General features: G+C 46.7%; 33 protein-coding genes. 14 read left to right on the top strand and 19 right to left on the bottom strand.

The genetic code is table 11. The features are described from left to right. Window positions 1-174: 174 nt before the first annotated feature. The gene (locus QVP94_RS15245) at window positions 175-2,973 is read right to left on the bottom strand and encodes a TonB-dependent receptor (RefSeq protein ID WP_005861952.1); all 2,799 of its coding nucleotides are present in this window, start codon (window positions 2,971-2,973) and stop codon (window positions 175-177) included. Window positions 2,974-3,169: 196 nt separating this feature from the next. Here QVP94_RS15245 and QVP94_RS15240 point away from each other — a divergent pair, with 196 nt between their 5' ends. The 11 genes from QVP94_RS15240 (at window position 3,170) to QVP94_RS15190 (ending at window position 21,922) form a co-directional block, all read left to right on the top strand. After that, window positions 3,170-4,441 carry a DUF3843 family protein gene (locus QVP94_RS15240; protein ID WP_022192936.1) on the top strand — a complete coding sequence of 424 codons (1,272 nt, stop codon included), beginning with the start codon at window positions 3,170-3,172 and terminating at the stop codon, window positions 4,439-4,441. Between the two features lie 261 nt (window positions 4,442-4,702). Next, window positions 4,703-9,220, top strand: a complete 4,518-nt coding sequence (gene gltB, locus QVP94_RS15235) for a glutamate synthase large subunit (RefSeq protein ID WP_022192935.1) — start codon at window positions 4,703-4,705, stop codon at window positions 9,218-9,220. 25 nt (window positions 9,221-9,245) lie between these two features. After that, window positions 9,246-10,670 (top strand): glutamate synthase subunit beta, encoded by a 1,425-nt coding sequence (locus QVP94_RS15230; RefSeq protein WP_022192934.1) that lies wholly within the window; start codon window positions 9,246-9,248, stop codon window positions 10,668-10,670. 26 nt (window positions 10,671-10,696) lie between these two features. Next, window positions 10,697-12,361, top strand: coding sequence for an asparagine synthase B (asnB, locus tag QVP94_RS15225; RefSeq protein ID WP_130882022.1), 1,665 nt, complete (start codon window positions 10,697-10,699; stop codon window positions 12,359-12,361). A 122-nt stretch (window positions 12,362-12,483) separates the two neighbouring features. After that, window positions 12,484-14,205, top strand: a complete 1,722-nt coding sequence (locus QVP94_RS15220) for a DUF6383 domain-containing protein (protein ID WP_022192932.1) — start codon at window positions 12,484-12,486, stop codon at window positions 14,203-14,205. Between the two features lie 754 nt (window positions 14,206-14,959). Beyond that, on the top strand, window positions 14,960-15,769 hold the full coding sequence (gene dapF, locus QVP94_RS15215; RefSeq protein WP_022192930.1) for a diaminopimelate epimerase: 810 nt from the start codon (window positions 14,960-14,962) through the stop codon (window positions 15,767-15,769). 56 nt (window positions 15,770-15,825) lie between these two features. Next, window positions 15,826-17,055, top strand: a complete 1,230-nt coding sequence (locus QVP94_RS15210; RefSeq protein ID WP_005861937.1) for an LL-diaminopimelate aminotransferase — start codon at window positions 15,826-15,828, stop codon at window positions 17,053-17,055. A gap of 36 nt (window positions 17,056-17,091) precedes the next feature. Continuing rightward, window positions 17,092-19,278, top strand: a complete 2,187-nt coding sequence (locus tag QVP94_RS15205; protein ID WP_022192929.1) for a glutamine synthetase III family protein — start codon at window positions 17,092-17,094, stop codon at window positions 19,276-19,278. 137 nt (window positions 19,279-19,415) lie between these two features. After that, window positions 19,416-19,673, top strand: coding sequence for a hypothetical protein (locus QVP94_RS15200; protein ID WP_005861932.1), 258 nt, complete (start codon window positions 19,416-19,418; stop codon window positions 19,671-19,673). Next, entirely contained in the window at window positions 19,664-19,987 is a 324-nt protein-coding gene (locus QVP94_RS15195; protein ID WP_005861930.1) for a type II toxin-antitoxin system RelE/ParE family toxin, read from the top strand. Before QVP94_RS15200 ends, QVP94_RS15195 begins: the two co-directional genes overlap by 10 nt. Before the next feature lie 12 nt (window positions 19,988-19,999). Then, complete coding sequence (locus QVP94_RS15190) at window positions 20,000-21,922, top strand: NAD(+) synthase (RefSeq protein WP_022192928.1); 1,923 nt, start codon at window positions 20,000-20,002, stop codon at window positions 21,920-21,922. A gap of 169 nt (window positions 21,923-22,091) precedes the next feature. Here QVP94_RS15190 and QVP94_RS15185 read toward each other — a convergent pair whose 3' ends face one another. The 4 genes from QVP94_RS15185 to QVP94_RS15170 all read right to left on the bottom strand — a co-directional run bounded on the left by QVP94_RS15185 (window position 22,092) and on the right by QVP94_RS15170 (window position 28,694). Then, complete coding sequence (locus tag QVP94_RS15185; RefSeq protein WP_022192927.1) at window positions 22,092-25,721, bottom strand: ATP-binding protein; 3,630 nt, start codon at window positions 25,719-25,721, stop codon at window positions 22,092-22,094. Further along, the gene (locus tag QVP94_RS15180) at window positions 25,705-26,274 is read right to left on the bottom strand and encodes a condensin complex protein MksE (protein WP_005866029.1); all 570 of its coding nucleotides are present in this window, start codon (window positions 26,272-26,274) and stop codon (window positions 25,705-25,707) included. Before QVP94_RS15180 ends, QVP94_RS15185 begins: the two co-directional genes overlap by 17 nt. Before the next feature lie 64 nt (window positions 26,275-26,338). Continuing rightward, window positions 26,339-27,526, bottom strand: a complete 1,188-nt coding sequence (locus tag QVP94_RS15175) for a hypothetical protein (protein ID WP_005861921.1) — start codon at window positions 27,524-27,526, stop codon at window positions 26,339-26,341. A gap of 154 nt (window positions 27,527-27,680) precedes the next feature. Further along, complete coding sequence (locus tag QVP94_RS15170; protein ID WP_005861919.1) at window positions 27,681-28,694, bottom strand: Gfo/Idh/MocA family protein; 1,014 nt, start codon at window positions 28,692-28,694, stop codon at window positions 27,681-27,683. 166 nt (window positions 28,695-28,860) lie between these two features. Between QVP94_RS15170 and QVP94_RS15165 the strand changes: the two genes are divergently transcribed. After that, window positions 28,861-29,448 carry a DUF4251 domain-containing protein gene (locus QVP94_RS15165; protein WP_005861917.1) on the top strand — a complete coding sequence of 196 codons (588 nt, stop codon included), beginning with the start codon at window positions 28,861-28,863 and terminating at the stop codon, window positions 29,446-29,448. 83 nt (window positions 29,449-29,531) lie between these two features. Here the strand turns inward: QVP94_RS15165 and gcvT are convergent, their stop codons facing one another. The 5 genes from gcvT to rplU form a co-directional block, all read right to left on the bottom strand. Then, window positions 29,532-30,617 carry a glycine cleavage system aminomethyltransferase GcvT gene (gcvT, locus tag QVP94_RS15160; protein WP_009018524.1) on the bottom strand — a complete coding sequence of 362 codons (1,086 nt, stop codon included), beginning with the start codon at window positions 30,615-30,617 and terminating at the stop codon, window positions 29,532-29,534. 13 nt (window positions 30,618-30,630) lie between these two features. Next, window positions 30,631-31,851 (bottom strand): peptidase T, encoded by a 1,221-nt coding sequence (gene pepT, locus QVP94_RS15155; protein ID WP_005861913.1) that lies wholly within the window; start codon window positions 31,849-31,851, stop codon window positions 30,631-30,633. 56 nt (window positions 31,852-31,907) lie between these two features. Continuing rightward, complete coding sequence (locus tag QVP94_RS15150) at window positions 31,908-33,314, bottom strand: amidophosphoribosyltransferase (protein ID WP_005861911.1); 1,407 nt, start codon at window positions 33,312-33,314, stop codon at window positions 31,908-31,910. Window positions 33,315-33,470: 156 nt separating this feature from the next. Then, complete coding sequence (gene rpmA, locus QVP94_RS15145; RefSeq protein WP_005861909.1) at window positions 33,471-33,737, bottom strand: 50S ribosomal protein L27; 267 nt, start codon at window positions 33,735-33,737, stop codon at window positions 33,471-33,473. 22 nt (window positions 33,738-33,759) lie between these two features. Next, the gene (gene rplU / locus QVP94_RS15140) at window positions 33,760-34,077 is read right to left on the bottom strand and encodes a 50S ribosomal protein L21 (RefSeq protein WP_005861907.1); all 318 of its coding nucleotides are present in this window, start codon (window positions 34,075-34,077) and stop codon (window positions 33,760-33,762) included. 221 nt (window positions 34,078-34,298) lie between these two features. Here rplU and QVP94_RS15135 point away from each other — a divergent pair, with 221 nt between their 5' ends. Beyond that, window positions 34,299-34,634 carry a helix-turn-helix domain-containing protein gene (locus QVP94_RS15135; protein WP_005861905.1) on the top strand — a complete coding sequence of 112 codons (336 nt, stop codon included), beginning with the start codon at window positions 34,299-34,301 and terminating at the stop codon, window positions 34,632-34,634. Continuing rightward, window positions 34,634-35,764, top strand: a complete 1,131-nt coding sequence (locus tag QVP94_RS15130; RefSeq protein WP_005861903.1) for a type II toxin-antitoxin system HipA family toxin — start codon at window positions 34,634-34,636, stop codon at window positions 35,762-35,764. The genes QVP94_RS15135 and QVP94_RS15130 overlap by 1 nt, the downstream gene beginning before the upstream one ends. On the opposite strand, the gene QVP94_RS15125 is transcribed toward QVP94_RS15130, so the two are convergent. From QVP94_RS15125 to QVP94_RS15085, 9 genes are all read right to left on the bottom strand, one after another. Further along, window positions 35,718-36,608 carry a polysaccharide deacetylase family protein gene (locus QVP94_RS15125; RefSeq protein WP_005861900.1) on the bottom strand — a complete coding sequence of 297 codons (891 nt, stop codon included), beginning with the start codon at window positions 36,606-36,608 and terminating at the stop codon, window positions 35,718-35,720. The two genes, QVP94_RS15130 and QVP94_RS15125, sit on opposite strands and share 47 nt — an antisense overlap. Before the next feature lie 11 nt (window positions 36,609-36,619). Then, on the bottom strand, window positions 36,620-37,780 hold the full coding sequence (locus QVP94_RS15120) for a carboxylate--amine ligase (protein ID WP_005861898.1): 1,161 nt from the start codon (window positions 37,778-37,780) through the stop codon (window positions 36,620-36,622). Between the two features lie 23 nt (window positions 37,781-37,803). Continuing rightward, window positions 37,804-38,592 carry a glycosyltransferase family 2 protein gene (locus tag QVP94_RS15115; protein WP_005861896.1) on the bottom strand — a complete coding sequence of 263 codons (789 nt, stop codon included), beginning with the start codon at window positions 38,590-38,592 and terminating at the stop codon, window positions 37,804-37,806. Window positions 38,593-38,616: 24 nt separating this feature from the next. Further along, a complete protein-coding gene (locus QVP94_RS15110) occupies window positions 38,617-39,597 on the bottom strand; it encodes an acyltransferase family protein (RefSeq protein ID WP_005861895.1) in 981 nt (326 codons plus the stop codon). 13 nt (window positions 39,598-39,610) lie between these two features. Beyond that, window positions 39,611-40,711 (bottom strand): UDP-galactopyranose mutase, encoded by a 1,101-nt coding sequence (gene glf, locus QVP94_RS15105; protein WP_005861893.1) that lies wholly within the window; start codon window positions 40,709-40,711, stop codon window positions 39,611-39,613. Between the two features lie 91 nt (window positions 40,712-40,802). After that, window positions 40,803-42,686: an HAD family hydrolase gene (locus tag QVP94_RS15100; RefSeq protein WP_005861891.1), complete on the bottom strand. Its 1,884-nt coding sequence runs from the start codon at window positions 42,684-42,686 to the stop codon at window positions 40,803-40,805. Continuing rightward, window positions 42,683-43,681: a glycosyltransferase gene (locus QVP94_RS15095; protein ID WP_226768327.1), complete on the bottom strand. Its 999-nt coding sequence runs from the start codon at window positions 43,679-43,681 to the stop codon at window positions 42,683-42,685. The genes QVP94_RS15100 and QVP94_RS15095 overlap by 4 nt, the downstream gene beginning before the upstream one ends. Before the next feature lie 143 nt (window positions 43,682-43,824). Further along, window positions 43,825-44,766, bottom strand: coding sequence for an EpsG family protein (locus QVP94_RS15090; protein ID WP_226768326.1), 942 nt, complete (start codon window positions 44,764-44,766; stop codon window positions 43,825-43,827). A gap of 161 nt (window positions 44,767-44,927) precedes the next feature. Further along, window positions 44,928-45,752 (bottom strand): polysaccharide pyruvyl transferase family protein (locus QVP94_RS15085; RefSeq protein ID WP_288213293.1); only part of this gene is annotated, 825 nt, incomplete at its 5' end.

Below are 45,752 nucleotides of genomic sequence, written 5' to 3'. Positions count from 1 at the left end.
GACTGACTGCCACAGCCGATACGGCTACGGAGCCATCAGGTTTATCATCGTCATCACTACACGATACAGTCCCAAACATAACGGCCATCGTTAACACAGAGGCCAAACCTTTTAAGAGAAATCTGTTCATAATAAAAACATTTTGTTTGTAATATATATATATTCAATTAAACATCAAAACCTAAGGGAAACACCGATATTGATATCCACTCCCGGGCGATAGCTGCGGATCAGTTGCTCACGCTCGCTCTTGCCGCCTTTGTCGTCTGTCAGTTTCACGAACTGCTTGTACTCGACCTTGGAGTTCAATATATCCTGGATTCCCGCCTTGATCTCGACAATCTTGCCAATCTTCTTCGAGAAAGTAAGATCCAACGAGTTGCGGGGCATCTCATATATATCAGGGATATCCTCGTCCTGGTTCTGCATCGGGACACCGACCGACTCAATACGCTTCCCGATCCGGTTATAGAGCAGGGAGGCGGAAATCCCCTTGTCATCGTACTGGTAGAAAAAACCGGCATTAACCAAGTAGGGGGATTGCCCTGCCAAAGGGCGATCCCGCTCCGGTGCCCCTTCCTCGAAACGGACACGGCTATAGATATATGCGGCGTTGCACACAAAGCTCAAGCCTCGCAGCCCTATAAAGTCGAGGTTCTTTTTAACGTCCAACTCTACGCCGAAGGTCTCGGCGTTCTTCGCATTATGATAGGTATATTGCAGGCCGGAACCAGCCTCGTTGTACGTCTCCTCGATAGGATCCTTGAAGTGCTTGTAGAAACCGCCGATCGTGATCATCTCGCCCGCGGCGGGATAGAACTCATAACGAAGATCGATATTGTCAGCGTAAGCGTTCTTCAACTCCGTATTACCCACGATGTTTGCGTCTCGCTCGAAGTTGAAGTACACGTAAGGCACTACCTCTCGGAACTCCGGACGGTTGACCGAGCGACCGTAAGCGGCGCGGACCAAATGTTTTTGTGAGAGGTTGTAGGCAACATTAACTGAAGGGAAGAAATCCGTCGTCTTATTATCCAAGTGTACCGGAGTAGTACCGTCCGAGCTATATCCGTCCATCTTCAATTGGTAGTATTCCATGCGAACACCGATATTAGCGTTCAGCACCTCCCCATAGTTCAATTTAGCGGAGACATAGGCGGCTCCCAACATGTTCTCGGAAGTATAAGAGTCACTGTTCGTAGTTGTCTCACGCATCCATATCTTATCCGCCGAGATATTTTCGTCGGCGAACAACTCCGTATAATCCCAGTCCGCATACCGGTCGTAGCCGCTACCCAACAGGTTGTAGCCAAAGCGACGGGCAGCGAAGGTACGGCTCTTATATTCACCGTAGACACCTCCATTGAGAACAGGAGCGAACCTATCGGATACGGTGAATTTATGTTCGTAGTTGGCGGCTAGCGAGGCGCTGTGATCCTTCAATTCTTGGTAATAACGCATCGGGTCAGAGACATAGTAGTTCGGCTGTTCCGTACGGTTCTCGTCAAGGATGGAGTTCACGATCTTACGATCCGGCTCACGGTAGGAGGCGAAGGCATAGCCCACCGTCCAATCCACCTTGTTGACATTTTCTCGCAAGGTATGCACACCGCTGATCTGCCCAGAGTAAGTGGTACGCCCGGTATAGAGGGATTCCCATTTACGGATATCCTTGTCGGAATAATAGTTCATTCCTTCCCTTTGTGTCAGAGCGGAAACGCCACGCTGGCTGAAAAAGTTGCGAAGCTCATATTTACTGCCATCCCGTTGGAATGACCAGTTAAAGAGGGCCCCTAGCTTGGAGGTATTTTTATAGCGGATATCGTTGTACTCAAAGCGGGGACGAGATACGTCGTTCTTCACGTCGTAGGCGATGTAGTTGTTATTCACCGTCTCCGAGTAATCGAACTCGGTACTCCAGTTCAAGTTCGTGATATTTCCGATCTTCCAGCCGCCCACATCATAAGAGCGGTGCGAGGTAAGGGAAATCTTCTGGTCGGGGATGGCGGTGAACTTGTTGATCCCCCAACGTTGGTTGATTTGGCGGGTAAAGGCTGCCGCCTCATCCGTGGAGTGTTCTCCTAAATGGGCGGGGAAAGAGGAAGGCAGGTTTCTCACGTCCGCTCCGAATCCAAGGTAGTCCTTCGCCGTGCCGTCCGTCAGCTGGAAGTTACGGAAGGTGGCGTTCGTGTTAAAGCCCATTTGGTAGGATACGTTGAAGGTGTTCCCGTCCGGGATATTCTTGGTCATCACCCGCACGAAACCGCCGGAGAAATCCGCCGGAAGCTCGGCCGAGGGACTCTTGTAGATCATCATGTTATCGATCAAGGAAGAAGGAAGCACATCGAACGAGAAGGCACGGCTGTCCGTCTCGCTGGAAGGGGTCGTGGCATTGTTCAGCCATACATTATTATAACGTTGCGCCAGACCCCGGACCACGATGAAACGGTCGTCCACGATGGTGATTCCCGGGATACGGCGTAGTACCTCGGCGGCATCGCTATCCTGTGTTTTACTGATTTGCTGGGCGGAGATACCATTCACGACCGGAAGGCTCTTGCGTACGGTATTTAATACGGCCATCTCGGTTCCCAATTTCCGTTGGGCCACTACGACCACATTCTGTAATTGGAGGTTAGCATCGGAAAGCTCGATATTCAACACCGCCTCTTGGCATGCGACTACCGGAACATCCTTTACCGTTTGCGTTTGGTACGACACGTAAGAGGCGGCTACCGTATAAGTACCTGGTTTCACGTTCTCGATACGGAAATTACCGTCTATATCCGTGATAGCGCCAACCGTAGTCCCCTCGATCACAACCGAGGCGCCGATCAACGGTTCTTTTATCTTTGCGTCCGTAACCGTCCCGCAAATAACCCCTGTTTGTGCCCATAGAGAGAATGACAGGAAAACTCCCACCCAGAAAAGCCCTAACCTTTTCAATCTTTTGCCCCTTAAACTCTTTCCCATTATCTTACTACTTATTATTTCATCTTTGATTTCGACGCAAAAGTACGGGGGCGGTATTTCAAAGATGTTTAGATCCAATAACAATGAAGACAACAAATGTTACATTTTTAAGACCGCAACTTTTCCTTATCGTTTGACATAGCTAACGTATTTTTACTACATTTGCACTCCTGAATGCATAAAGACATTTAATAACATGAAGAACATTAAAATTTTCCCGAAAGACTGGTTGCAGTTGCATCCCTATAAACAAAGCACTCCCGTGGATTCCTATTATACCGGAATAGCGAACCGTATCTACGATATCATGGAGAAGACCGAGTTGGTAAACTCCTTCGAGGGCGAGGAAACAAAGCAGATCTGTATCCGCATGGCCGCCTACTTCGAAGACGTGATCTCCGGCATGGGGCTTTGGCGTGCCTTCATCCTTACCCATAAGGAGCTATACGGCAAATACCTCCCCTTCTACACTCCGGACGATCATTATTACGACGATGAGGTGAACCTTGAGGACGTGCGTTTCCTCCTTTGGCATTATACCCAGCAGTATCACGGCTATCGTAAAGGCACTTTTGTCAGTCCGGACAACCCTGCCAACGAATCCACCGGCATGCTTATCTACGACCTGTTCTGCAAAGAGTGGACCACGGCGCCGGAGAATACCCGCATGGCCAAGCTTTTCGCCCTTGATACCCGCTACGAGCGGCAAGAGGATTACGATCGTCTATTGCAATGGTTCCATTACGAATCCTATATCCTGCCTGAGTCGGCCCGGGAACTGAGCGACTTCGCCCACGACCGCTGGAAGGAGCAGCCCGACCTCAACCAAGAGCAGCTTAACAACCTGCTCGTCAACAGCCACGGCATGATGGCCTACACCAGCAAGACCTCCTTGCTAGGTCTGACCTCCCCGCAATGGCTGGCAAAGATATTGCCCGCCGAGCATCCCGACCATGCGGTATTTCAGAACACCGCCGACGAGTCTGTAGCCACCCTGCCCGACGATATGCTGGAGGAAAACCGCCAACAATACGAGACTTTCCGCAAAGCCGCAGGTGACAAACTGCTTCTCTATTTCGACAAGACCGAAGATGCACAAACATTTATCACGGAGACTTCCGGCCTTATCCCCGCCGAGAACTTCCATCTTCCCAAAGACTGGCAAGGCAAGAAACTGGCGATCTACGCCACGCCCGAGGAAGGCGCCCAAGTCATCACCCGAGACGTGGAGCTGATCAAGGATGAGAACAATCCCTTCTACGACGCTAACCGTGCCGCCAAGCAAGCGCTCTCTTTCTTCATCGTGAAACATTGCAGCGTTTACTTCCTGCCTGAGCTGGTAAAGCGAGGCATGCTGGCCGACGCGCAAACGAAAAGCCTTATCAGCCCAGAACGTGGCAAGGCGATCATACAAGAGAATTGGAAGTTCCTAGCCCGCTATTTCATCCGAGAATATCCCAATAGATAAAACAGATAGAAAGCACTGTCGCAAAACGTGACGGTGCTTCTTTTTTAGCTCATCTTTCATTTAGTAAATCCACAAACCAAATACCTTTCAAATAAAAAGAATAAACCCAGTAAATTATTACAAATAGAAACATCAGACAAGATATTCTTATCTTTTTCCCGCTCTTTCGCCCCGGCAAGCAATCACATTATGTCATTAATACCTATATTTGTAAAACAAATTGACGCAATAATTATTTATACACAAACATAAGGTCAGCAAATGAAAACAAACAAGAATCATTTTAATAGCAGACAAGGATTATACGACCCGTCTTATGAACATGACGCTTGTGGAGTAGGAATGTTAGTAAATATCCACGGCGAGAAATCGCACGACATCATCGAATCAGCCCTTAAGGTACTAGAGAACATGAGGCATCGAGGCGCTGAGGGAGCCGATAACAAAACGGGTGACGGAGCGGGAATCCTATTACAGATCCCGCATGAGTTCATCCTCCTGCAAGGAATTCCGGTTCCAGAGAAAGGCAAATATGGCACCGGACTAATCTTCCTCCCGAAAGACGAGGAACAGCAAGCGAGTATCCTCAGTATCCTCATCGAGGAGATCGAGAAAGAGGGATTAACCTTGATGCACTTACGCAAAGTTCCCGTTCATACGGAAATCTTGGGAAAGGACGCACAAGCGACCGAACCAGATATCAAGCAGATATTCATCATCGGCTGCAACGATCAGCAAGAGCTGGAACTAAAGCTATACCTCATACGTAAGCGGGTCGAGAAAAGGGTATCGGCCACCGACCTTCCGGCCAAGGATGATTTCTATATAGCGTCTCTTTCCACCAAAAACATCGTTTACAAAGGCATGCTGGAATCCATGCAGCTACGCCATTACTTTCCGGACCTGACGCAACCTTATTTCACTAGCGGACTGGCCTTGGTACACTCACGTTTCAGCACCAACACCTTCCCCACTTGGAGTCTGGCGCAACCTTTCCGCCTACTGGCACATAACGGGGAAATCAACACGATACGAGGCAACCGGGGATGGATGGAGGCCCGGGAGAGCGTACTCTCCTCCCCCAGAATCCCGGATATCAACGATATACGCCCGATCATCCAGCCGGGCATGAGTGACAGTGCCTCACTGGATAACGTATTGGAATTCTTCGTGGCCTCCGGGATGAGCCTGCCGCATGCCATGGCGATGCTGGTACCGGAGAGTTTCAACGAGAAGAACCCGATCTCCGAAGACCTAAAGGCTTTCTACGAATATCACTCCATCTTGATGGAACCGTGGGACGGGCCTGCCGCCCTGCTCTTTAGCGACGGACGCTACGCCGGAGGCATGCTAGACCGTAACGGTCTCCGCCCCGCCCGTTACCTGATCACGAAACATGACATGATGGTCGTGGCCTCCGAAGTCGGCGTCATGGATTTCGAGCCTAACGAGATCAAGGAAAAAGGCCGTCTGCAACCCGGAAAGATCTTACTCATCGATACCGAGAAAGGCGAGATTTATTACGATAGCGAGCTGAAGGAACAACTGGCGAACGCCCAGCCCTACCGTACTTGGCTGGAGAAAAACCGGGTGGAATTGGACGAGTTGAAATCCGGCCGTAAGATCCCTCATAAGGTAGAGGGATACGACAAGCTACTGCGTACGTTCGGATACAGCCGTGAGGATATCGAACGTATCATCGTACCGATGTGCACGGGAGGGGCGGAACCGGTCGGCTCCATGGGCAACGATACGCCACTGGCCATATTATCCGCCCGTCCGCAAATCCTCTATAATTATTTCCGCCAACAATTCGCCCAAGTAACCAACCCGCCGATCGACCCGATCCGCGAGGAACTCGTCATGAGCCTGACCGAGTATATCGGGGCGGTGGGAAGCAATATCTTAGTTCCAACCGAGAGCCACTGTAAAATGGTTCGGCTGAACCATCCGATCTTGACCAATACGCAACTGGATCTCCTGTGTAACATCCGGTATAAGGGCTTTAAAAGTGTTAAGCTCCCCACTTTGTTTAACGCAGAGAAAGGATGCGCAGGACTGAAAGCTGCCTTGGACGAATTATGTAAACAAGCGGAGCAATCCGTCACCGACGGCGTTAACTACATCATTTTAAGCGATAGAAACGTAGATGAGAAAAAAGCGGTGATCCCCTCCCTGTTAGCGGTAAGCGCCGTGCATCACCATCTGATCTCCGTGCAGAAAAGGGTGCAAACAGCGCTGGTAGTGGAAACCGGCGAGATGCGTGAGGTAATGCACGCCGCCCTCTTACTAGGCTACGGGGCCAGTGCCATCAACCCCTATATGGCTTTCGCTATCTTGGATGATCTAGTAGACAGGCAAGAGATACAATTGAATTACGAGACTGCCGAGAAGAATTACGTAAAAGCCATTTGCAAGGGTTTATTCAAGATTATGAGCAAGATGGGGATCAGCACGATCCGCAGTTACCGGGGAGCGAAGCTTTTCGAGGCGATCGGCCTAAGCCGGGATCTGGCAGATACTTACTTCGGGGGAACCACCAGCAACATCGGTGGTATCCGCTTGGAAGAGATAGCGGCAGATGCGATCGCCATGCACAATGACACATTCTCCCACCCCACGGATTCTTTATTGGAACATAAAGGCATTTATTCCTTCCGCAAGGATGGCGAGAAACACGCTTGGAACCCGGATACCATTTCCATGCTTCAACTGGCTACCCGCTTGGGGAGCTACAAGAAATTCAAGGAATATTCCCATGTGGTTGATGAGAAGGAAAGCCCCATATTCTTGCGTGACTTCCTGACCTTCAAACAACGCACCCCGATCCCCTTGGAGCAGGTAGAGCCGGAAGAAGCGATCATGCGCCGCTTTGTCACGGGAGCGATGAGCTTCGGCTCTATCAGCCGGGAAGCGCACGAGACGATAGCTATAGCCATGAACAAGATACACGGACGCAGTAACACGGGCGAGGGTGGTGAGGACTCGGCTCGTTTCATCCCCCGTGAGGACGGGTTATCGCTCCGCTCCGCCATCAAGCAAGTAGCCTCCGGACGCTTCGGCGTGACCACGGAATATCTGGTAAACGCCGACGAGATCCAGATCAAGGTCGCCCAAGGAGCGAAACCGGGCGAAGGAGGACAGCTTCCCGGCTATAAGGTGAACGATATCATAGCGAGAACCCGTCACTCGATCCCATGTATCTCTCTGATCTCTCCCCCACCTCACCACGATATTTACTCGATCGAGGACTTGGCGCAATTGATCTTCGATCTGAAGAACGTGAACCCTCAAGCCGAGATCAGTGTGAAACTCGTATCCGAGAGTGGCGTGGGAACCATCGCCGCCGGTGTAGCCAAAGCAAAAGCGGACCGGATCGTGATCTCCGGGGCGGAAGGAGGAACGGGGGCTTCCCCGATAAGCTCTATCCGTTACGCCGGAATCCCACCTGAGCTAGGACTATCCGAGACTCAACAGACGCTCGTGATGAACGGCCTCCGGGGGCAAGTCCGCTTGCAAACAGACGGACAGTTGAAAACCGGACGGGATATCGTATTGATGGCGATGCTGGGTGCCGAGGAGTTTGGATTCGCCACCTCCGCCTTGATCGTTTTAGGTTGTGTGATGATGCGTAAATGCCATATGAACACGTGTCCGGTAGGTGTCGCTACCCAAGATGAGGAATTACGTAAACGCTTTCATGGTCGACACGAATATTTGGTGAATTTCTTCACCTTCCTCGCCCGTGAAGTTCGGGAATATCTGGCAGAGCTAGGCTATACGAAACTAGACGATATCATTGGCCGTACGGACTTACTCATGCGTAAACCTTCCGATCATATCGAGAAACATGACCTATTGGATCTCAGCCGCTTGATCCATCTACCGGAACAAGCCGCCACGCAGACCATCCATCAAGTCACCCGTCAACTCCATGCGATCGACAACGTGAAAGATGTGGATATCATCCGTCACGCAAAGGCCGCCATCGAATCCGGACAGGAAGTATCGTTGGATTATGCGATAGCCAACACCGATCGTTCCGTAGGAGCCATGCTTTCCGGAGAGATCGCCAAGCGGTACGGGAACATCGGGTTACCGGAGAACACCCTGCATATCAAGTTCAAGGGGGCGGCAGGCCAGAGCTTCGGGGCCTTTCTGGCTCACGGCGTACATTTCCGGTTGGAAGGCGAGGCGAACGACTATCTCGGAAAAGGATTGAGTGGCGGACACATCTGCTTAATGCCTCCGGTACGCTCCACCTTTATAGCGGAAGACAATACGATAGCCGGTAATACCTTATTATATGGGGCTACCAGTGGTGAGGTCTATATCAACGGCCGGGTCGGAGAGCGTTTCTGCGTGCGAAACTCCGGGGCGATCGCTGTCGTGGAAGGTGTAGGCGACCATTGTTGCGAGTACATGACCGGAGGCCGGGTTGTCGTCTTAGGCAATACAGGCCGGAACTTCGCCGCCGGAATGAGTGGTGGTGTCGCTTATGTGTGGAACAAGAATGGTGATTTCGATTACTATTGTAACATGGAAATGGTAGAGCTTTCCTTGATCGAGGATAGCACCTCACGAAAGGAACTTCATGAATTGATCCGCAAGCATTATCATCATACCGGCAGCCATCTGGCCGGATTGATGCTCGATAACTGGAACAAGTACGTGGATGAGTTCATCCAGATCGTCCCGATCGAATACAAGAAAGTACTCCAAGAGGAACAGATGCGCAAACTCCAACGCAAGATTGCGGAGATGCAGAAAGACTACTAAATATTTACACAAAAACAAGAGAACTATGGGAAACCCAAGAGCATTTCTAACGATACATAGACAAGAGGCGGGCTATCGTCCCGTCCACGAACGTATAGATGATTTCAGCGAGGTAGAACAGACCTTGAACAGCGGCGACCGCCGTACGCAGGCCTCCCGCTGCATGGATTGTGGCGTACCCTTCTGCCACTGGGCCTGCCCGCTGGGTAACAAGCAACCCGAATGGCAAGATTTGTTATACAAAGGCCGTTACAAAGAGGCATATCACGTATTAGAGCAGACCGACGATTTCCCGGAGTTCACGGGACGTGTCTGCCCCGCCCTCTGCGAGAAAAGCTGCGTACTGAAACTTAGCTGCGACGAACCTGTCACGATCCGTGAGAACGAGGCGGCTATCGTGGAAGCCGCTTTCCGGGAAGGATACGTACAGCCTATCCAACCGGTACGCAACGGGAAAAAGGTAGCCGTGATCGGTAGCGGTCCCGCCGGATTGACCGTAGCGAACCAATTGAACCGAAAAGGATATGAAGTCACCGTATTCGAGAAAGATGAGTTACCGGGCGGCTTGCTACGTTTCGGCATCCCCAATTTCAAGCTAGGCAAGCACATTATCGATCGCCGTATCCGCATCATGGAGCAAGAAGGGATTCTTTTCCGTGTAAACACGATGGTCGGCAAAGAGATATTAGCGAAAGATGTAGTGAAAGATTTCGACGCTGTTTGCGTAGCGATCGGCGCCGAGGTTCCCCGGGATCTATCTATCGAGGGACGTCATTTAAGAGGCGTACATTTCGCCTTGGAGTTATTAAGCCAGCAGAACCGGATCTTAGAAGGCATCCCGATCCCTCCCAAAAGCCAGATCAATTGTAAGGGCAAGAAAGTCTTAGTGATTGGCGGAGGCGATACGGGTAGCGATTGCGTAGGGACAGCGAACCGTCATGGGGCGGCCTGTGTCACCCAGATCGAGATCATGCCCCAGCCACCCGTCGGACAGAATCCGGCGACACCTTGGCCCATGTATCCCCAAGTACTGAAAACCAGCAGCAGCCATGAGGAAGGTTGTATCCGCCGGTGGAACCTAGCCTCTAACCGTTTTATCGGAGAGAAAAACAACCTGATAGGGGTTGAGGTAGAAGAAGTCGAATGGGCTCCCTCCCCAGACGGAGGCCGTCCGCAAATGAGACAGACCGGCAAAAAAGAGATCATCGAGGCCGATCTGGTTTTCCTCGCCATGGGCTTCCTACATCCGGTACAAGAAGGATTGATCAAAGAACTGCGATTGGCTACCGACAACCGCAATAACATCGCCGTAGACAACGCCGGATATACCGCCAACAGCAACCTATTCGCCTGCGGAGACGCTGTCAGCGGAGCGAGCCTAGTCGTAAAAGCGATGGCCTCCGGCCGTAATGTCGCCCGATCCATCGACCGTTTCTTACAAACCAACTAATTTTCAACTCTCAATTTTCAATTATCATGTGTGGTATAACAGCGATATTCAATATACACGACGGAGCGCAAGCCCTGCGTAAACAAGCGTTATTAATGAGTAAACGAATCCGTCACCGCGGACCGGATTGGAGTGGTATCTACCAAGGCAAAACCGCAATCTTAGCCCATGAACGCCTTTCCATCGTAGACCCTGCCTCCGGAGGGCAGCCTTTGGTCAGCCCCGACGGGAAACTCATCCTCTGTGTCAACGGAGAGATCTACAACCATCAGGAATTACGAGAACGGTTAAAAGGCGATTACGAGTTCCAAACCGGCTCCGATTGCGAGGTGATCCTCGCCTTATACAAGAAGAAAGGGATTGATTTCATCAAGGATCTCAACGGTATTTTCGCCTTCGCTCTCTATGACGAGGAGAAAGAGGTTTACTTGATCGCCCGTGACTCGATCGGCGTGATCCCGCTCTACATCGGATACGATGACGAGGGGCACTTGATGGTATCTTCCGAGTTAAAAGGGCTTGAAGGCTTCGCCACTCATTACGAACCGTTCCTCCCCGGTCATTATTTCTATAGCGAAGACCGGAAACTCACGAGATGGTACACCCGTGACTGGATGGATTACGCCAACGTGAAAGATAATCCTACCGACGTACAACAACTTCACGATGCGCTGGAAGCCGCCGTCAAACGCCAACTGATGAGCGATGTCCCTTATGGCGTCCTTCTATCCGGAGGTTTGGATTCCTCCATCACCTCTGCTATCGCCAAGAAATACGCGGCGAAACGCATCGAGACCAATGGGAAAGCGGACGCATGGTGGCCTCAACTCCACTCGTTCGCCATCGGATTGAAAGATGCCCCGGACTTGATCGCCGCCCGTAAAGTAGCGGATGCGATCGGTACGGTTCATCATGAGATCCATTATACGATACAAGAAGGATTGGACGCTTTACGAGATGTCATTTATCATATCGAGACCTATGATGTCACTACCGTCCGAGCCTCCACCCCCATGTATTTATTGGCCCGTGTGATCCGGAGCATGGGTATCAAGATGGTACTAAGCGGTGAGGGTGCGGACGAGGTATTCGGGGGATATTTATATTTCCATAAGGCCCCGAACGCACAGGCTTTCCATGAAGAGACCCTGCGTAAATTAAGCAAATTGTATTTATATGATTGCTTGCGTGCGAACAAAAGCCTTTGCGCATGGGGCGTAGAAGGACGAGTGCCGTTCTTGGATAAAGAGTTTCTTGATGTGGCCATGCGTCTGAATCCGGCGGCAAAGATGTGCCCGGGCACGATCATCGAGAAGAAGATACTTCGAGAAGCATTTTCCGACAGCTTGCCCAAGGAGATCGCTTGGCGGCAAAAAGAGCAATTCTCGGATGGGGTAGGCTATGGCTGGATCGATACATTAAAGAAAATAACCTCCGAGTCGGTCACTGATGAAGAGATGGCGAATGCCGCCAAACGATTCCCGATCAATCCGCCCCAAAACAAGGAAGAGTATTATTACCGCTCCATCTTTGAAGAGCATTTCCCCAGCGAAAGCGCGGCGAGAAGCGTACCTTCCATTCCTAGCGTAGCATGTTCTACCGCAGAGGCTTTAGCTTGGGACTCGGCTTTCAAAAACATGAACGAGCCAAGCGGCAGGGCCATAAAAGACGTACATGAATCCGCTTATTGACGAATATTTCTTTTCTTTAGTAGCAAAATGCACCAACTTTTATGAATAATAAACGCTGGTGCATTTAATTTTTATAATAACTTTGCCAGCTAGAGTCATAAAACACTTTAAAACAAATTTATATGAAGAAAATCTTTACATGCATTAGTTTGGCAGCCGCTACATTCATGGCTACCACCCCAGTGATGGCACAACAACAAAAACAATTAACAGATAAAGAAAAGGCTGCTGTTGTTAAAGTTATTGTTCCTGCCGTTTTTGATCAAGTAAAGCAAATTAGTGGAGTTGATTTCATGTCTCTCACAAATCCTAATATCGAAAGCATAATTAATTCCCCTTTATTTTTGCCTCAAGTATCAAGCCTACGTGCAGATCAATTAAATCCAATCTCGGTTACTCCTGATAGTTTAAAATTGGATCTTAGTTCTATGGATTTTTCTGCGATAGCACCGGGAATGGGTGATTTCATCGCAGGGATCGTTAATGACGTAAAACTGACATTCAGTGATTATAAAGAATATAACGTTTCACTTAACGGACAATCCGTAAAAATTGATTTACCAGAGAAAATTGATGTATCCGCAGCTGCTTTAGTTGACGCAGAAACGGGTAAACCCACAAATTTATTATCAGTATTAATCAAGACCGGGAACAAAGGAACCATTCTTCCTTTCAACAGTTTATCCGTAGAATTGAAATTAGGTTGGTTAGGTACCGTGGGTAGCATGATCCCTAATTTCCCGCTTAAAGATGGAAAATTGATAAGCCTAACAGAAACAGCAAATAGCTCTGGTACGATTGATTATACGATTACTTTAGAAGATAATTTACGTAGTCTAGCAGCAACGTTAGCTCAAGTCCCGAACTTCCAAATATCTCTTGATATGACAAAGTTGATGACAGAAAGTACTATCAAGGCTAGCTTATTCGGTAAACCTCTACAAGCACCTAACGCAAAATTGCCAATGGGTGACGCCGTCGTATATGCAAACTTGAAATCAACAACAGGCATGCCTGCTGATTCTATTGTCTTGACTTCATATGATGCCGCATCTAGCAAAATCAAAGGATATAAGAAGTTGACTCCGACAATTGGCGTATCTGGAGCAAATCTAGTTTTAACGACAACAGATTCAGTACGTGCTGACGTAAATACAGCTTGGACTCCAATGTCTAAACAGATCGTTACAATGCCAGCAACAATGAGCACAGCAATCAATTCTATTATGTCCTCTCTTGTTAATGGTGTCGTTAGTAATCTTAAAGCAAGCGCAGAAACCAATTACACTATTACAATCGATTCTATTTACGAAGCTAAAAAAGAAGATATTATTCGTGTAATGGAAATCGACGCAACGACAAAAGTTGAAGCTACGAGCTTAAAAGATACAAAGATGATCGTAGATGTCAACTTCTTGAAAGGAAGCAGTAAAGAAAAAGTCATGAATATCAAGGCTACGGCTCCTACAAATGATACTAAGATTACGGTAGACTTTAGTCCTGCTGTTGATCCTAATGGCGATGGCGTTAAAGAAAATGTCCGCATGGCGACATTATATATTACATCTGACGCTATGGGTATCATCACCGATAACGAGACTATCAGTGACGAGGTTCAAGAGGTTACGGTATCTACAACCGCTAGCGGTCTTTATGTAAAGAATGGTAAGGGTAATTATGTAATCGTTAATATGGTAGGTAAAGTTGTTTCTACGGGTATCATCACTAGCGATGAGCAATACATCAGCACTCCGAATATGCCGAACGGTATTTATATGATCTCAATCGATCAGTCTAAGCTCTTGAGATCTGCTCATAAGACAACTGTTAAGTTCGTAAAATAAATTATCCAGATAATTAGTTAATCAGATAAAAGGAGCTATCCGGAAACAAAACCGAGTAGCTCCTTTCTTTTTGTCAATTTGTAAACCAAACTTCCGGAGAGTTGATTTTTCTGGCCTGATGTACTTCTGATCCCTAAATACGAGAAAAAATATTAGCAAATAATTGTTTAGTAATACATTAGCCAAATACGACCTTTTCTTCTAGAAAAATAACTCATGCTAGTTCACATTTATACGGGTCAAAACATGTTTTTTATACGGATAAAAGAGGCATTTCATACGGTTGTATCGCCCGACGCGACCGTATGTATCGCCTTACGCAACCGTATGTGTTGGCTAACGCCACTACCGGCGTTGCCCAATGTGACCTTTCGTATGGTAAAACACGACCTTTTATGATAAAATCAGTGGTTAAATGCGTATTTTCACCCATTACCTATCCCTAGTTGATACTCCCAGAAAAAGGGACTCGTCAGACAAACAGACTTATTTTAAGCAAATAGATAGACATATATCCTTTTTACTTACAGTCGCACCAACCCATATCCACAAAGGACATATTACGATATAAAACCAAAATACACATATCACGTTATTATTTATAACTAAAAGCACCCATTATCACTTCAATCTATTACAAACCACATATTTATAAAACATTTGAGCCTCTCATCTGTTATATACTTATCAAAACGTTATATATTTGCATTACAACAAAACAAAAAGAAATAATATAAAGAATAATATCATCAAAATGACAAAATCAATCAGATTCACAAAGATGCACGGTGCCGGAAATGATTACATCTATGTAAACACGATGGTCTATCCGATAGACAATCCCGAGGAATTATCTATCGCATGGAGCAAGCCGCACACAGGCATAGGATCTGATGGTTTGGTCTTGATAGGTTCTTCAGACATCGCCGATTTCAGCATGCATATCTATAATGCGGACGGCTCCGAGGCGATGATGTGCGGAAACGCATCCAGATGTATTGGCAAATATGTCTATGAGGCCGGCCTAACGCAAAAGAACAAGGTTACCTTAGAGACCTTATCTGGTATCAAAGAGCTACAATTGAAAATAGAGCGTGAAGAGGTCACCGAGGTCACGGTAGATATGGGAAAGCCTGCCGTAGGTGAGATCGCCTTGGAAGTTGAGGCCGGAGGAGAAATTTACACCGGCACCGTCATCTCTATGGGAAATCCTCATTTGGTTATCTTCGTGGACGAGATGGACCAGGTCGATCTGGCAAGCGTAGGCCCGTTACTGGAATGCCTCCCGCTTTTTCCGGACCGGACAAACGTGGAGTTCGTGCAGGTGCTAAAGCCGGACGAGGTACGGATGAGGGTGTGGGAACGAGGTTCCGGCATCACACAAGCCTGCGGAACCGGAGCTTGCGCCACCGCCGTGGCCGGGGTCGTACGTGGGAAGACAAAGCGAAAGACGAAGGTCATCATGGATGGGGGCCCTTTAACCATCGAGTGGGACGAGCGAAGCGGTAAGGTCTTTATGACCGGCGGAGCGGTCAACGTGTTCGAGGGATTCATCAAAGTCTGACACGGGGAACAAGACAAAACAACAAAAACAACAACATAAAAACAAAAGAACTGAGTATGGCACTAATTAATGAACATTTCCTGAAACTACAGAACAATTACCTTTTCTCCGACATCGCGAAAAAGGTAAACAGCTTCAAGGTTACCCATCCCAAAGATAAGATCATTCGAATGGGTATTGGTGATGTTACGCAACCACTTGCCCCCGCCGTTATTGAGGCGATGCATAAAGCCGTGGAAGAAATGGCGAGCAAGGATACATTCCACGGATATGGCCCCGAGCAGGGATATCCTTTCCTAATCGACGCTATCATCAAGAACGATTATGCCAGCCGGGGAGTCTTTATCGAACCGAGCGAGGTATTCATCAGCGACGGAGCGAAAAGCGATTGTGGAAATATAGGTGACATGCTCCGCCACGACAATAGTATCGGGGTGACAGACCCCGTATATCCGGCCTACATCGACTCGAACGTAATGAGCGGACGCACCGGGGTATTGGAAAACGGGAAATGGAGCGATGTCGTATACATCCCTTGCACGGAGGAAAACAACTTCGTACCGGATCTGCCCAGTCGCAGGGTGGACATCCTTTACCTCTGCTATCCCAATAACCCGACCGGAACGACCTTGACTAAGGACGAATTGAAGAAATGGGTAAACTATGCCCTTGCCAACGACGTGCTTATCATGTACGACTCCGCTTACGAAGCTTATATACAGGACCCGAATATCCCCCACTCTATCTACGAGATCAAAGGAGCGAAGAAGGTAGCTATCGAATTCCGGAGCTTCTCTAAAACCGCCGGGTTCACGGGGATACGTTGCGGATACACGGTCGTACCGAAGGAGCTGAACGCCTTCACGCTGGACGGGCAACGGGTACAGTTGAACAAATTATGGAACCGTCGCCAATGCACGAAATTCAACGGAACCAGTTACATAACCCAACGGGGTGCGGAAGCGGTTTATTCCACCGCCGGGAAACAGCAAGTGACAGCTACTATCAATTATTATATGACCAACGCGAAGATCATGAAAGAGGGCCTGCAAAACTGCGGTCTCACGGTGTACGGAGGCGATAACGCCCCATACCTCTGGCTAAAGACCCCGGACGGCCTCTCCTCATGGAAATTCTTTGACAAACTGCTTTATGAAGTCAAGATAGTCGGAACCCCCGGAGTGGGATTCGGACCGAGCGGGGAAGGTTATCTACGCCTCACCGCTTTCGGCGATAGGGATGACACCCTAGAGGCCATGGCTAGGCTGAGGAAGTGGCTAAGATAAGTCATTTACTATAAACAACAATAATCATCAGGTATTATGTCAAAGTTAAGATTTAGAGTCGTAGAATCGGCGTTCGAGAAAAAAGCGACCGAGCTAACCACTCCCGCCGAGAGACCTTCCAAGTATTACGGCGAGCTGGTATTCAACCGTGAGAAGATGTTCAAATATCTTCCAGAGAGAGCGTACGAGAGACTGGTGGACTCCATCGACAACGGTACCCCGTTAGACCGTGAGACAGCGAACGCCGTGGCCTCCGGCATGAAGAAATGGGCGATGGAAAAAGGCGCTACCCACTACACCCACTGGTTCCATCCCTTGACGGAAGGTACCGCCGAGAAGCACGATGCTTTCATCGAGCACGATGGCAAAGGCGGCGTACTTGAGGAATTCGAGGGGAAACTACTGATCCAGCAAGAGCCGGACGCCTCCAGTTTCCCGAACGGCGGTATCCGCAATACGTTCGAGGCCCGTGGCTACTCGGCTTGGGACCCTTCCTCCCCCGCTTTTATCGTAGGCGACACCCTCTGCATCCCAACGATCTTCATCGCTTACACGGGCGAATCCCTCGACTACAAAGCCCCCCTACTGAAAGCCTTGGAAGCCGTAAACAAAGCGGCAGTCGATGTCTGTCACTATTTCAACCCGGACGTGAAGAAAGTATACGCCTACCTCGGCTGGGAACAGGAATACTTCCTAGTAGACGAGGGCCTGTACGCCGCACGTCCCGATCTGTTGATGACCGGCCGAACCTTGATGGGACATGAAAGCTCCAAGAACCAGCAGTTGGAGGATCATTACTTCGGCGCCATCCCCACCCGTGTCATGGAATTCATGAAAGACCTCGAGGTAGAGGCATTGAGGCTCGGCATTCCCGTAAAGACCCGCCATAACGAGGTCGCCCCGAACCAATTCGAGCTAGCTCCCATCTTCGAGGAATGCAACCTCGCCAATGACCATAACTTACTGATCATGGCCCTAATGCGCAAGATCTCCCGCAAACATGGGTTCCGTGTCCTGTTGCACGAGAAACCGTTCAAAGGCGTGAACGGTTCCGGCAAGCACAATAACTGGTCGCTGGGAACCGATACCGGAATCCTTTTGATGGGACCGGGTAAGACGCCGGAAGACAACCTGCGCTTCGTGACCTTCGTGGTCAACGTACTGAAAGCCGTGTACACCCATAACGCATTGCTGAAGGCCAGCATCTCCAGTGCGACCAACGCCCATCGTCTGGGAGCGAACGAGGCTCCCCCAGCGATCATCTCCAGCTTCTTAGGGACACAGTTGTCCAAGGTTTTGGAACATCTGGAGAACAGCGATACGGAAGATTTCAACCTAGCGGGAAAGCAAGGCATGAAACTCGATATCGCCCGTATCCCCGAGTTATTGATCGATAACACGGATCGTAACCGTACCTCCCCTTTCGCCTTCACCGGTAATCGTTTCGAGTTCCGTGCCGTAGGTTCCTCAGCGAACTGCGCCGCCGCCATGCTGGTATTGAACGCCGCCGTAGCGGATCAGTTGAGGCAGTTCAAGGCCGAGGTAGACGCTAAGATAGCCACCGGAAAGGATAAGTTCGCCGCTATCATCGAGGTAATCCGCAAGGATATCAAGGAATGCAAGGCGATCCATTTCGACGGCAATGGCTACAGCGAGGAATGGAAGGCCGAGGCCGCACGCCGGGGCTTGGATTGCGAGACCAGCGTGCCTTTGATCTTCGACGCTTATTTGAAAGATAGCAGCGTCCGCATGTTCGAGTCCACGGGAGTCATGACCCGCAAGGAGCTGGAGGCTCGCAACGAGGTCAAATGGGAGATGTACACGAAGAAGATCCAGATCGAGGCCCGTGTATTAGGCGACCTGACAATGAACCATATCATCCCGATGGCCACCAAATACCAGTCTTCCTTGATCGACAACGTATATAAGATGCGTGAATTATTCCCCGCCGATAAAGCCGCCCATCTATCCTCCAAGAACATGGAGATCATCGAGGATATAGCGAACCGCACGATCTTCATCAAGGAAAAAGTGGACGAGATGGTCAACGCCCGCAAGATAGCCAACAAGATCGAGAGCGAGCGGGAGAAGGCGATCGCTTACCACGACCGGATCGTCCCGATGATGGAAGCCATCCGTTACCATATCGACAAGTTGGAACTGGTTGTCGACGACCAGATATGGACCTTGCCGAAATACCGTGAGCTTTTATTCATCAGATAGTCTTATTCAGACAGTAGTTTTTTGTTGATTGTTTTGTGTTAATAAGGAGAGGATGCTGCGAAGTATACCTCTCCTTCTTTTTTATCCCATACAAAATACATACCTTTGGGGCATAAATATATAGGAGGGAAATTGATATGACGACAATAGAGTTACAGCAATGGAGAGAAAGCTTCGTGGAGAGATACCTTAACAAGATCGATGACATGGAGATATCGGAGGAACTGGAACGGGCTGCCAAAAAGATCTTTTCCAAGAGAAGGACACCCCGCCCTTGCGTAATCCACTCGCAAGAGGAGATGATAGCAGAGGTACGGAAATCGGTAGAAGACGCCCGAGAAGGTAGAGTCACATCAAGTGAGGATCTAGATAAAGAGATAGAGACATGGTTCTGAAACAGAAAAATCCATATTGGACAGCCAAGGCCAAAGAAGATTTGAAAGAAATTACGAAGTATTATAAGAAGGAGATTTCTATCAACATGGCCCACAAGAAAGTCAAGGACCTGAAACATTACGCCGATTTGTTAGCTGACAATCCTCTTCTCGGTTTTTATGAGCAAGCTTTATCCTCGGAGCCGCAAGGCTTTCGGTCTCTTGTTCATGAACATTACAAAATCATCTATTTTATAGAAGATGATATCATCTATATCTCCGCGATCTTCGACTGTCGTCAAAACCCCGATAAATTAAGAACATCTATCAGATAAACAATAACAAATATGAATTACGGATTCGTCAAAGTAGCGGCAGCCGTACCACATGTTAAAGTGGCTGACTGCTTTTATAATATTCAACAGATCGAGGGATTGATGCGCCAAGCGTCCCAAAAAGAGGTCCAGATCATCGCCTTCCCCGAATTATCGGTTACGTCTTATACTTGCATGGATTTGTTCTCGCAAGAGACCTTACTCAGAAACGCCGAGAAAGCCTTGCTGGATTTAGTGAACAACACCGCCGATCTGGATTTACTAACGATCGTAGGTTGCCCGCTTGTCAGCGGAAGCCAACTGATAAACGCCGCCGTCGCTTTCCAACGGGGCGAGATATTGGGGGTAGTGCCCAAAAGTTACCTGCCCAGCTACAAGGAGTTCCAAGAAGAGCGTTGGTTCACGGCCTCTTCACACCTACAGCAATCCATGATCACGATCGGTAACCGGGAAGTGCCGCTGGATTGCTACCTGATCTTCGAGTACGATGAGGTACGTGTGGGTATCGAGATCTGCGAGGATCTTTGGGTTCCCATCCCTCCCAGCTCCGAGCTAGCCATGCAGGGGGCGAACTTGATATTCAATCTATCCGCCAGCAACGAGTTGATCGGTAAGCATGCTTACTTACGATCCTTGATCTGCCAGCAATCCGCACGTTGTATCGCCGGATACGTCTACGCTTCCGCCGGTTTCGGGGAATCCAGTACCGACCTCGTATTCGCGGGAAACGGTATCATAGCGGAGAACGGCACGTTGTTAAGGGAATCCGAGCGTTTCTCCATGGAGGAGCAACTCGTTATCAGCGAGATCGATATCCAGAACTTACAGAACGACCGACGGATCAACACCAGTTTCATGCAGGGTTATCTCAACCATAACATGGATAACGGCACCGTAGTCTCATTCAGCCTTCCCAACCGGACACTGGATTTGACCCGGGCAATCGACCCGCATCCCTTTACCCCTTCCGGCGATGCCTTGAAAGAACGTTGCGAGGAAATATTCCATATACAGGTAGCGGGACTCGCCAAGCGTGTCCTCCATGCCCACGCCCAAACCGCCGTCGTAGGCATCTCTGGGGGACTGGATTCCACCTTGGCCCTACTGGTCACCGTCATGACCTTCGATGCCTTGAAGATCCCACGGGATAAGATCATCGGCATCACCATGCCCGGCTTCGGAACGACGGATCGTACCTATACCAATGCCTGCGACTTGATACGCTCCCTTGGCGTGACCCTCCGGGAGATCTCCATCAAGGACGCTTGCATCCAACACTTCAAGGATATCAATCACGACATCCATGTACATGACGTGACGTACGAGAACAGCCAAGCCCGCGAGCGTACCCAACTTCTTATGGACGTAGCAAACCAAGAGAACGGCCTTGTGATCGGTACGGGAGACCTCTCGGAGCTTGCCTTGGGCTGGGCTACTTACAATGGCGACCATATGTCTATGTACGGCGTCAACGGTAGCATTCCCAAGACATTGGTTAAATATCTGGTGGAATGGGTGGCCAATAACAAGGTAGACGAGGCTTCCCGCGCCACGTTATTAGATATAGTAGACACTCCGATCAGCCCGGAATTGATTCCCGCCGACGAGCATGGGAATATCAAGCAGAAGACAGAGGATTTGGTAGGCCCGTACGAGCTGCACGATTTCTTCCTCTATCACTTCTTACGCTTCGGAGCCTCACCCGCGAAGATTTATTTCTTGGCGAAGCGGGCATTCGGGGAAACCTACGACGATGCCACCCTCAAGAAATGGCTCCATACCTTCTTCCGCCGCTTCTTCCAGCAACAGTTCAAGCGCAGTTGCCTGCCGGACGGCCCGAAAGTAGGTTCCATCAGCCTCTCCCCACGTGGAGACTGGCGAATGCCGAGCGACGCAATGGCTACGCTTTGGCTGGATGAGATCGCAGGGCTTTAACATTTTTTCAATGGTATAGTCATAGACGAGGCTCTCTTATGGGCCATAGACGAGACACCTACCCCTATAAGAGAGCCTCGTCTATGACCCATAAGAGAGCCTAATCTATGACCTATGAGAGAGCCTCGTCTCTCACCCGTATCAACCGAGGCCCTAACATAGATCGTAACTAATCGAACTGCGTAATCACCCTGCGAATCCGGGTGAAGCTATCCGTATCCTTCTCCAGTTTATAGATGTGCTTATAGGACAGGGCATCCTGCTCGGTCGGCGAACCATTGATCAAGAGAATATCCCGGTCGTTGGCAAATTTCAAGATCCCCGCCACGTTATTCGGGTGCAGCTTCCCGATCTCATCCATCATGCAATGGAGCCTGAAATCGGAGAATACCGTGGAGGCGTTCCGCTTGAACACGTTCAGCAACATGATATTCACCATGGATTTGACCAAGATATCCGTACCCTCGGAGCCTACGTTCGTAAGGCGCTCCACGAAGCCCGTATCATTCCGGTTCTCGATCACCCGGAACTTCAGGTCGAAGAAGTCCGCCAAGCGGATCAAGTTGCCGGAATAAGCGTCCATCGACTTGATCAACTCACGTAGCAACGTCGTCACCTTCTCCCGGGTAGCCGTATCGTCGGCTGAGGAAGCGAAGAGGTTCTGCCCCAAATCCCAGCTATATTCCTCGTTGAATCGCTTGATCTCCTTCAACAGATTGACGATCTTGTTCTGGCTCGGATCAATACGCATCTCGATACACTGGATGATACCCACGAAGTTCTTCTCCTTGAAGTCGGCGTTTATCTGATCCACCACGCCACGGATATTACCCTCCTGCGAGACCATGCTTTTCGTGTCCGACGTGATCTGCCGGAAGATATCCGAGTTGCGGGTATTGATACGCGACTGGTATTCCGAGACCTTATCCTCGTCGATAAACTCCTTCAAGTCGCAAGCGAAATCCATATACTCTTTATCATCCGAGAAGCTCGTCTTGAAGGCGAACACATTATCCTCGGAGAAATTGCCAGTGTAGGCGGTTATCTCCTTGCGCAGCTCGGAAAGTTTCTGGGATTGCTCGCTGACGCAGATCGTGATCTCCCGTACCAAGGAACGGCAATCGCCATCCGTATCGGTACGGTTCATGGAAGAGAAGATGGATTCCCTAGAGGTAAACCAGTCCAACAGGGTAGAGCGATGATATTCCTCCCGGTTCTCCAACGCTTTCCGGTTGGCCTCCTTCAGCTCCTTCAGCTCGGCATCTATCTTGAAGATACTCCGGTTCACGTCCGCCAGACGCTTTTTCAAATCCTCCCGTTCCCCGTGGATGATCTGCTGCAAGCGCAGGCTCTCCGTCGTCCAGTCGGATACCTTATCCAGCATCTCTCGTTTATCTTTCAGATACTCGATAATCAATGCCTTGGTCTCGTTGATATATTTAATCTCCCCACCGATATACGCCAAGCGGGAATGGATCTCCTCCAAACGTTTCGGATCGCCACCACTGGCGGTCAGGCTATCCAATTGCTCCCTGTCATATCCGGATTTGCGCTCTTCCAACTCCGCTTTCTTGCGTGCGATCTCCTCCGAGATAGCTTCCCTTGCGACGGAGAGTTCCTTATCCAAAGCAGCCAACTCATCTTTCTCTTGCTCATCCAAGGAAGCGAGTTCCCGGTCCATCTTACCTTGAAGCGTGGCGATCTCCTGCTGGATCGAGGAAAGGACGGCCTCGGCAGCGTTCAACTCCTCCTCCAAGCGCCGGATCTCCTCCTGCCTCAGACGGGTCGCCTGATCCCGTAAGGCCGACAGACGAGACTCGTCCTCTTTCTTGCGGACCGCCAGTTGCTCCAACTCATATTCCGCATGATAGATATCCTCCTTGATGGGCTTCACGGAGGATTGATATTGCTTGCGGAGATTCTCCTTTGCCGCCTCCAAATCCTGCCGCGCCGTAGCGATGAAGCGCTGGATTCCGGCACGTTTTTCCTCGGCATCCTTCTTCTCCGCCAAGTAATCCTCCTTGGTCTTGACATTCCGGTGAATCCCGGAGGTGAAGCGGATTCCATAAAAGGTATCTCCCTCGCCTACCTCCGCCGTAAACTCTTTCCCGTAAAGCAGGCGCTCGTCACACACTTGCCCGATCGTCTGCTCCCAGCCGGGTTTATGCTCGGACAGCCAATTGAAGAAGCTATCTTTCTGGTTATCCAAGAACTCCGTCAGTTCCGCTAGCTTAGCGCTCAGGGCCTCGATCTTCACCTCATTGGATTCCGCTAGCTTTTGATAATCCTCATCCAAATGCTTCCCGGCGGTCTCGAACTCTTTCGTCTGGTAGTTCAACTCGTACTTCAGCTCACGGATCTTCAGCTCCAAGTCCTTCCGGTTTGCGTCGTAATTACCGAGACGCCCTTTGACCGCCTCCAATTCCTCCGAGGTTCCCGACTGCCCCCGGGTGGTCTTGATACGCATCTTCAAGGCGGCGACCTCCGTCGTACGTTTCTCCCGATCCACCAACAAACGCTCTTTCTCCTCCGAGGCGGCATGGCGCAATTCCTCCCGTAGCCGTCGATAATACTCCCGGCGAGCCTCCCGACGAGCATTGATCTCAGTCTCTGCCGCCAGTAATTGTTTCTGTTTCTCGTTCTCGAAGCCGGCCAACTCGTTCTTCAGATTAGCGATCAAATTGGCGTGCAAGACCGAGGCTTCTTTATTCTTGGAAGAAAGCAAATCTTTCTCCACGACTAAGGATTCCTGTTCCTGCTGTAAGATCTCCAATTTGTTACAACGATCCATCGCCGTCTGGATATCTTTTCCGGCATAGAAAACCCGTTTCGCTTCCGCCTCCGACAAGGCGTTTTTCAGCACGGCCAACTCGCCTTCCATCGTGGCTGTCCGGTTCTTCGATTCAGCGTCCAGCTTATCCCTTTGCTTATAGAAATCCGATTTGACCGCCTCCTGCTCGTGTATCTTCCGGGACAACTCCGGCAAGATACGCTCCGTTTCCAGATAAGCCCCGCGCAATTGGCGGCACAGATCGTTGATCCGTAAATCCCGCTTACGGATATCGTCCGACAAGGTAGAGATCCCAGCGGCCTTCCGCGCCATGCCCGGCTCACGGAAAACACCGATATCATTCAGTTGCGCCTCAAAACCGGATAGATGGCTCCGGTAACGGCTCAAGTCGATCACGCTATCCGCCTCGTTCAAGGAGGTGATGATCGTCTGCTTGATATAATCCGCCTCCAAGCGTGAATTCAGCAAGACGTTCTGGATCGTACGGATGATATTCTGATACGAGCCGCTCTCCATCAAGGAATAACAGGAGTAATCCCGTTTATTATCCGAGTTTCCGTAGAGGATATTCCGGTATTCCTCATACGTGGAGATCGCCCCGCTATATTTGATACCGTTCTTATCGAGCACCGAGCGGATACGATCCGACGGATAAGGCGCTCCCTCCTCGTCGATAAAAAGATCCGGCCGGTACGGAGAGGCGATAAAACGGTAGCAGATACGGTTCATCGTCTTATAACTAAGTACCGTAAACCAACCATCCTCCCTCGCTACCTCGTAGATGATCGAGGAATCGGCATAAGGGAAATAATAATCCTGATACGACTTCTTCTCGACCGGGATTCCGAGCCGCTGCGTATCGGCGTTGTAAAAGAAAAGGATCGCACGGAGGATCGTACTCTTCCCCACTCCCTGCGTTCCGATTAAATGTATATTTCCATCCAGCTGTACTTCCGAGTAACGGATAGCGGCGCTGTTTATAAATACTATTTTATTGAGATATCTCATCTTCGTTCTTTATGTTAATACTATGGATCATCTTCGTGAGGTAGTCCCACGAGGAGAGCACTTTCCACGTCCCGTTCATATCGCTTACGCACTCGATAAAGCCCTCTTTCGTCATCCTGTCCAAGATGGTATCGAGGATATCCTTGCGTTTCTCCTTGCCTCCGGTATGTTTTTTCAACCCGTCCAGCTTCATCTCTAGATCCATGTCGATACGGGAACGTACCAATATCTCCGCCGGCGAGAAAGTGAAACCGGGCCCGAAGGCCGTATCGTACGTACAGAAGAAGTCCATGATATCGATCCAAGCGAAGAAACGCTGGAGCTTTTGCTCCAAGGTAGCCCGGGGCTCCTTGCGGGAGAAGTAGAAGTAATTATTCCCCTGCTCCAACACGAAATTGATATGCGAGAAATAATCACGTAAACGCTCAAAATTATCTTCTACGACCGAGAAGAGTGTCCTCAACTCCTTTACACTTGTATTCGAGCACAGAAAATTACCTTTCGACAGGTAATCATAGATCTGTGCGGTCTGTACCGGTAAATTATCTATCATCCTTATTATTATTGTTGTTCTATTTTATCCAGTTGTAGAGACGGGGCGTGCCCCGTCTCTACAACTAGGTTCTTTGAATAATGGCATATTCTATATGCTCCATATGCCCAAAACGGTCTGTTATCTCCAACTCATTCTCATAGAGGGAGAGTAAACGGCAAAATAACGTAACCTTCGCCTCGAAATCCATCTCCCGGTTATAATCATACGCCATCACGAAAGAGAACAAATCCCCTCCGGTCCGGCTAAAAACATCCATCATCTTCCGGGTATTGATAGCAGCCTCCCCCACCTCTTGATTCTCCATCTGCTCGGCGGAGATCACCCCCAGCTCCTGCCGGTGGATCACCTTGTCCGGCCGTATGCCGTCGGCCACCTTCAAGATGACATCCAGTGCCTCGTCCGTTTGCAAATAAGGAATGGAAACCTTGAATAAGGTAGGCTGCACGCCCTCCAATACCACGGAACGCTCCGCGTCTACCACCTCCCGCACGTTCGTGTTCTCCTGTAACTCAAACTGCTCCCGCAGATATTTGATACGACGCAGCTTACGGGTAAAACCCACCTGCGTACGGATCTGGTTCAAGTAATCAATGATATCCTGTTGGGAATGGATCAAGCTATGGCCGGCGCTCAATAACTCCGTCTTCAACTCACGGGCGATCGTCAACAACTCCTCGTCCGGGGCTTGGGCGAAAAAGGGAGTCCGTTCCCGATCCAGCAGCTTCTCCACTTCCACGATCAGGCGGTTGATCTCGATTCGCTTAGCGTCCAGATTCTCCAGTTTGGCGATCTTCACCTTATAGCTCGGCTCGTTCTTGAACGTATTATCGATCACCCGTTGCAAGGACACCACGTTACGTACCAAGATCTTCCCGATCTTCCGCAAATGCGCCTTGACCGATCGCAGATAACCCAGCTTACGCAAATCGTTATCCTCCTTGCCATAATAATCGATCAATTGATACACCAACTGGATATTCTCATCGATCACCGAGGTAGAAATCTCCTCATTCGCCTCCAGAAGCAGCTCATAGAAAGAGAGATAATGCTCATCCATCTCGATATAAGGGCCGTTCCTGCGGATCACCTCACGCTCGATCAGGATATTCAATTTATTCTCATCGATAATATCCAACGCATAATCATAGCGAAACGGTAATGATTTTCTTTTCTCAAATAAGACCTCCAATAGGTCCTTTCCCAGATTTAGCGTGTTCGTTATATGGGGTATTGAATTATATATGTACATCCTAAACAATTAAGGACACAAAGGTAATAAAAATACAAGTAACCCTTTTTTCTCCGTGATGAAAAAGGATTTCCATCGTAGTGAAAAAGCTTTTTCATCACGGTGGAAAAAGTTTTTCACCCCGATGGAAAAAGAGGAAAATCACGAAGAGTTATCAATCCGCCGGATAGACAATTCCCAACTGCCGGCGTACTTCATCGATAATCTCCAATGTAATCAAAGAATTATCAAGGCTATTGATTTCTGACTCCCGCTTGCCAGACAAGACAAGGTTGATAAATTCCGCTACCTCATAATAGTACTCATCCTTATCGGCGACCACGCTTAGGTCTTCCGGAACCGGTTCCGGGCCTTTTCCCATCGCCGGAGCTAAACGGGGAGAATACGTCACTTTACGGATGATATTGATCCGGTCCAAGGTCAAGTTCCCCTCCTCCCCTTGTATCTCGGTAGGCAAGGCGGAGTTGGCGATCTTAGAATAAAGCACCGTGGCGTTCATCCCCTCATACAAGAAATTCACGGCCCCTTGCCCGTCCGCTCCTGAGGACAGGACTATGCCCGAGGCATCTATCTTCTTTGGGCGACCAAACAAGACAACCATCGGATAGACCGTATAAATACCGATATCCATCATGGCCCCATTAGACAACTCCGGCTTGAAAGCGTTCAACACGATTCCTTCCTTGAACTTATCATAACGGGAGGAATACTGGCAATAGCAGGCGAAATAACGACGAACCGTACCTACACGCCCAAGATTCTCTCGCACGGCAAGAAAGTTCGGCGTAAGCGTAGGCTTCATCGCCTCCATCAACGTGACATTATATGTACGGGAAGCCTCGATCATCGCACGTACTTCTTTCGCATTGGAAGCGAAGGGTTTCTCGCAAAGAACATGCTTGCCATAGCTCATGCAAAGAATACTCTGGGAGGCATGAAGGAAGTTCGGGGAGGCAATATACACAGCGTCGATCAACGGGCTTTTCGCCATCTCCTCCAAGGAGGTAAACGTATACGGTATATTATGTTTCGAGGCGAAAGCATCCGCCGTCTCCTGAGTTCTCGAATATACAGCTACCAGTTCAAAACGCTCATCCTGCCGGGCTCCGGCAATTACCCAATCACTTATGAAATTGGTTCCGACTACACCAAAACGTACTTTATCCATATTCTATCGTATTATGTTCTTCGCTTACAAATGTACGATTTCTGTTTAACATAAATACTCCGTGGAAATGTTATTGTATCTATAAAATGGATAAGCCGCAGGAACTTTTTCGCAACGACGCTGTTTAATCTATACAATTTAAAACCGTTTTAAAACTAAATCAAGTATGAAAAGAATTGTATCTTTTATCGTCGTTCTCGCTGTCGCTATGTGCGGAATGACACAAGTAATGGCTCAAAAATCGATAACAAAGGAAGCCAAAAAAGTAGAGAGAGAAATCAAAAAACAAGAGCGTCTGGCACAAGATGCCGTAGAAGGCCAAGAAGAGTTTAACGCCGCTGTACAAGCTATCAACAACCAATCATTCGTATTGGAGGCTAACAACATACAACCGATGAACGGACAGGTATTCTACGTAAATTCAAATACGAACTTCGTATCTTTGAATGACGGACAGGCTATGGTCCAGATCGCATCCAACTCTCCGTATCCCGGTCCTAACGGATTAGGTGGTATCACCGTACAAGGTAGCGCCTCCAATATCCAGACCAAGCAGGATGACAAGGGCAATGTTTATCTGAACATGAACGTACAGGGTGTGTTTATCTCCGCTACCGTTAGCTTGATGCTTACCAACGGAACAAACAACGCAACCGTTACCGTAGACCCGAACTTCTCCGGTAGAAACTTGAGAATGACCGGTACCCTACTTCCGTACTCACAATCGAACATTTTCCAGGGAACAACATATTAATCATGTCCAACTTTTCTATAATAAGGAAGGCGGTGCTCCGTGAGGAACATCGCCTTCGAACTATTTATAGATAGCCTTATCTCTTATTTACGGAAAGGAGCCTTTACCACTTGAGCCTTCAAGTTCTTATTACGCACCTTGATAAAGATATCCGTACCCGCTTTCGCGAACTCAGGTTTCACGTATCCCATACCGATCCCCTTCTTCAATACCGGAGACATCGTACCGGAAGTAACCACGCCAATTACATTCTCTTCCGCATCGGCGATCTCATAGCCATGACGGGGAATTCCCTTTTCCTGCAACTCGAAAGCACACAACTTACGGGTTACGCCCTCTTTCTTCTGACGCTCCAATTCCGCACGATTCGTAAAGTTCTTACCCTCGGCGAACTTCGTGATCCAGCCTAAACCAGCCTCGATCGGAGAAGTCGTATCATCCAAATCATTTCCATACAAGCAGAAGCCCATCTCAAGACGAAGCGTATCGCGTGCTCCCAAACCGATCGACTTGATCCCTTCCGGCTTTCCAGCCTCGAAGATAGCGTTCCAGATCGTCATCGCATCACTCGGATAGAAATACAACTCGAAGCCACCCGCACCGGTATACCCCGTGTTAGAGATAATCACGTTCTTGCAACCGGCGAACTCACCCGTCACGAATGAATAGTAAGGAATAGAAGATAAATCAACCGGAGTAAGACGTTGAAGAACCTCCTGTGCCTTCGGTCCTTGGATAGCCAATTGAGCCGTACGGTCGGAAGAATTCTCCAATTCGGCACCTACCGTATTATGGCTTACGCACCATTCCCAATCCTTATCGATATTACCGGCGTTTACGACCAGCAAATATTTCTCCGGCTCGTAATGATATACCAAAAGGTCATCCACGATACCTCCCTTGTCATTCGGGAAGCAAGTATATTGAGCCTTACCAAGCGGCAAGACAGAAGCGTCGTTAGAAGTTACGCTTTGAATGAAAGCCAAAGCGTTCGGGCCTTTTACCCAAAACTCGCCCATGTGGGAAACATCGAACACACCTACACCATTCACTACAGTCATGTGTTCGTCGATAATTCCGGAATATTCGATAGGCATATTGAAACCTGCGAATTCGTGCATCTTCGCGCCCAAGGCGATATGCACGTCGGTAAACGGAGTTGTTTTCATGTAATTATTGCATTTAAGATTTACGAGCCGATAGCTCTATGATTTTTATAACTGTTTCCATACTCTTTTCCAACGAACGAACGGGCAAGAACTCATAACGTCCGTGAAAATTCAGGCCTCCCGCGAAAATATTCGGGCAAGGCAATCCCATAAACGACAGGCGGGCACCATCCGTACCTCCCCGGATCGGTTTCACGATCGGTTCTACCCCAACGGAGGTCATCGCCTCAAACGCCAAATCAACGATATGCTTCTGGGGCTCCACGACCTCGCGCATATTGTAATATTGATCCCGAAGCTCTAAATGCGCACATCCCGGATGCGCTTCATTCATCTTATCAACCAACGTACGAAGCAATTCTTTCTTCTCCTCGAACAACTTCCGGTCATGGTCACGGATGATGTAAGATAGAGTAGCTTCCTCAACCGAACCGGTCATACCGGTCAAATGGAAGAATCCCTCATAACCAGTCGTATGCTCCGGACGTTGCTCGGCCGGCAACCAAGAAGCAAACTCGATCGCACGCAAGGAAGCGTTTTGCATCTTATCCTTGGCGTATCCCGGATGTACGTTCAAGCCCTTGAAGATAATTTTAGCGCCGGCGGCATTGAAATTCTCATATTCCAACTCACCGATTTGTCCACCATCAATCGTATATCCCCAATCACAACCGAACTTCTCCACGTCGAAATGATCGGCACCTTGTCCGATTTCCTCATCCGGGGTAAAAGCGATACGGATCTTACCGTGCTTGATCTCCGGATGATCCTTCAAATATTGCATAGAGGCGACGATAGCGGCTACACCTCCCTTATCATCGGCACCTAATAAAGTCTTACCATTCGTTACGATAATATCCTGTCCCTTATAATCAGAAAGCTCTGGGAACATCGATTGAGATAGTACAACATTTTCTTCCGCATCCAAGACAATATCACCACCCAGATAAGTCACGATACGAGGTTGAACATTCTTACCCGACATATCCGGACTCGTATCCAAATGAGCGATAAAACCGATAGTCGGGATTTTCTCGTCCGTATTAGCCGGCAGAGTAGCCATTACATAACTATTCTCATCCAAGGAGATCTCCTCCATACCAATCGCTTCCAATTCCTTCACCAAAGCCTCGGCAAAGACACGTTGTCCCGGCGTACTAGGAGTCGTACCCGTCTCCTCGTTCGACTGGGTATCGAACGTAACGTACTTTAAAAATCTATCTAAAACTGTCATAACTCACTCTTTTTAGCCATTAAAACATTGCAGGCATAAAAGTAGGTAAAATTTTTCTAAAAACAGCTTGAACCATCAAAGCAATGCGTACAAACCTTACACTTAGGAAGGTCGATCGCCTCCACCAAGGTTTCCAGCGTATTAAACTTCAAGGAACTCAACCCGAAACGCTCGGCGATAATTCCGACCATCTTCTTATATTCCGGAGAGTCTGTCGTAGCATATTTATCCAGATTCTTATTCTCATCCCCTTCCAGTTCCTTGATAATCTGACGAGTTATCAACTCCAAAGGACTCTTGGAAGAAGTAAAACCGATAAACGGGCAACTATAAATCAATGGAGGGCAAGCGATACGCATATGTACCTCTTTCGCCCCATAATCATATAAGATCTTCACGTTATCACGAAGCTGTGTACCACGCACGATCGAGTCGTCGCAGAAAAGGATGCGTCTGCCTTCCAGCATCGCACGGTTCGGTATCAATTTCATCTTAGCCACCAAAGCACGCATCTCTTGGTTAGCCGGGGTAAAACTACGAGGCCACGTCGGTGTATACTTAGCGATAGCCCGATGATAAGGCACCCCCTTACCTTCCGCATATCCCAAGGCCATACCCACGCCGGAGTCCGGTATACCACAAGCGCAATCCACCTCCGAGTCATCCTTCTGCCCCATCTTATAGCCACTCATAAACCGGACATCTTCCACGTTCTTTCCCTCATAGCAAGAAACAGGGAATCCATAATATACCCAAAGGAAAGAGCAGATCTGCATCCCTTCATTCGGTTTACGCATCTGCTCCATACCATCGGCACGCAAACGGACGATCTCGCCCGGGCCTATAAATTTCTCGATCTCATAATCCAAGTTCGGAAGACTGCTGGACTCGCTGGTCGCCGCATAAGCCCCGTCCTTCTTCCCGATTACGATCGGCGTACGCCCCCATTTGTCACGGGCAGCGATAATACCATCCTCCGTCAGGAGCAACATAGAGCAAGAGCCCTTTATCTTATTGTAAACATTCTCAATACCCTCCACGAAGTCCTTGCCTTGTGTAATCAGCAAAGCGACTAACTCCGTCTGATTCGTTTTTCCTGAACTCAATTCCGAAAAATGCATATTCGCCTTCAATAACTCATCCTCCAATTCGTCCAAGTTATTGATCTTCGCCACCGTCACGATCGCGAATTTTCCTAAGTGAGAGTTGATAACGATAGGCTGCGCATCCGTATCGCTGATAATACCGATCCCGGCTTTTCCTTTGAATTTAGGAAGCCCCGGTTCAAACTTGGTGCGGAAATAAGAATTCTCCAGATTGTGGATCGAACGCGTAAACCCTTCTTCCTTATCGTACGTAGCCATACCGCCTCTGCGGGTTCCTAGATGAGAATTGTAGTCTGTACCATAGAATAAATCCGTAATACAGGCTCCTTTAGAAATAGTTCCGAAAAAACCACCCATTGTTTTTTATGTTTGTATTTATGTTTGAGACCGCAAAGTTACAAGTTTATTTATATATGTTCCAAAATTTACTTCATAACGTTTATTATCATCGGCAATAAAAAAAGGATACCCCTTTTCAGGATATCCTTTTCCTTATTCTTTGGTCGCAGAAACTTAAGCCTCAGCAACAACTTCTTTTACAGAAACAAATGATCTGTTTTCTTTTCCTCTACGGAAAGTAACAACGCCATCTACCAACGCATACAACGTATGATCCTTACCGATACCTACGTTCTCGCCCGGATGATGAACCGTACCTCTTTGACGAACGATGATGTTACCAGCTTTAGCAACCTCACCACCAAAAAGCTTAACACCTAATCTTTTACTTTGTGATTCACGGCCGTTCTTAGAACTACCCACACCTTTTTTATGTGCCATTTCTTTTCTTCTCCTTTAAACGTTAAGCAATAACTTCTTTAATACTCACCTCAGTGAACTGCTGACGGTGACCGTTCAATTTACGGTAACCTTTTCTTCTCTTCTTGTGGAATACCAGCACCTTGTCACCTTTTACCAGCGGAGATAATACCTCGCATACTACCTTTGCGCCCTCTACAGTAGGAACACCCACTGTTACCTCACCGTTGTTATCTACTAACAACACCTTGTCAAACTCCACAACAGCACCGCTTTCCGCGTTCTGAATGTGATGAACGAACAATTTCTTGCCTTGCTCAGCCTTGAACTGTTGTCCGTTAATTTCTACGATTACGTACATCTGTCTTAAAATCTTTTAAACAGGTTAGGTCCCGGGGGTGGGCTCCGTCTCCGGCTCCACTTATTTACCCTCTGCGGAAAATCGAGTGCAAAGATAGAGTTTTTTATTTAATTCCACAAACATCTTCTTGAACTTTTAAAAAGCCACGCATAAGACGATGAGAATACAGAGCTTTTTACTACCTTTGCAACTAATAATATATTACTATTATCCAAATAAAGATGCAGGAAACAAATAATATGTTATCAGTTCTTGACAACTATACGCTAGACAACCCGGATGAGATCGCTAAAGAAATAGCCAACGACTTCCGCAAGCGACGTATAGAGAAGAATCTGACACGCGAACAAGTGTCGGAGAAGGCAGGTGTAGCAGTCAGTAATATCGTGCGATTCGAACAGAAAGGTCTTATCTCACTCAAGAACCTTATCGGCATAGCAATGGCATTAGGTTACACTTCGGAGATAAAGAAGCTTTTTTCCGAACCAAAATACTCCACCATGGAGGAGCTACTACAAATCCGCAAGAATACCAACAAGAAAAAAGTACATAAGTAATGAGAATCAAAAAAATAGAAAGACTTATCGTAAAGTATCACGAACAGATAGTCGGGACGCTTTCGCTCACTCCCGACAACAAACAGTGTGCCTTTGAATACGATAAAGCATGGCTTTCCAACGGTTTCAGTATATCCCCATTGGAACTTCCGCTGAAACCGGGATTGTTCATCGCAAAGCCCTCACCTTTTTATGGGAATTTCGGTGTTTTCGAAGACAGTCTGCCCGATGGCTATGGTCGCAACCTCTTGCATAAGGCCTTGCTCAAAGAAGGCATCAACGATACCCAATTGTCAGCGCTCGACCGTCTAAGTCTAGTGGGAAATGGGGGTATGGGAGCACTCACATACGAACCGGAAACCAGCATAGGTACTTCGCATGAGCCCCTTGATTTCGATCTGCTGCAAGAAAAGGCCTTAGAAGTGTTGCATGAGAAGAACGACGATGACGTAGAACTTCTTCTTTTTAACAGCCGAAATAGCGGCGGATGCAGACCCAAGGCATTGTTCTCCAACAATGAAGGGCATTGGATGGTGAAGTTCCGCCATACATACGACCCTCAAGACATGGGATTGATAGAATTTCATTACAATGAGTTAGCACGACAATGTGGCATCCGCGTTCCAGACTTCAAACTGATCAACGGTAAGTATTTCACGACACGCCGCTTCGACATCTCGCAAGATGGAGAACGTTTGCATACAGTCACAGCCGGAGGGCTGCTTAACATTCCACTATCCAACCCAATTCTCGATTATAGCAACTTACTGGCCCTAACTGGCTATCTAACGCAGAATCCTTTAGAAGTGGAAGAAATGTTTCGTCGTATGGTTTTCAACTATTTCACAGACAACAAAGATGATCATTGCAAGAATTTCAGTTTCACAATACAGAAAAGTGATACCAGCACATGGCAATGGCATCTTGCTCCCGCCTACGATCTCACCCTATGCACAGAGGGTTATAATGGTGAACATGCGACTTCGGTCAATGGAACCGGACATCCCACCATTCAAGACATGATAACCATCGGTACTAAAAACAAGATGAATAAACCGCGCTGCATACGAATCATTGAAGAGGTTAGGACTGGCTGCGGAGATTTGTTGCGGAACAAAGACTGGGAGTAATTTCGACAATAGGAGCTGCCTTCCAATCTATCAGACCATCCGCCGTACGTAAGTCCATAAAATCAAAATCCATAAGCCATCGTTTCAATTTCTCTTCCGCTCCACGCAAGCCATAATACGATTTGAAACGACGGATATAATTTAAGTCCTCAATCATCGGTTGCTCCGCATCCAGATCACGAGGATGGATGTAAGCCAACAAATATTCCGGACATTCACGTGTCCATTTCCTCAATAATCTATAGGGAACCAAGCGGAAATAGCCTCCTCCAGAGAAAACGATATGCTTTCCCAATATCTTACGATACACGATCGGGAATTCTTTCATCCTTATTCCGTTATATTCCACCCAGCTAGGCACCGCAGAAACATATGATGGCATTCCTCCATGCGCATGATGCGCAGGAAAAACCGAGCTATCCATACGAATTCCCAATTCATGCAATATCTCGAAAGCCCACCCCTCGCTCTCACGGATCGAGAAGCCCGGCGCACGAAAAGCCTCTACCTTCTGTCCCGTTATATCCTCCAGCAATTTTATGGAAGAAGAGACATCCTCTTTGAATGCCTCCCTCGATTGTTGCCACACTAACTGATGATTCATCGTATGGCTTCCCACCTGATACTTGGATGCGATCTGCCTCACGATATCCGGATATGTCTTGGCGATCCAGCCGATCACGAAAAAAGTAGCCTTCGTATCAGTCTCCTCCAAGATACGAAAAATGCGCTCCATATTCTCATAGATACGCACTTCAAACCCTTTCCACTGCTCTTCAGAGCGTGTAGAATCGTTATCGAGGAGATGAAACCATTCCTCGATGTCGAAAGTTAGTATGTTCATATTTTGTTAAATCAAGATCTTAATTTAGATTTTCGAAAAGAAGGATTCAGATATTTCACCAAACCAGATAATATACCCATCAACATTGGTAAAGGGTCTTTTAAAGATCCATCCTGATAAAATATATTCTTACCTAAAAAGCAGAACCAAGAGGGATGGGAACTAAATCTTTGGGGAGAAAAGATAAACCACATAACATCCAGTCCCCAAAAACGTAATACTTTTCCGATATGATAAGTATAAGTTAAGATCGGTTCATCCTTCATATCATGAACGATCATTTCCGGATAATTAACTCCTGCTATATATGCAGCATGTATACTTGCCGGTACACGAGGATTTATTTCTATAACTTTATATTCCCCCGATTTGCTCTCCATAATATCAAAGTCGGCAAAACCAACCCAATCCAAAGCATCTAAAATATCTTTACAGATGCAGACCAAAGTCTCATTTTGAATCGTCTCACAATAACAACTAGTCCCTCCTTTTAAAGGGAAATAACGCATGATTCGAATAATTACGGCTTCATGGCACCCCCCGCTCTTATCACGATAAAGCATCACATTATAATAGATCCCTGTATGATCAACATATTCCTGTAAAGTGCAACGACCAAAATCTCGTTCTATGGCAGGCCATTTGTCTAATAGCTCTTTCTCTTCATGCACAAGCATAATCCCTCTAGCCCCAGATGAAATATTCGGTTTGATTAAAGCAGGAAAGCCAACATAAGATACTACTTCATGCAGATTTTTTGACGAAAGAAATGCAGTCCGAGGGTGTGGAAATGATCGTTGCTTGCAAACATCCATCAATCTTTCTTTGTCATGTGCCTTTATAAAAGTATCATAATGTGGAATGGCACACTTCACGGAAAAAGAATTTTCTATCCTCTCCTTATTTTGGCTCAACAACTCTGCGCTATCATTATACATTGGAATAATAACATCTTGTGGATTTTTCCCCAAGAAATCAACTAAAAAATTCAAGTATTCAGAGGGAGCATCACGCAAGATAGGACAAAGGATCTTATGATCTACAAACCTAGAGACATAACCATAAGATAACCTAGATTCAATGAAACCAAATATAACATGACCATTCTCTTTCAAAGAACGAGCTACGGAAATGGATTGAACCGTATGAGCATCCAGTAACAAAATATTCATATCTAGCGGTATAACATAAACTATTAAAGCTTATAGTACAATTTTTCTCTTACGACCCCTACTATTCCCCAATAAACTAAACAATACAAACTTTTTATTAATGATAATTTTTCTACTCTTCGAAGTACCAGCCACTGAGGCTTTATCATTCTTATTTTATTAGAAGTAACTGCCGTGACCCTATCTCTATAGGAGATTGTTACAGTCAAATTTCCATAAGCATATGGTACCTCTTTCAGGATTTTTAGCCAATAAACATAATCATCCCTGAGACTCCCTAATTGCTCATCAAAATAATATTTCTTCGATTTGGACACATCATAAACCGTAGCAGAAGGACAAATCGGACATAATTTTAACAAATCATCATATTTAACCTTTTTCGGACGGGGAAATGGAACTCCCAAGTATCGCTTAGAATGTTCTTCTATATGTTGTACTGAAGCATAAACTATAATAGCTTTCTCCGTTTGCAAAAAATTCACTTGTGATTCCAAATACTCTTCCGGCCACATATCATCCGAATCCAAGAACGCTATATACTGTCCTTTCGCCTCTTTCAACGCAATATTCCTCGCCCCAGAAGAACCTTTGTTCACCTTGCTCTCTATCAATTTGATCCGCGGATCCGCATACCGCTTCACGACGTTGATCCCCGCCCCATCATCCGGCGAGCAATCATCTACGATAATCATCTCCCAATTCGTATACGTTTGCTTCAAGACAGATTCTATCGTATCGCCAACAAACTCAGCCCCTTTATACATAGGGGTAATGATCGAGACCAATCCCTTTTCCATATTTTCAGACATTGTATTATATTTTTCTCTTTATAATCATAATCCCACCAAAAGACCGACAAATCTTGTCAGCCTATTCGCATCCTTTACCCTACGATATATCACGCCAAAGAGGATGGGTAACGAGAATCCCAACACAAACGAGACACACGAAAACAGATATTGGTTCACCTCCGGAAAAGCATGGGCAATAGGTCCGCGCACAAGCATCTGCGGGAAATAAGAAAGCAGGAACACAGTATAGGTGTAGTCGGATAGATGTATCAAGCCTACCCCGCTACGCTTCTCCACTATAAGCGATAAAATCAGGCTGAATACGATACCTACTAATGCGGCAACCAATTTCCATGGCAATAAGCTAGCGGATAAAGCAAACGATCCCAAAAACATTCCATACTTATATCGTAGCAGAATAGCATCTATCCTCCCCTTATAAATACAATAAAGAATTCCCAAACCGAAATAAGCGGAGTAATGAACAGCAACCGATATTTGCATAAACTGCATATTAGGCATCACATAACTTAACACAAACAGCAAAATTACCCCCCCCATTTGTAAATATACGTTAACATATATCCATTTCCTTAAAAGCGAAAAGAATACGAATATCATGAACAACGTCGGTAAAAACCACATAAATCCAATCGGATACCAAAGCATACTCTCCACCCACGAGGAGAAACTAAACGTCAACGGATTCTGCATCAACTCCGCAGGAACAAAACGTGACTTAATAACAAAAATCACACTATTAATAAATAAGAAAGGCAATAAGAGCCGCTTGACCTTTTTCCTCATGAATGGAAAGAATCTCATTCCTTGCATTTTATTTGCTGGATATGTATACGCAAACAAGAATCCAGACAAGAAAAAGAAAAGAGGCATATGAAATGAATACACCCATTTATAAATCCAGAGATCTCTGTAATCCAAGGTAATATCCGCATGGCCTATCACAACCAACAGTGTTGCAAAAACAAATAAAAATGAAACTTGCGTGAGTTTCTTTCCCATAATCATTCCAAGTTTAATTAAATTTTTCCGCCAACTCCAACGCATTTGCGATCACCTGATGCATATCATAATATTTATATTCCGCCAGCCGACCGCCAAAGACCACCTTCTCTTGTGCGTCTGCCAAGGCCTTGTACCGAACATACAACTCACTGTTCCGTTTATCGTTCACCGGATAATAAGGCTCATCCCCCGGTCTCCACTCCTTGGAATTCTCCCTTGAGATCACCGTGTCCGGTTGTTGTCCAAACTCAAAATGTTTATGTTCGATAATACGGGTATAAGGAGTATCGGCATCCGTATAGTTCACCACGGCATTCCCTTGGAAATTAGGAACACCTTCCAATAACTCTGTTTCGAAACTCACGGTTCGATACTCCAAATACCCAAAGCGATAATCAAAGAAGCGATCAATCTCCCCCGTGTAGATTACCCGATCCGCTATCGAATCAAAATATTCTCGATTCCCGAAATAATCCGTATTCAAACGAACCTCCACGCCATCTAGCATTTTCTCGATCATCCTCGTGTATCCGCCCTCCGGGATACCTTGATACTTATCATTGAAATAATTATTATCGAAAGTGAAACGCACAGGAAGTCGTTTAATGATAAACGCAGGAAGTTCCGTAGCCTTACGTCCCCATTGTTTTTCTGTATAATCCTTGATCAGCGTATAATAAATATCCTTCCCGATCAAAGATATAGCCTGTTCTTCCAAATTCTTAGGGCTAAGGATTCCGGACTCTCTCCGTTGCTTCTCTATCATCTCCTTAGCCTCCTCCGGGGTCGTCACCCCCCACATCTGATAGAAAGTATTCATATTGAAAGGCAAATTATACAGTTTTCCCTTATAATTTGCCACAGGAGAGTTGGTGTACCGATTGAACTCAACCAACGAGTTCACGAACTCCCATACCCTCCTGTCACTGGTATGAAAAATATGCGCCCCATACTTATGTACGTTGATGCCATTCACGGACTCCGTATAGACATTACCCCCTATATGCGAGCGCTTGTCTATAACCAAACATTTATATCCTTTTTGATGAAGGAGGTAGGCCATTGTGGTTCCAAAGAGACCGGAACCGACGATAAGGTAATCATAAATCATCTCTATATGGTTTAAAATTATTATTTGAGGAATCTGTCAACAGGCACAAAGAATAAGATCCTTTTTGTAAGCCTATCGGTTTCCTTATCTACTATTGATCATGCATAAACCACTTATATATTCTCAAATACGGCAACGGTATCTTTAGAAAACGTTTTAAATAACCTATTTTCCAAGGTGATGAGGAAATACCCTTTTTCAATTTCAAAAAACTGAAGTAAACGCCACGATTAGGTTTAGCCAACGGGGAAATCGTATTATTGGCATAAAAAGACCAATTTCCGAACCGATTTAAGTCCGACTGACGGGTTTCCGTTCCCAAACGGCAGATCGCATCGAAAGCCATCGTCTTGTCCCAGCGGATGACATCCGACAAGGAATTCTCACAGAACCGCTTGACAAAGCATAAAGCCCCCTCCCGTATCTTTAGGAGATCCTTGAAATCATTTCTCAACTTACTGTTCCCATCATATTCAAAATCATACAATTCAATAGTTTGATCCGATTTATACCGTTTCACCGAGCCGTGATCCGCACTGAACAACATCTCCAGTAACCCCTCGAAGGATCGCACCATCACCTTTTCCTCGGAATCTTCCGAGCCATACAGATAGCCGAAAGCGTTTTCCTTATCCAACATGATACCTAGATAGAATCCCATAATTTCCATATTCTTTCCTAGTTCCGGCAACATTTCCTCCAAAGCCTTCTGTAAACGTCCCCGCCAACCTATATCGATAATCCCTACTTTTCCGGATAGGTTTAAACGATCGATGTAGTACTGTAAAGAGAGAAATTCTTCTTCCGAATTCTCAATAATATCGGGAAGTAATTCCTTTAGGAAACTCGATAAATCCTTATTCTCTAAAAAATCTTTTTTCAAAAAAGAATCATCCAGATCAAGTCCATAACGACCAAGTGCCAAGACATATTCCTTATAATCTAACCCCAACAAATCCAACATCGTTCTGACCGATGTATAACGATATATAGAGAGCCTGTCCAACATGGCTTTTATATCCTTGCAATGGCGTAATATCGGGACTAATAAACTTCTCCTTGAAGCATATACATATTCAGTATCCTCCTTAGGATATAATATCTTATAAGCGGCACGCATGATTTGTCCGTCACGAGAAAGGAACAGAAACTTATCGATTCCCAAACGTAATTTATATTCATGCAGCCAAACACAAAACCCATACAAAAGAGGTCCCAAGGTCTCATATCCGATACGAAACAAACGATCACCCGATTCCGATACCGTATTATTGATAAAGCTATACAAAGAATCCGAATCGAGTTCTCCCGTTTTAGATTTCCGACAATAAAGCGTATGGTTGACCTCTCTTGGTATATGAACGGATCGGATACCGGACAATTTCGGACGTATATAATCCGCCATCAAAGCATCCCCTATATGTACTATTTTTCCGGGGCTGTATGAGTTCTCCCGCAATATCATCCTATACATATTGCCGGTATATTTTTGGACTCCGGTCTCCGAGGAGACGTATATTTTCTTATACTGGTTATAACCGCATTTCAATAAAAGACGCTCAATAAAAGCCCGATCCAAATACATATCGGAGACGATAATCACCTCTTTCCCCCGGTCAATGGCATACTTATAAACCTCCTTGATTTCTAGATTCACGGTAGTCAACGCATACTCCATCTCCAGTTCCAGCTGCGATAAGGACGATTTAATCTCCTCCTCATAAGGCAATTGATCGTAAATTTCCCCAAACGAGATCTCCTCGCGATCGGACAATTCGCGGGCCGTTCGCTCCGCACATACACGCTTATCCCTGAATCCTTCCATAGAGACACCGAAACGTTTTAACGCCTCTCTTTCCACCAACGAGAACACATCTTTGGGTGTCCTTACGTTCCTTTTTATCAGCGTGTCGAACACATCGAAAGAAACAACCTCGCATCTATCGATATATTGCTTGTAAGACTTGATACTCATTCCTGTGTTGTTTTGTGGTTTTGAATTAACAAATTATCATAGACCTTTTTTAATTGCTCGCCATAGACCTCCTCCGTAAACGAGTGAATGGCTTTCTCCCTCGCTTTATCTCGAATAATGGTCGTATCCATATCCAAGACTTTCTCCATCAATGCCTCCAATTCGCTATTCGAATCAAACAAGAATCCGGTTTCCTCATGTTCTATCAATTCCGATGTCCCACCCGAATTCCTTCCGATAACCACGCAATCATTCATCATAGCCTCCACCGTCACTCGCCCGTATGCCTCATGCCAGGAACACATTAATAATGCAACCGCTTTCCTCATCAACTCCTTGGCATCCGTACGGTATCCCAACAAGACGACTTTTCCCTCTATCCCCTCTTTTTCTATAAGCGATTTCATCTTCTTGACGAAATGAGCAGATCCGGTTCCCGCTATATACAGCCGAATATTGCGATTGCGTGACACTTTTGAAAATGACGATATAGCATCCAAAACACCTTTATTTTCACTTAAGCCACCACAATACAAGAAATAATTCTCCTTCTCATAATGCACATCTTGAATATTACGGATAGAATCGACCGCATCGTAAAGAACCACTGCGTTCTTATTCCGAATATGAAAATGCCTCTTTACCGCTTCAGACACACAAATGACAGAATCCGAATTATTGAAATCCTCACATAACTTTTCAAAAGGTTTAAATGACCGCATATAGAAATGTAAATCTGACATTTCTCTCAAATGCCAAACATGCTTAATCCGCTTTTGTTTTGCGATTTCAAAGCCAATACTAATCCAACTATTATTCGAATGAATAACATCTATACCATTCTCTTCTATAATTTTTAATATCAAAGGATAAGAATACTTGTTAAGAATCCAATAATAACAAAACCTAACAGGATATAATATAAAACTTAAAAAATTCTTATTATAAGTCGCCATATTAAATTTAAATGGAACAACCTTATACGATACGCCCATTTCTTTCAACAGCGACAAGAAAGGGCCTTCTGATGGAGACAAAACCAAACAATCCTTAAAGCCATACGACTTAATCATATTAGAAAGCGAAAGATTTGCTCCATACAATCCCGCATCATTCAATAAAAAAGCAACTCTCATAATTATTCACAAAATATTGTTTGATAAGGAGAAACACCAACATTTCCTTCTTTTAGGCCCCTATTATTAGCATAAATAAACATCTCAAATAAAACAACATAAAACAACACCATGAGATATTTCAAAGCTATAATCTTTTTCTCACGCCATACACTCAAGCATAAGGGGAGAGCAAACACCAATGTTATTGCAGCTGCATCTGCCAATCTTAAAAAAATACTAACCTTTGTCATTAAGACCAATGATATAAAATAAAACAATGAAAAATAAATCACAGCATTATCTTTAGTCTTCGAGAACAAGACAGACAAAAAAACTATCGCCGCAAACAATATTTTCGAAAACGCACCATATCCCGTATTATAGGAAGGCTCAACCCCATAAACACTAAACATATATCCTCCATAATATGAATTCAAGAACAAGTCATTGTTCAACAAAACAAAAAACATATCTGTATAACATATACATAATAAAAACGATGAAATGAGCAGGAGAATAATTCTATTGCAATGCATCCTATTTACAAAAAAGAATGGCAGGAAAACAAATGAGGAAGCATGAAACAAGACAGACAATGGATATATTATGAAAGCCCCCCATCTTTTACCTCTAAAAAACAAATCGAATGCTAAGATTACGAGAGACAAAGAAATCATATTCCTTATCGCAGAATAAGACAATAAATAGCACAACAACACATACATCAAAATTTTCCACGTATAGTTCTTTCTTTGCAAGAACAGCAAAGGAAAATAGGTTATAAATGCAGAACAAACGAAAAGGCTATGCGCAGGCAACTGAAGATTCCTTAAAAAAAGGATCAAAGCATAAAAAACTATTTCTGTTTGTTTGTATTCGGAAGAAAAATTAAAAGAATCCACATAACTTGCATAATCAGTACCAATATCATATCGTAGAACAGAGGGCACGAAAAGTACCATAAAGAGGCTGTAACGAGCAAGGATACGTGAGCGTCTCGTTTTAGAATGTTCTGCATAATATGCGAATAATACGGACAGCAACAATATGGCATTATATAAGATAAATGTTTCTATCATAGTACTATAGAGACAAATAACCAATTTTCATATTCACGAAATCATTACTTCAACGCTTCCCGCAGAAACGTCACGGATCGCTCACGTAAAGGTGCCAGCGACTCCTCTATCTTGTCCCAATCTATCGGGAGATGATAAATCCGTTCAAAATCTCCGGGGGCTTTCCAGACGTTATCCGACAAGCTTAGTTTGGAAAGCATGTTTAATACACGGCTGTTCCCTTTGGCATGCGTGCCGGACAAAGGGAAATAAACGAAAGGCTTATGGAACAGGATACAGAAAGCCACCCCATGAAAAGAGGTGGTCACCACAAGGCCGGAATGCCGGATAAGGGAAAGCCATTCCGGAATAGTGGCGTAACGATATTCCACCCCTTGAAATAGTTCACGACCGGGTAAATATCCGCTGGCGGGTGTCACCACCAACGATAGTCCCTCTCTCTCTGTGAAACCTCGAAGCTCCGGCCAACATATCTCCTCATTACTTGAAATATTGATACTATATATAAAAATGTAAGGAGAAGGGCTTGGGGGTATATCTCGTGAAAGAGACAGATACTCCTCCTTCGCAAGCAACAAGGTCGGATCGAGCACATGTACCGCCTCTTTCCCGACCGCTTGGCAGATAGCGACCCCGCTTTCCTCGCGTACGGACAGGATATCGAACCGAGACAATCTAGCGGTGAGTTCCGCTTGAAGCCTTAAAGGACATTGATCCGATCCGAAACTAGCCGCGTATGCGATACGCCTTATCCGATCCGATCCGAAATCCAGCCAATAGGCCCGATCGTCTTTCCGTCTCAAAAGCACGGGATGCCATACCTGGTCGCTACCCGTTATATAGAGATCTGCCGTTGGAGGATCCTTCCG

The organism is Parabacteroides sp. CAG:2 (genome assembly GCF_000436315.1).
Taxonomy (GTDB): Bacteria; Bacteroidota; Bacteroidia; order Bacteroidales; family Tannerellaceae; genus Parabacteroides; species Parabacteroides distasonis.
Note: the sequence above shows the minus strand (reverse complement) of the source record. Positions and strands in the feature narration are given on the sequence as shown.

Coding starts and splice junctions, on each gene's coding strand:
- QVP94_RS15245 (WP_005861952.1), bottom strand. CDS start 2,973: ATGGGAAAGAGTTTAAGGGGCAAAAGATTGAAAAGGTTAGGGCTTTTC.
- QVP94_RS15240 (WP_022192936.1), top strand. CDS start 3,170: ATGAAGAACATTAAAATTTTCCCGAAAGACTGGTTGCAGTTGCATCCC.
- gltB (WP_022192935.1), top strand. CDS start 4,703: ATGAAAACAAACAAGAATCATTTTAATAGCAGACAAGGATTATACGAC.
- QVP94_RS15230 (WP_022192934.1), top strand. CDS start 9,246: ATGGGAAACCCAAGAGCATTTCTAACGATACATAGACAAGAGGCGGGC.
- asnB (WP_130882022.1), top strand. CDS start 10,697: ATGTGTGGTATAACAGCGATATTCAATATACACGACGGAGCGCAAGCC.
- QVP94_RS15220 (WP_022192932.1), top strand. CDS start 12,484: ATGAAGAAAATCTTTACATGCATTAGTTTGGCAGCCGCTACATTCATG.
- dapF (WP_022192930.1), top strand. CDS start 14,960: ATGACAAAATCAATCAGATTCACAAAGATGCACGGTGCCGGAAATGAT.
- QVP94_RS15210 (WP_005861937.1), top strand. CDS start 15,826: ATGGCACTAATTAATGAACATTTCCTGAAACTACAGAACAATTACCTT.
- QVP94_RS15205 (WP_022192929.1), top strand. CDS start 17,092: ATGTCAAAGTTAAGATTTAGAGTCGTAGAATCGGCGTTCGAGAAAAAA.
- QVP94_RS15200 (WP_005861932.1), top strand. CDS start 19,416: ATGACGACAATAGAGTTACAGCAATGGAGAGAAAGCTTCGTGGAGAGA.
- QVP94_RS15195 (WP_005861930.1), top strand. CDS start 19,664: ATGGTTCTGAAACAGAAAAATCCATATTGGACAGCCAAGGCCAAAGAA.
- QVP94_RS15190 (WP_022192928.1), top strand. CDS start 20,000: ATGAATTACGGATTCGTCAAAGTAGCGGCAGCCGTACCACATGTTAAA.
- QVP94_RS15185 (WP_022192927.1), bottom strand. CDS start 25,721: ATGAGATATCTCAATAAAATAGTATTTATAAACAGCGCCGCTATCCGT.
- QVP94_RS15180 (WP_005866029.1), bottom strand. CDS start 26,274: ATGATAGATAATTTACCGGTACAGACCGCACAGATCTATGATTACCTG.
- QVP94_RS15175 (WP_005861921.1), bottom strand. CDS start 27,526: ATGTACATATATAATTCAATACCCCATATAACGAACACGCTAAATCTG.
- QVP94_RS15170 (WP_005861919.1), bottom strand. CDS start 28,694: ATGGATAAAGTACGTTTTGGTGTAGTCGGAACCAATTTCATAAGTGAT.
- QVP94_RS15165 (WP_005861917.1), top strand. CDS start 28,861: ATGAAAAGAATTGTATCTTTTATCGTCGTTCTCGCTGTCGCTATGTGC.
- gcvT (WP_009018524.1), bottom strand. CDS start 30,617: ATGAAAACAACTCCGTTTACCGACGTGCATATCGCCTTGGGCGCGAAG.
- pepT (WP_005861913.1), bottom strand. CDS start 31,851: ATGACAGTTTTAGATAGATTTTTAAAGTACGTTACGTTCGATACCCAG.
- QVP94_RS15150 (WP_005861911.1), bottom strand. CDS start 33,314: ATGGGTGGTTTTTTCGGAACTATTTCTAAAGGAGCCTGTATTACGGAT.
- rpmA (WP_005861909.1), bottom strand. CDS start 33,737: ATGGCACATAAAAAAGGTGTGGGTAGTTCTAAGAACGGCCGTGAATCA.
- rplU (WP_005861907.1), bottom strand. CDS start 34,077: ATGTACGTAATCGTAGAAATTAACGGACAACAGTTCAAGGCTGAGCAA.
- QVP94_RS15135 (WP_005861905.1), top strand. CDS start 34,299: ATGCAGGAAACAAATAATATGTTATCAGTTCTTGACAACTATACGCTA.
- QVP94_RS15130 (WP_005861903.1), top strand. CDS start 34,634: ATGAGAATCAAAAAAATAGAAAGACTTATCGTAAAGTATCACGAACAG.
- QVP94_RS15125 (WP_005861900.1), bottom strand. CDS start 36,608: ATGAACATACTAACTTTCGACATCGAGGAATGGTTTCATCTCCTCGAT.
- QVP94_RS15120 (WP_005861898.1), bottom strand. CDS start 37,780: ATGAATATTTTGTTACTGGATGCTCATACGGTTCAATCCATTTCCGTA.
- QVP94_RS15115 (WP_005861896.1), bottom strand. CDS start 38,592: ATGTCTGAAAATATGGAAAAGGGATTGGTCTCGATCATTACCCCTATG.
- QVP94_RS15110 (WP_005861895.1), bottom strand. CDS start 39,597: ATGGGAAAGAAACTCACGCAAGTTTCATTTTTATTTGTTTTTGCAACA.
- glf (WP_005861893.1), bottom strand. CDS start 40,711: ATGATTTATGATTACCTTATCGTCGGTTCCGGTCTCTTTGGAACCACA.
- QVP94_RS15100 (WP_005861891.1), bottom strand. CDS start 42,686: ATGAGTATCAAGTCTTACAAGCAATATATCGATAGATGCGAGGTTGTT.
- QVP94_RS15095 (WP_226768327.1), bottom strand. CDS start 43,681: ATGGGCGTATCGTATAAGGTTGTTCCATTTAAATTTAATATGGCGACT.
- QVP94_RS15090 (WP_226768326.1), bottom strand. CDS start 44,766: ATGGTACTTTTCGTGCCCTCTGTTCTACGATATGATATTGGTACTGAT.